The sequence below is a fragment of the Flammeovirga sp. EKP202 genome (genome assembly GCF_014534745.1).
GTDB lineage: Bacteria > Bacteroidota > Bacteroidia > Cytophagales > Flammeovirgaceae > Flammeovirga.
Genome location: NZ_JACVVP010000008.1, coordinates 115,343 through 173,013, shown reverse-complemented (window position 1 = coordinate 173,013; position 57,671 = coordinate 115,343). Strand labels below are relative to the sequence as shown.

The following is a 57,671-nucleotide window of genomic DNA, read 5'->3' as shown; positions in this document are numbered from 1 at the left end:
CTTTCATGTTCGCCCCTTTTAATGCTAATGAAAGTGTATTGTCATATTCAATTACTGAATCAACGCTTTTACAATAAGAATCTAAATATCTACCAAGCCAACCCGTTTGTATATATTCATTACTATCAGAAGCTGTATGCCAGATATCCATACTTCTAAAATGAGAACGATTTGGATTGGGATAACCTACATTATTGATTACTGACACATATCCTTTATCGTATAGTTCAGCAATACCTTTCATGTTCCCATTTATCCCTAAATCATTGTCCAATTTAAAAACTTCAGATTCTTTAAAGGATAAAGTTGGTCTTGCTTTGTGGTATAAATCATCCAAGTAGGGTACAATAGTATTTAAGCCATCATTCCCTCCAGAAAACTGAATGATCACTACTCTTTTCCCTTCAAATGGATCCGTGTTCTTTCCAAGAGTTTGCTGTAAAAAAAGTGGAGTGAACATGGTGCCTGCCGTTAAAAACGAGGCATTTTTGATAAAATCTCTTCTTTTCATAGTCGTAATAATTAACAAAGTTGATATTCAGGTAAGGACAGAATTTGTATCATTTGATCTTTAAAATCTGTCAATTGATTTTCCGAGAGGTACTTTTGCCCTTCTTCAGAAAGTTTTCCTCTAATCATCAATTCGACTAAAGAGCATTTTTTATCTGTATAATGGAGTTTTTCAATATTTCCCCAATCAATGTCACATTGAAACTTTCGGTATTGTTTGTTTCTTCTTTTGTTTTCCATTGGGTCTTTGTCATAATCTTCTTTGTAAGCCAATGGTATCTGACCATTATTCAAAAGTACCGAAGGTAACCTTAAGCGTTGTGCTAATCTGGAAGCATCAATCCAACTCTTATCTCCTGGCCACCCCGCAACGTTAGGAGGATTATAAAGTACCTGATCTAAATTACGCTGAATGATCATCCATGATTTCTGATTTTTAGGAGTCAAATCAAATTGTTTCTTCAAAGTGACCATTAACTCTATAGGACTCTTGATTTTGACTCCTATATTTTTGTCTTGATAAAACCATGAAGAATTAAAAATGTAAGCCATCGTTTTTCCAATATCATAGTCATAAGAATACATTTTTTCAGCTACTTCTCTTACTCGTTTTTCATCCGGAACCGGGTTAACGAAATATCTGTATATCTTAGATGAGATAAAATAAGCACACTCTTTTTTCTCTAAAATAAAGTCAATCACCTCTTCGCCATTGAAATTACCGGTTTTACCGAAAACTGTTTTCTCTCCTTTATCATGCCTTTTTGCCAAAACGACAAACTCAAGCTTTTGATTAGAAAACCAACCTGTAAAACATCGGGCAATTTCTTTAACATCTTCTTCTGTATAGCCATTATCTCTCCCTAAAGTAAATAGCTCACACAATTCTCTTGCAAAATCTTCATTTGGACTCTTCTTCTTATTTTGTTTCAAATGAAGATAATCAATCATTGCTCTTGACTTTGAAACCTCTAGCAATAAAGATTTGAAATCACCCAAACCTTTTAGTCGTAAAGCATCAGTGTATTGAAGTGCGATATATGGATCTTGGATTCTACAAGCAAAATGACCGTGCCAGAATAAGGCCATTTTTTCAGCCAAATCACATCCACCTGACTGCATTTGATCAATCCAGTCAAGTAACACTTCTTGAGTATATTCCCTACTCATTTTCCTAGATTCTTGCCTATCTTCCTTAGACATCATTTTCATGGTTGAGTAAGCAGGCATTACTTCCTCAATAGGTGGAATATCTATCTCTAATGGTTTTAATTCTGATAGATCCAAAAGAGGTGATACAATATCTTTTGTTTGGAGTAGTTCATCAGCTCTTTTACGATTTATTCCAAAACCAGCTCTGGAATAAAGGTGTAATAGCTTTTTATATGATTTATTCATAAGATAGTGATTATAAGTAGTTAATTCGTATTAACCCATTCAATTCAAAATAGACCTAATGACTTAAAGTGTGCTTTTATTGTCTTTACAAGCTACTAAATAATTAAGTTAAAAGTTATTTTTTTTCATATTTTAATCTTCAGTCAATCATAGATAATGTATATTTGAAATCTGAATAAATTAGAAGTTATTTTTTATTAATTCGAATAGAAATGAGAAGAAATTTCAATGCTTACGGTGCAGATTTAGTATCCTTAATAGAAGATCTCGAAAAACAATGTCTACATTTTCAAAAGAATATCTCTTCTCAAAGTCTTGAAGTTGCTATTTTGTCTCCTAATGGAAAAAAAGAGCTACAATTAATGGAATCAGCTAAACTAATGGAAGTCCTTACAAAATACTTTGAAGAATCTGAAATGGATTTTGAATTTGGAGGTTGTGAGGGTAACGAATATTGTGTTGATGTAAACTGGTAAAAAGTACTAATACGCACATCAAACTATTAATTTTAAGTCACTATTTTAATATTAGACCATACCAAAGTCTAAGAAAAATAGGATTCCAAAAGTTAAAAACACAATTTATATTTGCCCTGAAATTTAAGAGCATATATTTTTTATTTAAGTAAAACTATCATGGGAAAAAAAATTCTAATCATAGATGACGAACAGAGTATTCGTTATACCCTAAGAGAAATATTAGAATTCGAAAACTACGATATTGACGAAGCTAAAGATGGAGAAGAAGCTCTTGAGAAATTAGTCGTTAATAACTATGATGTTGCTTTATGTGATGTAAAAATGCCAAAGAAAGATGGTATTGAAGTACTTACAAAAGCAATGGAGATGGGAAAAGCTCCTCAATTTATCATGATCTCTGCGCACGCAAATATTGATATTGCTGTCGATGCTACTAAAAAAGGTGCCTTTGACTTTATCTCAAAACCACCTGATTTAAATAGACTTTTATTAGCGATCAGAAATGCATTGGACAAATCATCTTTAGTTCAAGAAACTAAAGTATTGAAAAAGCAAGTCGCTAAAAAATATGATATCATTGGGGCATCAAGTCCTGTAGTTCACATGAAGGAGACTATTGAAAAAGTAGCTCCAACTGAAGCTAGAGTTCTTGTGACTGGACCGAACGGTGCTGGTAAAGAATTAGTCGCAAGATGGATTCACGGTAAAAGTCCTCGTTCGAAACAATCTCTAGTAGAAGTGAACTGTGCAGCTATTCCTTCTGAGTTGATCGAAAGTGAATTATTTGGTCATGAAAAAGGATCATTTACATCAGCTCACAAACAACGTATAGGCAAGTTTGAACAAGCCAACGAAGGTACTCTTTTCTTGGATGAGATTGGTGATATGAGTCTTTCTGCTCAAGCGAAAGTATTAAGAGCTTTGCAGGAAAACAGAATCACTAGAGTGGGTGGTGATAAAGAAATCAAAGTCAATGTAAGAGTTGTAGCCGCAACAAACAAAGACTTAAAAGCCATGATTAAGTCAGGTGATTTCAGAGAAGACCTTTACCACCGTTTAAGTGTTATTGTCATCAAAGTTCCTTCTCTTGCAGATCGTAAAGAGGATATTCCATTATTGATCCAGAAGTTCCTGAAAGATATTGCTGGCGAATATGGAAAACCTCAAACAAAAATCACTGAGGATGCCTTAGAAAAGATGAAAGAACCGGAATGGACAGGTAATATCAGAGAACTCAGAAACGTGGTCGAAAGATTGACAATTATGAGTCCAACAGAAATTACTAAAGAAGATGTAGAGCGTTACGCTTTCTTATAATTCTCAGTTTTATTATAAAAGAAAATCCTCAATTCTCTTTAAACTAGAATTGAGGATTTTTTTATGGGTGAGAAAATACCCAATGAGAACCGTCTTCAAAATATTCTCTTTTCCAAATAGGAACTGTTTCTTTTAAAGTATCAATAGCATACTCGCAGGCTTCAAAACTTGCTTTACGATGTGGAGTAGAAACGGCAATCACTACCGCAATCTCACCTACTTCACAATCTCCTACAGCATGTACAATACTTACTTTATCTGCTTTAAACTTCTCTTTTACAGTATCCGCTATTTTCTGTAATTCAGATACAGCCATTGTTTCATAAGCTTCAAAAAACAGCTTGGTTACTTTTTTACCAACCAAGTTATCTCTAACGGTTCCAATAAAAACATCGATAGCACCGCAGTAATCAGACTTTACACTATCGATTATTGAGGCTGTATTTATTTCTTTCGTCTCTTGTAAGGCAATCATAATTAGATCTTAAGGTCATTAAAAAAATCATCCTCCACTCATAGGAGGTATAAGAGCAACTTCGTCTTTGTCAGAAATAACTTCTGTACCATTTGCATGCTCTCCATTCACTGCTAAAGCAATAGACCTCAGCTTACTTAATTCAGGATATTTTTCTTTTAGAAGTTCCAGCAAACTCTCCGAAGTTAAATCAGTCTGATCCACTGTATAATCAAGAGTTGAACTTCCTATAATATCCTTGGTGATACCAAATAGCAATATTTTCATAATTCGAAAGTGCTAATATTTACCTAATTTTCAAAGCATAAAAAAAGGCATACTCCGAAGAATATGCCTTTTGGTGATATTTCTATATATCTTATAGAGCAATACCCATGAATGACATAAATGCCAATCCCATCAAACCTGTAATGATGAAAGTGATACCTAATCCTCTTAAAGGAGCTGGTACGTTTGAATATTTCATCTTCTCACGGATAGCTGCTAATGCGATGATCGCGATTAACCAACCAATACCTGATGAGAAACCATAAACACCTGCTTCAACGATAGAGTACTCTCTTGGCACCATGAAGAATGCTGCACCTAAGATTGAACAGTTTACTGCAATCAAAGGAAGGAAGATACCTAATGAACCATAAAGTGATGGTGAGAATTTCTCGATAATCATTTCCACCAACTGTACTGTAGATGCTACAACAGCAATGAAAAGAATATATGTTAAGAAGTCTAAGCTTACGCCTGCATATTGCTCGCCTAACCAAGTTAATGCACCTTCTTTTAAGATATAGTTATATACTAACCAGTTTAGTGGTACAGTAATCGTCAATACGAACGTTACTGCCAAACCAAGACCTAACGCTGTGTCCACTTTCTTAGATACGGCCAAATAAGAACACATTCCTAAGAAGTAGGCGAACACCATGTTGTCGATAAAGATCGACTTAATTGCAAGATTTAATAAATCCATTTTGTGATCGTTTTTTTAAGATGATTGTTCTAAGCCTCTTCTACGTAACCGTTTCTTGCACGTTGTACCCAGATGATTAAACCAATGATGATGAATGCACCTACTGGAGATGTCATTAAACCATTGTTTACATAAGCTTCTGGTAAAACGCGGATATCAAATAAAGTACCTGATCCGAATAACTCTCTAAAGAAAGCTACAACCAAGATTACCCATGCATATCCGAATGAAGAACCAAGACCGTCAAGAATTGAATCGTAAGGCTTGTTAGCCATTGCGAATGCTTCAAGACGTCCCATTACAATACAGTTTGTAATGATCAGACCTACATATACACCTACTACTTTTGATACATCATAAAGGTAAGCTTTCAATACTTGGTCTACGATAATTACAAGTGATGCTACAATACCCAACTGCACGATGATACGGATACGTTGAGGAATTGCATTACGTAAAAGCGATACGATTAAGTTAGAGAAGATAATTACGAATGTTACCGCAATTGACATTACCAATGTTGGCTCTAACTTTGAAGTTACCGCTAAGGCAGAACAGATACCCAATACTTGTACTGTTACTGGGTTATCATCGTCCAAAGGATCAGTCACGATTGCTTTTCTTCTCTTCGAGAATAAAGCTTCTGACTTTTTTGCTGCTACAGTTTCTGTGCTCATTTTTTTCGTTTTTTGTTATATTCTATAGTGAACAAATTGCGAACTACTGGGCCATTGAAACCGCAGAAGCACCTTTTTCCAAGAATGGCTTATATTGATTCAAGTATCTATCAACCATTTCATTAAGACCAATTGCAGTAAGAGTTGCACCTGATAAACCGTCTACCTCATAATCAGGCAAACCTGTTTTACCTTCACCTTTTACCATGAAAGTAGGCTTTAACTCACCATTAACAAAGATCTTTTTACCAATATATCGGTCTTGTACCTCTTTATCACCAATTCTAGCTCCTAAACCAGGAGTTTCACCTTTGTGAGAGAATACCACACCTTTTACAGTATTCATGTCAGACTCTAAGGCAAAGTAACCCCAGATGTCATTCCAAAGACCATAACCATACATAGGTAAGATATAACTTTCTACACTACTACCATCTTTACTCATGAATTTGTAAATAGGTAAAATTGCAGGTTGGTTTTTCTTTAATTTTTTCCACTCTTTAGAAATATCTAATTTCTCAAGAACAGCAGCGTCAATTGCTTGACCATCGATACCAACAACTTGGATACGACTATCATATACTTTAGCAATTTCTGACTTTGGAGATTCGCTCATTTCTGGAAGTACTGAAAGCATAATTTGCTTTTTAGTATCCAAAGCTACTTCTTCCTTTTGTCTCTCGTTAAGAGAAACTGCAGTAAACGACAAGATACCACCAAGGATAACTGTCATTGCTACCGCAAAACCGATGACATAACCGTTAGACTGTTGCACGTTTTAATCTTCGTTTTTTGTTTGCATTTACTACATAATGGTCGATCAATGGAGCTAATACGTTCATAAGAAGAATAGCTAACATGATTCCCTCTGGATACGCTGGGTTTAACACACGGATAATTACCGTCATTACACCGATTAACGCACCATAAATCCACTTACCTGAGTTTGTTTGCGAAGCAGAAACTGGGTCTGTCGCCATAAACACAATACCGAAAGCGAAACCACCAACGATTAAGTGGTAGTAAGCTGGCATTTGTAAGTAAGTAGCACCTTCTGGAGCAAGAACGTTTAATAAAACACCCATTGCTAATGCACCTAAGATACCAGAAATGATGATTCTATAATCAGCTACTTTAGTCCAGATTAATACTAATGCACCAATCAAACACATTAAAGCAGAAGTTTCACCAATTGAACCAGGGATTGTACCGATAAATAAACTCATTGGATCTGAAGCCCAGTGAGCAGCTTTACCTACGAAGTCTGCAACTGCAACTCCTTGGTTTTGAGCTTCAACCGCTAAACCTAAGAATGTAGCACCAGTGAAACCATCTACTGTAGATGTTCCTTCACCAAGGTAAGTCCAAACTTTATCACCTGAAATCGCTGCTGGATAAGCGAAGTATAAGAATGCACGAGCAGTTAATGCTACGTTCAAAATATTCATACCTACACCACCGAATACCTCTTTAGCTACTAATACAGCGAAAGCTGAAGCTAAACCAACTTGCCATAATGGAATAGTTGCTGGTAATACTAATGGAATAAGGATACCTGTTACTAAGAAACCCTCTGTGATAGGGTGATTTCTAAATACGGCGAAAGCGGCCTCTACAGTACCACCTGCTGCATAAGAAACGATAATAATTGGTAACGATAATTGTAAACCAATTAACAATTGCTCTCCAACTGATGCAGCTTCACCAGTTGCAATGTGGTGTTGGTAACCTACGTTCCATAAACCGAAAATGATAGCAGGAAGAAGTGCGATAACTACAGTCATCATCACACGCTTTAAATCTACTGCATCACGTACCTGAACACCTTTCGCTTTAGTCACATCCGGAGGAGTGAACATAAACGTTTCACCTGCTTCGAAAACATAGTAAAGCTTCTCCAGCTTACCACCCTTTTCGAACATAGGCTTTTGTTTTTCTATGAGATCGTGAATGAATTTCATGTCTTATAAGATATTAAACTAATTTTTAATAGTACACCAAATTAATCCAAACGCATTGTATCTAAACCTTGACGTACAATCTTTTGAATATCGTGCTTAGAAACGTCAATGAATTCACAAAGAGCTAAATCCTCTTCTGCTACTTCATAGATTCCTAATGCCTCCATATTCTCATAATCATAAGCAAGGATAGCTTTCAACAAGTACATTGGATAAATATCCATAGGTACTACCTTCTCGAAGCTACCTGTTACTGCAAATGGTCTGTCTTGACCGTTTGTGTTAGTATCAAGTGCATACTTCTTAGAAGTGCTACCTAATAAACCGAACGCTTTGTGGAAGCTTAAACGGCTTGTGATTGGTGCTAACCACCCATCTGATAAGAAGAAACGTGCTTTATTTCCTTCCTCAAGGGCAGTAACCATGTTAGAATAATAACCCAAGAATCCGTTCTTACCAACAGCATAACCTGTTAAAACGTTTCCTGAAACTACACGAACATTATCACCTTTGATTTTCGCTACTGAGATTGTCTCTAAGTTTACACCTGCGTATGTTTCAACATACTCTGGCTTATCAACTTTAGGACCAGCTACTGCAATGATTCTTTTGGCATCATATTTACCTTCTTTGAAAAGTTTACCTACTTGAGCTAAACCTTCTGGAGAAATAGTCCAAACTACATCATTAGCACTTGTAACAGGTGCAGTGTGGTGAATTTGCACACCTACGTTACCTGCTGGATGAGGACCTGAGAATTTGTTTTTCTCAACGCCTGCAAGACCATCAAACAATGCAGAAGATTTTGAACCACTTAATCCAAGGTACACCTTAGGAGCAAACTTTTTCAATACATCAATACCAGCTTGGATAAAGCTTTCTTGACCTTTCAAAGTGAACTCATAATTTGGTGCCAAAGGATGGCTATCAAATGCTGATACAAATAAAGCTCTTGGTGTATCTGAAGGGTTAGCAACAACAGCATATGGACGACGCACTAATTGCGGCCACACACCACTTTCAAGAAGAATAGCTTGTGCTTCTTCTTTGCTAACCTGATCGATAGGTTTCACAGGGAACTCTTTGTATTCTACTTGCGCGTCAGCTTTAACTACGACTGCAAGTAACTTACGGCGTTCTCCACGTTGGATTTCAACGATTTCGCCGCTTACAGGTGATGTATATTTAACTTCTTCTAATTTCCCATCAATTAAGATTGGGTCACCTGCCTTTACTTTCTCGCCTACTTTAACCACAGCCTTAGGACGAATCATCCCAGGGAAGTCCTCTGGTTTAATGGCAAATGTTGTGGGTGTATCAATATTCTTAGCGATGCTTTCTGCAGCCTCGCCTACTAGTTTGATATCAAACCCTTTTTTTAATTTCACGTTATTAGACATCGGATATTATCGAGTGACAGAGTAAACGCTCCTATATTTTTATGTGCAAACTTAATAAATTCATATCTGCTTTGAAACTTAATTGGCTAGTGATTTTCGTCAAATTTTCAAAAAATCCTGAATAACAATGAATATATTTTTAGGAATTAACAAATTATTTAAAATGACTATTATATCATATATTGTATATTGAAACGTTATAAAACAAAAACAAAGTTCGAACAACAATTTTTTAATACCGTGAATAATACCGAAATTTCCGCAATTTGGGAACAAATCAGTCACAGAAAAGACGTTGCAAAGGTCTCTAACTTACACTTTATCAAGGTCGTAAGTCAACAATTAAAGAACCCACATCTTATCACTTGGGATTTTTATAACAAAGAAGTTCTAATTTCAGAAGTAGCCTATATTAATACAGTTGATGATGATCCTATTGATCTAAAAGACTATAAATACTTATGGGTAAAGGAACAAAACCCTAATGAGCAAGCCTTATTTAGAATCTTACTAAATAACGATGGACAAACGATAAATTTGAAAACTTTATTCCATCCATCACACAAAAACAGCAATCTGACTGTAAAATACTTAGGCTTGATCGAAGAAGAAGTTATAACGGAATAAAAGAAGAGCTATCAATATTTCATTAAAAAGCTATTAGAGTGATATTTTTAGTTTAATATCAATCATAATAGCTTCCTAAAATAATGATAGCTCTTTCTATAATATTATTGAATAATCCTATTTTTCAAAAATTACTTTTTCCTTCGAAACCCTAGTTCTTTCATTGTAAATACCACCTTCAGCGGCGACCCCACAACCAATCACCATACTGATTTCTGCATCTTTTGGAAGATCTAAAAGCTTCTTGATTCTTTTACTATCAAATCCTTCCATTGGACAGGTATCATATCCTTCTGCTTTCATACTATACATGAAAGTCATTGCCGCCAATGACACACTCTTATGCAATGTGATGCGAACATCCGTTTTGGTCACCTGTCTGTACATGGGCTTTTTAAATCCAACGTACCATGCATATACTTTTTTGAAAAAGCTTTTTAATCCACCAAAATTATCGTTGTTATACAAGATAGGGACCAACTTCTCATAATAACTCAAAGCTCTGTCTTTATCTTTTTGTGGCATATCTTCTGGAAAAGAAGCCTTCATTTTTTCAAGGTTGAAAGCAGCTCTTTCTTTCCATAGCTTTGGTCTAACAACAAATAATACCAATTCTCTAGCAGTTGTTGCCGCCTTTTGACGCATACAATTTTCCGCTACTTCCTTTTTTAAGTCCTCAGAAGTAATTCTGTAGAACTCCCACATTTGCATATTAGAACTGTTGGGGGAGAGAGTTGCCCTTTCAAGACTTCTTTGTACTGCACTATGATCAAAATCTGATTCTTGATCGTAAATACGCACAGATCGTCTAGATTGAACAATCTCATCAAAATATTTTGCACTGTTAGTCATTTTTCTTGTCCGATTAAATACTTTAATTGTCAGTTTTATTAAACGATTATTATTTTTGTCTTAATCATTATTTATTTAATAATTCAAATAACTAATCATCCAATTAGTGCAAATTTAATCATTTAGAATAATTCATCATGTTAAAATTAATTTCTAAACTCATACTGTTCATCTCAATTCCTTTATTTATTATCTCATGTAGTAGTGACGGAGAAGAAGAAATCATTCCTGGAGACATTTCATTTTGGGCAGATAGTAACTCTGGTTTCTTAGGGGACCAAGCGATTACAATTGTCATTTTTGATAGTAGAACCTCAACTGAAATTACTAGAGGAGTTTTAATTCAAGCAGCAAACAACCCTGCTTGCGGAGGAACAACAATGAGTAGTATTTTCACTGCTCAATTATCTCCTGGAAAATATACTGTACAAGCTTTTGAAGATGACTCTGAAGCTGGAGCTGGTGATGGCGCTTGGTTTAACGGCCCATTTGGTCAGGAAATTGAAGTTATTGGAGGAACTTGTAGATCATACAGAATGGGTGATGATCCTTTTGAAGCTCAACGTGCTTCCAACGCTAGAACTAGAGGCATCAAATTTTATGGTGTTTACGAAGTTCAATAAAGCATAAAAAAAGAGGTAATTTAAATTACCTCTTTTTTATCCCCCAATTAAAGACATGGAGTCTAAATCCTTATTATGATTCTTTTCTTCATCAAAACCTGAAGCCCTTTTCAACAGCAAGTGTTCTTGAACCTTTTGAATAAGTTCTTCATCTGAACACCCTTCTCTTATAACTGCTTTAAGATCTATTCCTTTTTGAGAGTATAAACAATTTCTCAATTGCCCTAAAGATGTTATTCTTAAACGATCACACGTCCCACAAAAAGTTCTCGTAAAAGCAGGAATAATCCCTAATGAGCCTATTAATTTCTTTGAATGATACACTTTGGCTGTTGACGAACCCTCAAGTTCCTTCAAATCATTGAACTCTTTTTGAAGTTCATTTTCAATATCTATGTAATTCCAGCTTTTAGTAACTTCCTTTCCTTTACCGTTGAAAGGCATTTCCTCAATAAAACGGATCTGAATAGGATAGATTTCAGCAAACTTGGCTAGTGGTATAATCTCTTCGGTGTTCTTACCTTCCATAACCACCATATTCACCTTGACTTTAAACCCTTTCAAAACTATCATTTTGAGAGAGGACATTACTTTATCAAAGTCATCTCTACGAGTTATCTCAAAGAATTTTTCTTTGGTTGTCGCATCAAGACTTAGATTAATATCTTTTATTCCTATTTCATGAAGTTCATCTAAGTACTCATCTAGCATAACTCCATTTGTTGTAATTGCCACCTTCTTAATCCCCTCTATCTTCACTAATTCTCTCAGAAAATTAATCAAACCTTTCCTTACAAAAGGCTCCCCTCCAGTGATTCTTACTTTTTCTACGCCATGTTTCGCAAGAAGACTTACCAATCTCAACATTTCTTCAAAGGACAATAGCTTATCTTTCTGAACGAATTTCATATGTTCAGGCATACAATAAGTACATCTTAGATTGCATCTATCTGTGACTGCTAATCTTAAATATTTGATTTGTCTTTGAAACTTATCTGTTAACACGTGATTGTATTTGTGGTAAAATGAATTTGCAATTTAATAAATAAAAAGGTCTTGTATTCTAAATAACGGAATACAAGACCTAATATTTAATAAGATTAGACTAAAAACTTTTTATAAAATATCATTACTAGTCAAATCTTTGTAGACTTCCCATAGTACTAATGCGACTGCCACTCCAATACAAGGTTGAGCAACAAATACAAATAAGAACATTAGATAAGGGTTCGGAAAAATGATGTAGGGAATAGAGATTGCTAAACCAACAATCACCAACATACTTTCTATAAATACTTTTCTCATGTTATTTTGATTGTTCTGCTGAAGCAGCAAGTGTATTAATGTAATCTTTAACTTCTTGAGCATTGACAACTTCCTTCACTTTTGGATCTGAAAGCCATTTATACTCTTTGCTACCAGGAGTTCTTTTTGAAGGTTCCGGGTGAGCTCGTCCGTGACAGTTTAAACAAGAAATTGAAGGATCATCACCCATTAAATTCTCAACAACTGGAGCATGTTCATCAACCGCTTCAAAAGTTCTTGATCCTTGGTGACACCCATAACAGTTCATTGAATTAAATTCACCTCTATAACGAATCGGTTCTGTATAAGTCTTCGTTACATATCTCATTAAGTGACGGTAACCATCTAACTTCGCTTTCATAGTTCCTTGAAAACCATAATCCGCGTGACAGCTATAACACTCATGCTCAGCAATCCATCCATTTTGATAATGTCTAGCTGCTAATGTTTGAGAATGAGAATCAAACATCATATCATTTGCCATTGGAGACATGACGTGACAACTTTGACACGTTGTAGACTCTTTTGACGACACAAAAACATGATAATTACCTAGCAGCAAGGCAAGTAATGGGAAAACAATAATCCCAAAAAGTACCATTGACCTTACTTTAGCACTTAACTCATGCCTATTTGCTCTTAATTGATACAGCAATATAACTTCTACGATAAGCACAAATATTGCCAATACATCTAATATTGTTTCCATAAATCTTAAGAAGTTAATTTGTTATACCTTTTTTACTTTAATTGCAGTCACCTTGTAGTCAGGTTCCTTTGAAATTGGGTCATGATCATCCGACACAACATTGTTAACCAGGAACTTCGCATCATAGAAGGCTCCAAATACAACACCTGGAGTTTCATGATCTGAAATATCTACAATACCTTGCATTTTTCCACGACTACTTTCCACTTCGATTGTATCTCCTTTTTTGACATTGTTCAATCCTGCATCTTGAGGATGGAAAACAAAACGACCAGGACCTGCTGAATGATTCAATTCAGAGATTCTATAGGTCATTGTTCCTGTATGCCATTGAGAGATTACACGACCAGTCGTCAAGAATAAAGGTTTATCTGCAGATACATCTTCATTACCTGCTTTATAAGGTCTCGCAAAAACAACTGCTCTACCATCAGGTTTTCCATAGAAATGAACCTTATGATCTGAATTCACATGTTTATCTGCAAATGGATCTCCTTTAATATATCTTCTCACGGTACCTGGGTGATCTTCCGTAGGGCAAGGCCATTGAATGCCTCTTTCCTTCTTTAATCGATCATAAGTGATACCACTGAAATCGTATTTACTTGCTTTTGAAATGTTTCTATATTCATCCCAACATTCATTAGGAGTTTTATAGGTAATCAGTTTACCCTGCCCCATTCTATTGGCAAAGTCCACTATAATATCAAAATCAGAACGAGCTTCACCTACAGGCTCTCTCAATTTCTCAATGATTTGATATCTTCTTTCCGTTTGACCGTATACACCTTCTTTTTCAATGTAAAGTGCAGCAGGCAAAAGAATGTCTGCAAATTTTGCTGTTTCTGTATCTCCAAACACTTCCGATACAACCAAGAAAGCTTTTTCCATACCTTCTCTGTAATAACGGTTGTTCGGTAAACTTTGTGCTGGGTTTGTACACATGATCAACGCTGCTTTCACATCGCCTTTTACCATACCATCAAACATAGCTAAGGCATGTCTACCAGGCTTTGGTGAAATAGTACCTTCTGGAACTTTCCACAAACCTTCCATTTCCTTACGATGCGTGGCATTTGCTACCATTCTACCATTTGGTAACAAGTGAGCTAAAGAACCTGTATCTCTCACACCACCACAAGCATTTGATTGACCTGTCAATGAAAGAGGAGTAGCACCCGGACGACAAATCTGACCTGTAATTAAGTGCAATGAGTTCAATGTATTATTTAAGAATACACCTTGAACCCTCTGATTAATACCCATTGTCCATAAAGACATCGTTGCTTTTGAACTTGCAAACTGATAAGCCACTTCTCTGATTTCTCTTGGAGTAATCCCTAACTCATCTGCTACTTTTTCAGGACGATAATCTTTTAAGAACTCTTTATATTCTTCTATAGATATTTTTTGTTTTCCATCATTGAAGCTCACGTACTTAGAGACAAAATCATCATCTAACAACTCCAACTCTGACATTACTGAACACATAGAGTTCAATAACAACATATCTTTACCTGGCAATACTGGCAAGTAAATATCTGCATGTTCGGCTGTTTTTGTCTTTCTTGGATCAACTACAATGATTTTTACATTTTTGTTGGCCTTTTTACGCATCATGATTCTTTCCCATAATGGCGGGTGACATTCATAAGCATTAGAACCAATCAAAAAGAATGTTTCTGCGTGATCTATATCATCATAAGCCCCAGGAGGTTCATCTTTACCAAAAGTCTGAGTATACCCTACAGCAGCTGACGCCATACACAAACGAGGGTTTCCATCCACATTGTTTGTTTTGAAGCCTGCTTTAAATAGTTTGTTGGCTGTATAAGACTCTTCGATTAATAGTTGGCCAGAGCCGTAGAAGCCGATGCTTTCAGGTCCGTGATCTTGCAAAGCTTCTTTAAACTTAGAAGTCATCAAACTCATTGCTTCCTCCCATGAAGCTTCAACGAACTTCCCGTCTTTTTTAATTTTTGGAGTTTTAAGTCTACCAGGATCCTTCATTAATGAATCCAACATAGAACCCTTGATACAGATTACGCCTTTATTGTGAGCTTCTTGATCTCCACGTACTCGAACTAATTTGTCTTTGTTCATACCTAGCATAACACCACAGCCTGTACCACAATATCTACAAACTGATTTGTGCCATGATTTTACTGGTCCTTCATCAACTATTAATTCTGTGAGACCCCAACCACTTAAAGCAGCACCGCCTACAGCAACCGTACCTCCAGTTAGTTTTAGAAAATCTCTCCTAGATAGATTCAGATTCTCTTTGTCGTTTTGTTTCCCCATTGACAATAAGTATTTGACTTTATTTATATGTGTCTTATTCCTTAATAGAAATTAACAATTTTAGAGTTATGATGTAAATTTGTGACACAATTTCTCATAAAAATATGATGGAAGTCATACCTTTCTAACATTATTGATTATTTGCAAAACATTTTTCGCAGAAAATTGTTCCCAAAAATTTTTTAAGATATTTTAGCTTCATCAATATTAATCTAACTAATTTTATAGTATGTTAAGAAAATTACTACTACCTGCAACAATCCTTTTGCTGTTTAGTAACTTCGCTTTGGGTCAAGACTTTACGATTGATGCCCAACTGAAACCTCGTTTTGAACATAGAAATGGTTTTGGCCAACTAAGACCATCAAATAGTAACTTGGACCGCCCTACCGATTTTGTATCTCAAAGAGCAAGACTACGCTTTTTATTCACTGATAAAAGTGAGAAGTTCAAGATGGGTGTTTCAATACAAGATGTTAGAACATGGGGAGAAGTAAATCACTTCGCTAATAAAGACAACGGCAACTTACATGTACACGAAATGTATGGTGAGTTATTTTTCACTGAGGAATTCTCCGCTAAAGTAGGTCGTCAAGAATTAGTGTATGATGATCACAGAATCTTTGGTTCTGTAGATTGGGCACAACAAGCTAGAAGCCATGATGCATTAGTTTTAAAGTATGAGAAAAACTTTAAACTACATGCAGGTTTCGCAGTAGCAACTGTTGGGGAAACTAACTTCTACACTCCATTAGTTCCTGGCACAAACAATAGCTACAAGAATATGCAGTATTTATGGTTCAATAAGAAATTTGAGGACTTTAAGCTATCTGCTTTATTTATGAACTTAGGGCTTGAACAATTTGACCCAACGATCAACAATCCTGCTAGAACAGATTACGAAACTGTTTATCAACAAACATTAGGTGCTCATGGTGAATGGAGACCTGGTAAGTTTGGTTTAAATGCTTCAGTTTATTATCAGTTTGGTAAAACTGGTGTTGCAGGAGCTGAGAAAACAATAGGTGCATACAATGCTTTACTTGAATTATTATTCAAACCATCAGACAAAGTTGGTTTAATTTTAGGTGCTGAAATTCTTTCAGGTACTGCCTATGATGCTGATGCTGGTGATAACAATTCATTTAACCCTTATTTTGGTACTAACCACAAATTCAATGGTCACATGGATTACTTCTATGTTGGTGGCAGAAACCCTGCAGGTGGTTTAACAGACATCTATTTAGGAGCTACTTACAAAGTAAATGATCAATGGAACTTCTACGGTAGATTACACCAATTTATGTCAGCCGCAAAAATTTCTGATGGCACTAACGAAGTGGACAGCAACTTAGGTACTGAATTTGATTTAATCATCAATCATAAATTCAACAAATACATCACTATTCAAGGTGGTTGGTCAGGTATGTTTGCTACTGAATCTATGCAATATGCTACTACAGCAAACGCAGGTGGTGATCACGAAAAATTCAACAACTGGGGTTGGATGGGCTTAGTAATTAAGCCAACACTTTTCACTACAAAAAAATAAATAGCCTAACTACTTTATCTTATTAAAGTAACTAAGCTTAATATATAAAAGAGGTTATCTCAGCAATGGGATAACCTCTTTTTGAATTCCTATAATAATACACACTTTTCAATATCAATTTATGTGATTGAAAAAGTATGTATAAAAAAAGAGCTTATGATCCGTAAACCATAAGCTCTCTGATCTATTTTAATCAACGATTAATACAAAGTTCTAAACTTGATTGTATTATCAATTGATCTTAAATCTTCCAATAATTCCGGTTGGTACGTTTGATCAATATCCGTGATTACATAACCGATATCTTCATTCGTTTTTAAGTACTGACCTAAAATGTTACAACCATGCTTTGCAAACACGTTGTTCATTTGTGCCAAGATACCTGAAACGTTTTTATGGATATGCAACATACGGTGTCCATTTTCCAAACGAGGCAATTGAACATTCGGGAAGTTCACACTGTTAAATGAACTACCTGTATTTACATATTCAATCATTTTACCTGGAACGAAGTCAGCGATATTTTCTTGAGCTTCTAATGTAGAACCACCAATATGAGGTGTTAAGATTAAGTTATCTACATCTTTTAATGGAGCATCAAAAGTATCGTTATTGTTCTTAGGCTCTACAGGGAATACATCAATCGCTGCACCCGCAAGGTGACCACTCTGTAATGCTTGTTGTAAAGCTTCTAATTCAACTACTGGACCTCTTGCTAAGTTAACAAGGATTGCACCTTTTTTCATTTTAGCAATGTGCTCACCTGTAAAGTATCCTTTATTTTCAGCACGACCATCCACGTGAAGTGAAATCACATCACATGTTGACAATAGCTCATCTAAAGAACTCAATTTAGTAGCATTACCCAATGCCAGTTTCTCAACTACATCATAGTAATACACATCCATACCTAACATCTCTGCAAGGATAGATAATTGAGAACCAATATTACCGTAACCGATGATACCCAATTTTTTTCCTCTTACTTCGAAACTACCATTTGCAGATTTACTCCACTCACCTCTATCCATCTGACGCATTCTTCTTGGAATCTGACGCATTAATAAGATGATCTCACCAATTGCCATTTCCACAACAGAACGTGTATTACTATAAGGTGCATTGAAAACACTTACACCATGATCAGTACATGCTTGAAGATCGATTTGGTTTGTACCGATACAGAAAGCACCCACCAACATTAAACGATCAGCAGCTTCCACTACTTTACGAGTAAGCATTGTCTTAGAACGAATACCTAAGATATGCACACCTTTGATTTTTTCACAAAGCTCTTCTTCATCTAAAGCACCACCTAATAATTCTACTTGGTAGCCCTCATCTTCTAACTTCTGCTTTGCATCTTTATGGATATTTTCAAGTAATAATACTTTTATTTTACTCTTTGGGAATGACGTCGCCATAGGATGTTTAATTGAATATAGTATTTCGTCAAAGCTACTTGCCTCAATATCTGCTTTAGCAAGTACTTTATCTCTTTTAATATTTTCGGTGAAAGCGTAAAAAGTTTGAGCCAAACCTGCTTCTCTAATTTCATAATCAGTATAGCCATCACCAATGACAAGAACTTCACCATCTAAGGATAATTCTTTCATTAGCTTCACCTTACCCTTGTGCTCAGATAATGGGTTTGAAGCATCAAATCCAGTGATTTCATCCTTTTCGTTATAAGTAAATGTGTTGGCATAAATGTTCTCTTCTTTAATACCAAAATCTTTCACTACAGGAGTAATAAAATCTTTAAACCCTGATGAAACGATCAACACATTATCTTTTTCTTTTGAAAAGAATTCTTTGTTTCTTTTTACAGATTCAGATACTAATTTTTTTAGTTCTGATGAAAGTTGATCAACATCTTTCTTTGTTGCATCCAATAAGGCCAAGCGTTGCTCTAAAGCTTCTCTAAAAGACAACTCACCAGCCATTGCTTGGTCTGTAAGTTCTTTGATCTTACTTCCAATTTCTTCCTTTTTGTCAGTACCCTCATAAAGTATATCACTCAACACATCAAGTGCTTCTACTTTCGTAAATGTACTGTCAAAATCAATTACAAAAAATCTCTTATTCGCCATGTTCATTTGTCTTTTAGTTACAACCGCTAGTCAAAAGTATCATATTATAATGACATTTGAATATATTTTAGGTATTTATTGTAATTTTCATAAAAAAAAGACTTCTTTTTTATACTTATTGAACATTTTTCAGCTTTCTTTTTCTATTTCCTCCCTTATTTTCTTAGGTAATTTATTATAGACTAAATCATAAGAATGATCGATTGCCTTGTACATTTCTGACTCGGGCAAATCGCTTAAAACAGTGATCGTATTCCAGTGTTTTTTATTCATATGATAACCTGCTTTGACGGCATTATACCTATCTCTCATTTCTAATGCCAACTCTGGATCACATTTGACATTAAAGCTTTCAAAATTATCAATATCTGTCAAAGCAAACATTTTTCCAGCCACCTTAAATACCAAGGTTTTCTCATCAAAAGGAAAGTCTTCTGTAACCGACCTTTTGTTTAAACAATAATCACGAAAATCTTCAATATTCATTTCTTAAAATTTAACTATTTATTAACATATGTAAATCCTTAAAAACAAAGTACATAAGTAAAAATCAACAACGTAAACCTTATAACACCTTTTTAAGATGTGAATTTTCTTTTTTAAAGTTAATTTTTCAACTTTACTTTGCACCTTAAAATCTAGCAAATAATCTAAACAATTCAACGACTACACTGTTTAAGGCATATACTTAGACAAATTACAATTATGAAATACTTACACCTTATTTTTTCAATTTTTATCATCTCCTCAAGTGCATTCGCTCAGAAAGGTATTATTAGAGGAACTGTAAGTGAAAAATCTAACAACCAAACTGTCCCCTACGCTACTGTTGTAATACAAGGTACAACAACTGGTGCAACAACTAAAGAAGACGGTTCATTTGAAATCAAAAATTTACAACCTGGCTTGTATAACTTAGTGGTAAACTACGTTGGTTATGGACCCGAGTCAGTGGAAGTGGAAGTATCAAACTCACGCCCTGCTGTTGTAGATTTTAAATTAACACCTTCTACACAAGAATTAAATGAAGTAGAAGTAGTTGCAAATGGTTTTTATAAATCAGACGAGTCACCCGTTTCGGTACAAAGAATTGGGGTTACAGAAGTCAAAAGAGCTCCCGGAGCCAATAGAGATATTTCAAGAGTATTACAATCCCTACCTGGGGTTGCTTCCACTGCTTCTTTCAGAAATGACATCTTAATTAGAGGTGGTGCACCTAACGAAAATAGATTCTACCTCGATGGAATTGAAATTCCTAACATCAACCACTTCGCAACTCAAGGAGCTTCAGGTGGTCCAGTGGGTATGATCAATGTTGATTTTATTAAAGATGTAGAATTTTACTCAGGTGCTTTTCCTGCAGGAAGAGGCAATGCTTTATCATCAGTAATGGAATTCACACAAAAAGATGGTCGTACTGATCAACACACTACAAATGTTATTATTGGTACTTCTGATATCGGATTAACATTCGAAGGCCCTGTTACAGAAAAATCATCAATTGTAGTTTCTGCCCGTCAATCTTATTTACAAGCACTTTTCAGCGTTCTTGGCTTGCCATTCTTACCTACCTACAACGATTTTCAATTAAAATACAAGTATAAGCTAAACCAAAGAAATCAAATCTCAATCATCGGTCTCGGAGCCATTGACCGTTTCAAATTGGCGGACTCTCCAGGCGAACCAACTGACGAAGATTATGAGCAAAATCTTTACACTTTAAATAATACGCCGGAACAGTCACAATGGAATTACACTATTGGTGCTAAGTATGAACATTTCAGAGATAATTCAACATTCACTTTTGTAGCATCAAGAAACATGTTGAACAATGCACAGTACAAGCACCCTGAAAACGACACTAGCCAACCAAGAACCTACGATTATAAATCTCAAGAAATAGAAAATAAATTTAGAGCAGAAGGAGTAACATTCACTAATTCTGGATGGACATTTAGCTATGGTCTGAATTATGAATATGCAATGTATAATAACAGAACAGAGCAAACGCTTTATGATTTCTCTACAGGAGAACTTGAAACTATTAATTTCAGATCTGATTTAGGTTTAAATAAATGGGGTGGTTTTGCTACTGTAAGTAAGAAGTTGGTGCAAGATCAACTAACACTTTCATTAGGCGCAAGAGTAGATGCCAATGATTATTCTAACTCTATGTCGAATTTATTGGATCAATTCTCTCCAAGATTTTCTGCATCTTACCAATTCACACCAAGATGGAGTTTAAACTTCAACACGGGTATTTACTACCAACTTCCAACCTACACTACTTTAGGTTATAAGGAAGGAGAAGACTTCGTCAACAAACAAAACGATTTATTATATATCAGAAACAAACAATTAGTGGGTGGATTTGAATACAAAATTCCTGAGAAAAACGTCAAGTTCACTTTAGAAGCATTTGAAAAAGTATACGATCAGTATCCTTACTCTGTCAACAATCAAATCTCATTAGCCAATTTAGGAGCTGACTTTGGTGTAATTGGTAGCGAAGAAGTAACAAGTACTTCTAAAGGTCGTTCTAGAGGTATTGAATTTATGGCACAACAAAAATTCTTTAAAGGGTTCTATGGTATTTTTGCCTATACATTTGTAATGTCTGAGTTCACGAATGCAAACCCTGATGAATACGCTCCTTCTTCTTGGGATAGTAGAAACATTGTAAGTTTGACTGGTGGTAAAAAATTAGGTAAAAACTGGGAAATTGGAGCAAGGTGGTTATTCTCTGGCGGGACACCTTACACTCCTTATGATGAAGAAGCTTCTATGCGAAGAGAAGTTTGGGATAATGAAAAAAGAGGCGTGAGAGATTATTCTCAAGTTAACACATTACGTTTAGACCCAACACATCAATTAGACGTAAGAGTAGACAAGTATTACTACTTTGACAAATGGAGTTTGAACTTCTATTTTGACATTCAAAACTTATATGGTTACAAAGCGAAAGGGCAACCAATTCTTACAACTGAATTGAATGCTGATGGCTCACCAATGGTAGACCCTAACGACCCTTCTCGATACGTTCCGAAGTATATAGAAACTACTAATGGAATTGTTCAACCTTCTATTGGAATCATCATAGAATTGTAAAATTTTAAAAATATCGAACAAAAACCTTCATTTCTATCAATTTTAGAGGTGAAGGTTTGTTTTTTTATAAATTGTAGACTTATTTTGAACCCGCATACCATTTACATCTCATAGTAAGACGTAAGTGTTTATAAAGAAGAGGTAAGAGACTAGGCTCAACGACCCTCTAGCAACCATCTATTATTGATAAGGTGCTACATCCTAGCCTAATTATTAGGACATATAAACGATAGAATATTTAGACGTCTGAAAGTCAACACAAATACATTCTGCTCAATTATATCCACTGTAATTACGCTACTGAAGGTCATCCTATACTCTCCTACCCTCAATTTCTTGTTTTAATAAAAAAGAAAAGAAGGTAATGCAAGAGCATTTTTTCACATATAATAAAAAATTCGAGCTTGAACTAGGAGGAGAATTAAATGATTTAACACTCGCATATCAAACTATGGGTCAAATCAATGATGACCAATCAAATGTCATATGGGTTTGTCATGCACTTACAGGTAATGCTGAAGTTTCAGATTGGTGGAATGGCCTGTTTGGTGATCATTCTATCTTCAACCCAAAGGAACATTTTATTATATGTGCCAATGTGATTGGGTCATGTTATGGCTCAACGGGACCACTATCGATAAATCCTGACACCAACAAACCTTACTATAATTCCTTTCCATCTGTTACAATACGTGACATTGTAAAATCTCTTGATTTATTGAGAAAGGAACTAAAAATTGAAAAAATCAATACTCTCATCGGTGGATCATTAGGTGGTCAACAAGCTCTAGAATGGGCAGTTTCTCAACCTGACTTAATGGAAAACCTTATTATTTGTGCAACAAATGCGAAACACTCCCCTTGGGGAGTCGCCTTTAATGAATCACAAAGGTTAGCTATTCAAGCAGACCCAACATGGGGGCAAGAAGATCCTCAAGCTGGAAGTAGAGGTTTAATTGCAGCAAGATCCATTGCAATGCTTTCATACAGAAATTACAGTACGTACGAAAAAACGCAAAGTGAAGACTCTGAATCAGTCACTGACAACTTTAAGGCTTCATCTTACCAAGAGTACCAAGGCAAAAAACTTCTTAGTAGATTTAATGCTTATTCGTATTGGACATTGTCTAACACCATGGATTCACACAATTTAGGTAGAGGAAGAAAGTCAATCGAAGACGCTTTGAATACTATAAAAGCCTACACACAAGTTATTGGCATTACTTCAGATGTGCTTTTCCCTGTTTCTGAACAACGTTTCATTACACAGCACATCCCTAATGTTACGTATGAAGAAATTTCATCACTATATGGGCATGATGGGTTTCTTGTTGAAACACACAAAATAGCAGGAGCTATTCAAGCATTCTTTAAGCAAAAAAAGAAAAAGAAAATAATAATGTAGTATTTAGGCATACATTTTGTATCTTGGAAAAACAAGCAGTCATTATTGACATCAAATGAGTATCCATATTAGCCAACAGCTACAATGAAAAATATTAAAAGAAGAATCTTATCATCAATCGCATTACTTACTTTAGGTGCTTTGATCTATTCTTGTGCTCCTACTAACTCTGCGAGTGCAAACTACTTCAACAAAGAAAGAAAGAAATATGAAATTATGGATATGCATTCAGAATGTCCTCAGATTGTAAACTCGAGGCGATAATTTCATAAAACCATACAATAAAATCCTTTTCTCATTATCACTAAATCATGAGGAAAGGATTTTTTCATATCTTACACTCACGATAACCATAATTTTTTTATAATTTTGGCTGTCAAAAAAACTGTCATCATTTTTTAAGCAAAATATGCAACGTGATATTGAAATAGCAGAATTAAGAAGATTAACCCAATATATAGATGATAATTTTGATTACGACTTCAAAAATTACGCAATGTCTTCCTTTACCCGAAGAGTACGAAGAGTAATCGAACTGTATAAATTCACATCTGTCGAAGCACTAATCAAAAAATTTAAAAACGATCCATCTTTCTTCCAAGAATTTGTTTCTGAAATCACCGTAAACGTAACAGAGATGTTCCGTGACCCTACTTTTTGGAGCAGCCTCAGAGATGAAATTATTCCTGATGTAATAAAAGAGCATCGTAAAATAAGCATATGGCATGCAGGATGTTCTTCAGGTGAAGAAGTCATTTCAATGTGTATTCTTTTGAAAGAGTTAGACTGCCTTGAAAATGCAACAATTGTAGCTACTGATATCGATCAGTCTATTATTAACAAGGCTAAGAAAGCTTCATTTTCTGCCAAAAATATGGAGCTCAACAAACAAAACTACGAGCGCTATGGTGGAAAAAATGATTTCCTTAGCTACTTTGTAGAAGATGAAGGTTTTTTCTATATCAAACCTGAACTAATTGAAAGAGTATCATTCCGTGTTCAAGATTTAGTGAAAGGCAATCCTTTCTCTAAGTTTGATCTAATTTTATGTAGAAACGTAATGATTTATTTCAACCAAACTTTACAAAACGAAGTACTTAAAAAACTACATGGTAGTCTTTTTAAATATGGAAATCTTGCAATTGGATCAAAAGAATCTTTGATTTGGTGTGATATTGCCAATAAATTCGTTGTGGTGAACAACGAAGAAAAGATTTACAAGAAGATCAAAGATTAACTTCCACACGCTACTCAATGAAGTCTTCATTTTTTCATAATAAATATAAAGGAATAGTAATTGGAGGTTCAGCCGGCAGTTTCAAACCTATTACAAAATTGCTTGCGGATCTACCAAAAGACTTTCCTATCCCGATTTTTCTTTGTCTTCATAGACTCAAACATGTTAGGCATGGTTTTATAGAGGCTTTATCTATAAAGAGTTCAAAACCTATTCTTGAACCTTTAGATAAAGAAATAGTAAGACCTGGCATGGTTTACCTTGCTCCTGCGAATTATCATTTATGCATTGAACTAGGGAATACTATGTCCTTATCAACAGAAGGTCTAGTCAATAATTCAAGACCGGCTATTGATCTGACTTTTAAAAGTGCGGCCTATGTTTATAAGGAAAAACTTATTGGAATCTTATTTTCAGGAGCTAATAAAGATGGTGCTTTAGGAATGAAGGCCATTAAGGATAAAGGTGGTGTAACCATAATTCAGGACCCTGAAGAAAGCATGATGAACACCATGCCTTTGTCTGCAAAGCAAGTAACTGAAATAGATTTTTGCCTTGAAGCTGAAAAAATTACAAATTTTCTACTAGATTTATACAAGGCTTACCAAAAATAAGCGTTACTTATTAAGACTTGTGAAACTTTTTCAAGCAAACTAATTAGTATTTTGAAAACAACACAGAAAAGAACAAATATTAGAGAGAAGAATATTCATACGGTATACAAAGTTCCGGCGATCGTTGTAGCTTCAATTTTTGTGTTTATTTTCTCTACGATTTTAATATTTGAAAATCAATTTCCAGGAAGTGTTAAAACGTTGATCCTAGGAAACGGGGAATACAATAGAGAAAAGTATCTATTGAGTTTAGGTTACATCGATTTAGTATTTGTAATAATATTACTGTACCTCATTTTTAGTAGTCGTCAGGTTTTTAATATTATACTAGGCGTCATTTTCCTATTCCTTTCCTTCTTTTCGACCTCAAGTTTGTATAATCTACCTGAACAAATATTGAGTGCTTTAGAGAGGAAAGATGATAAAACCTACCTTCAAATAATGGACCTAAGCACTCCTACTTTTTATACGCTAGGTTTTACTTTCGCAATACTAATATTCCTTTTATTCAGGCTTGTTTCAGAACTAATGAAAGATCCAGAAGATCATATTATTTATGTTCCAAAATATTTTTCAAAAGAAAGTCAAAAAAGAGAGGAAGAGACAAAAGATACATTTAGAGAAAGAGGTCAGCTTATCAAGAAGAATATTCAAGCTTCTATTCTCAACATAGAAGATGGTGATGATAAGGAACAGATACTATTAAATTCAATTTGTCGCGAATTCCAAGTAAGTACAGGTATTTACTACAAAACAACTATCATTGATGGGAAGAATATGATTTCCTTTTCTAAGGGTTTTTCTTTTTACTTACCAGAATCGCAAACATTGGCATTTGAATTTGGAGAAGGTCTTCCTGGTCAAGTTGCATCTACTAGATCTTCTATCATTTCAAATACAATTCCAGAAAACTACATAAAAGTGGTATCCGGGTTAGGTGACTCAACGCCAAACTCACTAATGATTGCTCCAATCTTAGATGCTGAATCTAATTTATTAGGAGTAGTTGAACTTGCCTCTTTCAAAAACTTCACTCCTGAGGATCGTGAAATTTTAGACAAGGTGACCATTTGGTTTACAGAAAGTTAAAATATTGATATAAACAGTAGGACTTTATATATATGTTTTTCCAAGACTTAAAGATACGTACTAAAATTACTATTATAATGTTACTCGTTGTAACCATTACTGTAGTAACTATTAGTTCCCTCTCATATTTTCAGACTGAAAATTCAGTTGAAAGAAGATTCTCTCAAACTTTTGATGTCATCAGTACACTGAAAGCGGAACAGATTGACCAAAAATTCAAGTACATCGAACAAAACTTGAAATACATGGCGAAGTCTGCTTTAATTGTTAATAACGCTACAAAATTAAAGTACCTCTTTCAATCAAAGTCAAGATCGTATAAAGATTCCACTTACTACGAAATAAAAAGAAAACTTGATAATGAACTATTCCCAAAACAAATTGTGAATGGTTATTCTAACATCATCATTACAGATAACAAAGGAAATGTGCTTTATACCAGTTACACTTTCCCTGCATCTGTAATTGTAGGTGATAGAAACAAGAAGTTTGAAAAAATCATTAAGAAAGCGAAAACAAAAACTTATTTTTCTGAACCTTTCAACACCGAAAAAGGAGCACACATTTACGTTGTCTCTCCAAGAATGAAATCAAGATTCGGAGAATTAGGACACGTGATTATCTTATACAGTCTCCAGAAAAACATATATCCAATAGTTGAAAACAGAACAGGACTTGGTGACACTGGTGAAATCTTATTATCAAGATTATCAGACAATCAATCAAGCAATGTTACAATTATATCTCCATTAAAAGGAAGTCCAAACTTACTAACTGAAGTTATTAGTCTTGGCGACCCTTCTAATATCGCCATACAAAAAGCGGCGAAAGGAGACTCTAAAGATTTTAGCTATGATATTGATTGGAGAGGTAAAAAAACCATTTCCTACTGGAACTACATTCCCACCACCAACTGGGGTTTAGTAGTAAAAATCGACTACGACGAAATTAAAAGCGGTTTAAATGGTCTAATCAGAACCTTCTTTTATACCGCCATCGTAATCATCTTTATTTCAATGATGATTGCTGTAATCTTCTCTAAATACCTTACAAATCCAATCATCACTCTTAAAAACAGGCTAAACCTCATCGCAAAGGGTATTCTTCCTCATGAAGTAGTAAACCTTATTCATAAAGATGAAATTGGCGAAATGTCTATGGCTGTTCAGGAAGTGGTAAACGGTATGAAGAGAACTGCAAACTTCTCTGAACAAATTGGTGAAGGAAATTACGATGCTTCTTATACTTCTCTTAGTGATGATGATACGCTAGGTAATGCCTTGATTGGTATGAGGGATAGTATTCAAAGAGCCGAAAAAAGAGATTCAGAACGTAACTGGATTATTACGGGTGAAGCTGAAATTGGCCAAATTCTTCGTAATCACAATGATTTAGTTGAATTGGGTAATGAAGTAATTGCTTTTACGACAGAAAAAATCAGTGCCGTTCAAGGAGCCTTTTATGTTGTAGAAGGCGTCACTGATGAGCTTCCATTAGAAGAGCAAGAAATTAGGTTAATAAGCACCTATGCTTATAATAAAAGACGTTTCCTTCAAAAGAAATTTAAATTTGCAGAAGGCTTAGTTGGGCAAGCTGCAATTGAGATGGAGATGATCTTAAGAACCGAGATTCCTAGTAGTTATTTATCGATTACATCGGGTTTATTGGGTGAGCAAAAACCTAAGTCAATTCTAATTATGCCTCTTATCGCAAATGATAAAGTATTTGGTATTTTAGAATTTGCCTCACTGGATAATTTCTCAACGATGAAGTTGGATTTCGTAAAAGAAATCTCACAAATTATTGCTCGTACGATTTTTAATATCAAAATCAACGAGAGAACAGTAAAACTTCTGAAGGAATCTCAACAGATGAGTTCTGAACTTTCGGTACAACAAGAAATTCTTCGTCAGAATGCAGAGGAGATGGAAGCAACTCAAGAAGAATTACAAAGAACTAACCATCGTCTAGAGGAACAAGTTGAAGAGGTTAAACGATCTCAAAATAGATTACAGTCCTTACTAGAAAATGCATCTGAGGTAATTACAATTTTTGATGAAAACGCGAAAATTAAATTCGTCAGCCCTTCTTCGAAACATATCTTAGGGTACAAGCCAGCAGATTTAATAAACCTTTCTTACCTAGATAACTTACACAAAGACAGTGTGGATGAGGTTCGAGATTTCATTACATCATTATCTAAGTCGAAGAATGAAGAAACTTTAAGTGCACAATACCGATACAAACTTCAAGACGGAAGATACATTTGGCTAGAAGCTACTGGTATTAACCTCACAAAAGATCCTGCAATCGAAGGTATTGTAATCAACGCACAAGACATCACTGAAAGAAGAAGAGCGGAAACAGAGAAACGTATGCGTACACAAATGCAAGCCTTATCTGAAAACTCTCTGGACTTGATTCAACGATTAAATAAAGAAGGTCTAATCTTCTACACCAACCCTATTATTGAAGAACTTACAGGTTTGTCAGCTGATTTATTCTTAAATCAGAAAATTGAGAACACTGCTCTACCTGAACATATTATTTCTGAATGGAAAGATATGCTCATTGAAGTTTCTTCGAAGAAAGAAAAATCTACTCGAGAAGTTGAATTCCCTACTTCAAGTGGCAACCGTTTTATGACGGTTACGGCAATACCAGAATTCACTGAAGATAATGAATTCGAAAGTGCATTATTTGTTTCGCATGACATCACTGAACGTAAGAAGTCAGAACTTGAAATCTTGCTTAAAAACAAAAAAATCACGGAGAGTATTAATTATGCCAAACGAATTCAGGGTGCAATTATTCCAGAAACGGAAATTATTAAAAGAGATCTAAACGATTGCTTTATACTGTACAAACCTAGAGATGTGGTCAGTGGTGATTTCCCTTGGTATTTCAAAAAAGATAATGATATCTACATCGCTGCTGTAGACTGTACAGGGCATGGCGTACCAGGTGCATTGATTTCATTAATTGGTTATTTCATCCTTAATGACATTGTACAAAACAACCATCACATCGCTCCTGGCGAAATATTAGACTTACTGCATCAGGGAGTTACAAAAACGCTAAGACAAGACTCTAATAGCAGTACTAGAGATGGTATGGATATTGCAATTGCAAAGATAGATATTAACGCTAAAAGAATTGAATACGCAGGTGCACATAGACCTCTATTCTTATTTAAGACTGAAACAAAAGATTTCATTCAAGTAAAAGGAAATAAATTCCCAGTTGGAGGGGAATACAAAACAAGAACAAACTTTACAACTCACGAAATTCAATTAGAAGAGGGAGATGAAATCTTCTTATTCTCTGATGGCTATCCTGATCAATTTGGAGGTCCAGAGAACCGAAAATTCGGTGCTAAGAGAATACGTGAAGTGATTTCCAACTCTGATCATTCAAACATGGAAGAAATTGCGCATACTCTTCATCAAACATTTGTTGACTGGAAAGGCAATGCAAAGCAAACTGATGACGTTATAATGATAGGGATAAGATTTTAGCAAAGAAAAACTTGTTAGTTTCCTACGTTTAGTTATATTTGAAAATATTTTTTTTACGTCTAAATCTATTATTCGTAAGAATAAAGCTCCAACGATTATTAAGTTGGTTAAAAAATTCTGTTCGGACATATGAAATACATCTACGAACTTCACAGGACAATGCTTGACAAAGATCTCATACTCGTTTATGAGGGAGAGATTACGCAAGATATAACCAAATCTGTATTATCCATGGCGGAAAGAAACATGGATTCATATGGTGAACAGTCTAAGATCAAAAGAAAGGTCTTTAATGTTATGGTAGAGTGCTTGCAGAACATCAGTAAGTATGCCGTCCCAATGGAGAAAACATCTGACAAAAAGAATAGTGCGGTCTTTATGATTGGAAAAGAAGACAACTCTTATTTTATCACGTCAGGCAACCCAATACTTTCTAAGAATGTCAGAGACATTGCTCAAAGATTAGAAAGAATTAATGACCTCGACAAAGACGGTCTCAAAGATTTATATAAAGACATTATTAAGAATGGTAAGATCTCTGCCAAAGGTGGTGCAGGTCTTGGCTTTATTGATATGGCTAGAAAATCAGGCGAGAAACTACGTTTTGATTTTGAACCCATCAATGATGAGTTCACATTTTTTTCTCTTAAAACGACAATTCCAAGAAATCTAAAATAACTTTACATGAAAGTCCTTAATCTTGCAGGAACAGAGGATACGCCAAAAGTCATCTTGGACAAAGACAACGAACTATTCGAAATTTCGGGTAGATCCCTTCCAGAAGACTCAGCAGAATTCTTTGCTCCTATCCTAAAATGGATAGAAGAGTATGCTGAAAATGCAAATAGCTCAACAAAGTTTTTATTCAAACTTGAATATTTTAATACAGCTTCATCTAAATTGATATTAGATGTTCTGTCAGCATTAGAAGAGATAGTGGGTACTACAATTGTATGGTACTATCACGAAGATGATGAAGATATGCAAGAGGCTGGAGAAGAGTTTGAAGAATTAGTAGAACTTGAATTTGAATTCGAAACATACTAATATGTATCTTTTCTCAATAAAAAACACTTGGCTTTTCCTTTAAAACCAAGTGTTTTTTATATTTATCTAATAAATAACGGTTTTTGATGCAATATTTAATAGCATTATTGCATTAATTAGATGTATACTCAATGGAGTGTATATTATTTTTTGTTTTGAATTGAATTTCCGAACTATTGTCGGCAATCTATGAGTGAAGAAATATTAAAGGCACTGACGCAACTTTTTGCTATCATCTCTACACAAGATGAAGGATTAACAGAAACGGAAAGGAATTTCGTCATCAACTTCTTGAACCAAGAACTTGAGAAACGTTCTGTTGAAGAATATATTGAGCTATATGATCAACTTATCAAAGATGAAGAAGATCGTATTGCAAAAAGAAAAGCAAAAGCTGCAAAAAAGAGAGCTGCAAGAGGCGAAAATGCTGACGACACAGTATCCGATGCTGTATCGGTGAGAAACTCGGTAAGAACACTTTCTCTTTGTAGAAAAATCAATAAGACACTTGACCAAAAGCAGAAAATCATCGTAATGGTGAAGCTATTGGAACTTGTGGCCTCAGATAAATCATTTACCCCACAAAGAATGGATATTATACACACGGTAGCTGATGTATTTAATATCCCTTCTCCAGAGTACAAGTTATTAGAACGTTTTGTCATTGAATCCCACTCTTCAAAAATTGATAATGAAGATATTCTTATTTTCGATGACGAAATGCCTCCTGAAGGAAGTAAAATCAAATTTATTGATTCTGGACTTTTAGATGGTGAAATCATTTTCATCAGACTAAAGAGTGTTGCTTTATACTTCACAAAATATACAGGTAAAGACACTATTTACTTAAATGGTCAGCCTGTAGCAGCAAATACGGTTCATTTATTTTCTCCTGGTAGTATTTTCAAGACACCTAAAGGAGCTCCGCTATACTACAGTGATTTAGTAAACAAATACAACTCAGATGAAATTGGTGGCAATATCTCTTTCATTGTTGAGAATTTAGAATATAAATTCCCTAATGGACAAGTTGGTCTTCGCGATATTAACTTTGGTGAAAACACCGGTCAACTTGTTGGGATTATGGGAGCCTCTGGTGCAGGTAAAACAACCCTTCTTAACGTACTTGCTGGATTGGAAACTCCGTCCAATGGTGAAGTGAGAATTAACGGGTACAACCTCCACAAAGAAAAAGATAAAATTGAGGGTGTCATTGGTTACATTGCTCAAGATGACCTTCTTATTGAAGAATTAACAGTATTCCAAAACCTTTACTACAATGCAAAGCTTTGTTTCAAAGACATGAACGAAGCGGAGTTAACAGATAAGGTAAACGAAGTTCTTCTTAGTTTAGGTTTAGATAGAATTGCACACTTAGTAGTAGGTAATGTTCTAAACAAAAAGATTTCAGGTGGTCAGCGTAAACGTCTAAATATTGCTTTAGAACTTATTCGTGAACCAGCAGTGATGTTTGTGGATGAACCTACTTCAGGTTTATCTTCTAGAGATTCTGAAAATGTTATTGACCTTTTAAAGGAATTATCATTAAAAGGTAAATTGATATTTGTGGTAATTCACCAACCTTCATCAGATATCTATAAGATGTTTGATAAGATGTGGTTATTAGACACAGGTGGATATCCGGTATTTTATGGTAATCCAATTGAGGCCATAACACACTTTAAGAGTGCTGCAGGACAAGTGGATAGTGACCAAGGACAATGTAACACTTGTGGTAATGTGAACCCTGAACAGCTCTTCAACATCATTGAAGCTCAAGTTGTGGATGAATATGGTGAATTCACTAACAAAAGGAAGGCTACTCCTCAGGATTGGTATAAAGTATATTCAGAAACTTTCCAAAAACAAGAAGTTGAAGAAGTACATGTTGATCCACCAAAGACCTTAAGAATTCCTTCCAAGATAAAACAAACTGTTATTTTTACGATCCGTGATTTCTTAGCGAAATTCAGTAATAAACAGTATTTATTGATCAACTTATTAGAGGCTCCTTTCTTAGCTATTTTACTTTCTTGGGTTATTTATTACATCAAAGATAATGACTCGGATTATGTATTCAGGCATAATGAAAACGTTCCTGCTTATATCCTAATTGCTATTTTGGTAGCATTATTTATGGGTATGACAGTAAGTGCTGAAGAGATTATTAAAGACAGAAAGATTAAGAAAAGGGAGTCCTTCCTAAACCTCAGTCGATCTAGTTATCTATTCTCTAAGTTGATCATATTATTTGGGTTCTCCGCTGTACAAACATTTACCTTTGTACTTATAGGTAACACCTTATTGGAGATTCCAGATTTGACATATCAGTATTGGCTAATTCTATTTACTGTTTCTTGTCATGCCAACTTGATCGGTTTGAACATTTCTTCTGCATTTAATTCAGCAATTACGGTATATATATTAATTCCAATTCTGCTGATTCCTCAAATGATTTTGAGTGGTTTGATATTTGATTTTAGTAAATTAAATAATACCATTAGTGAACATGGTAAGACACCTCTAATTGCTGATATTATGGCTTCTAGATGGGCTTATGAAGGTTTATCTGTTGAGCAATTTAAAAATAACAGATATGAGAGACCATTCTTTGAAGTAGATATGCAATTAAGTCAAAGTAACTACAAGAGTGCATATTGGGAACCAAGAATGGAAGAAATCCTTTATAATGCTCAATTAAATAGTAAGAATACAAATGATAGTACTGCTAAGATATTAGCCGATGACATTCTTACATTAACCAATGAAATTAATTCTGATTTATTCTTCACGACAAGTAAGGAGAAAAAAGCAACTGTAATGTCTTTCATGGAAGATGGAAAAATCACTTCTAGTGAAGGCAATCAGTTCAGAAAAATTCTTTATGAATCGTCTATTTTCTATAATGATTTCTTGATCAAAGCAGAAGAACAAAGAGATGCTAAGATCTATGAAATGAAGAAAGAAATGGGTGAAGAATTCAATTTATCGGAATCAAAAGATAAATATTACAATGATCAACTAGAAACTTTCGTGAAAAACAAAACTGTTCTTAATAGAACTGTTGTTGATCATAATAGAATTGTGCAACTTATAGATCCAATTTTCTTTATTAAAGAGAATACTGCTGGAGTTTTGGATTATAGAACTCACCTTTTTGCCCCTGCAAAGAAATTTTTTGGCACATATATTGACACATTTACATTTAATGTACTGTGGATTTGGATGATGTCTATTCTTTTGTACTTCACTCTTTATTTTGAATTATTAAAGAAACTGATTGAAGGGGTTGAAGTAATTTTTACAAAGATTGTCTCTAAAGAAGCATAAACACAACTGTTAATTATCCTCTTATATTTTGGATAGCAACTATCTTAGAAAACCAGAATAAGATGAAAACCAAATATCTTAATACATTAGCCGCATCGGTACTCTTAGCTTCCTCGTTCGCTCAAGCTGGAGAATTACCTAGTGAAAAGGTAAAAAATACAAACATCGGGGTATACCCTTCTCACATTGAACAAGAGATATTACCAGTAGGTGAGGTTTTAGAATCTATCCCTTCTCCTCTTGAAATTTCAGTTCTAATTAAAGAGAATGGAACAGTTTACAATAAAAGCGATTTAAATACGCCAGACGCTGTTTCAAGATATAACACTACTTTTCAAAAAGCATTAAACCTAGGAATTTACGGTACTGACCTTGGCTTTGCGAACATTTATGGAAAAAATCAGGATGCAATTAGCTTCTTAAACTCAGTAAAAGATCTTGCTGACGGGTTAGGAATTGGAGCATTTTTTGACTACGAAACAATTAAAGAGTTAGCAGAAAGTTCAAATAGATTAGATGAACTTATCCAAACTACTACTTTAAACTTTGAAAAAATTAATAACAACCTTGCTGAAAGAAAAAGAGAGAATGTTAGTGCTCTGATTTTAACAGGTGGTTGGATTGAGGCAGTTTACCTTACTGCAATGGTAAATGCACGTGAACCAAATGATCTTTTAAAAGATAAGATTGGTGATCAAAAAATTGTTTTAGATCAATTACTTCTAGTTTTAGATATATACAAATCAAGCCCAGGTTTTGAGGACTTGATTAATGACCTCACTGCTTTACAAGAGATTTATGATCAAATTGAAGTCGAGGTAATCGTAGGAGAACCTACTATGGAAGAAATTGATGGCGTACTTGTTGTTACAGATGGTACTAGAAGCGTAGTCCATGTAACTGACGGTGATATCCAAAAAATCACAAGTTTATTGAAATCTATCCGTAACAAGGTAATTAGATAATAAGATTACTTCTTAAGTGAAAAAATACAGAACAATGAAAAAGATATTCTTAGCATTCTCATTAATCTTCGCTCTTTTTGCATTCAATGAAGCTTCAGCGCAATGTAACGCAGAACTTTATGTAACAAAAAGTATGAAGGAATTAAACCCAGGTTTCCAATTCTCAAAAAGTTACAGAATTGATGGTAGAAATGGTACTAGACGTAAAATTGAGTATACTTGTGTATTAGCAAAAGACACAAGCTACCAAATTACTATCTCAGGTAAAGATGGTGGTGCTCAAGGTTTAATCAGTACATTATACAATGCCAAAAGACGTAGAATCATTTCTAGTTTTTACAATAACCGTTTCTTAGGTACTTGGACTTACAAATGTACTTCAACAGGAATCTATTATTTAAGTTTTACTTTCAAAGATTCTAAGAGTTATTGCGGTGCTGCAGTACTTGGATTTAAGAGATAAAACATAAAAAAATACAATCAGGGCAGAAGACATTGACTTCTGCCCTTTTTTTTGCTTTTTTTTTATAGTTTTGTAGGATGTAACTATTATGAAGTGAGTGAGTAATTGTAATTTATCACCACTTTAATTCATATTTTATTTTCACTAAAGGTGCGGTTAAGATGGACTTACTGTCGTTAAGAAATCAAATAGATGCTATAGACAATCAAATTCTTCGTTTGTTAAACGAAAGAATGAATGTCGTAAAACAAGTCGGAGAGTTAAAAAAACACGAAAAAACGGCTATTTATAGACCTGAAAGAGAAAAATCAATCATTGATCGATTACACTCTATCTCAAAAGCAGACGAAGGCACATTAAATCATGCCGCTATTGAAGCTATCTTTTTAGAAGTTTTTGCAGTAAGTAGAAATATTGAACTACCAGAGAAAGTAGCATTTTTAGGACCTGAAGGAAGTTATACACACCAAGCTGCAGAAAGCAGATTTGGAGCAATGAGTGAATACATTTCCTTGAAAACTATAAAATCTGTTTTTGATAATGTCGAAACAGGAAGGGTACGTTTCGGTGTAGTTCCAATTGAAAACAATCAAGAAGGAACTGTAGCTGAAACAATCGATCAACTTTGCTATCGTAATGTGAAGATCGTAGCCGAATTGCCGTTATCTGTAAATTTCACTTTGGCATCAAAAACAGATGATTTATCTAAGATTAAGAAAATATATTCTAAAGATATTGCGTTTAGACAGTGTAGACAGTTTATTGAAGATTATTTCGATGAGGACATTCGTCTCATTCAAGTAGCTTCAACTTCTAAAGCTGCCAAACTTGCATTAGAAGAAGAAGGTGCAGCTGCTATCTGTTCACAAATTGCAGCAAAACTTTATAAACTACCTATCATTTACAACAACATAGAAGACAGTCAAGACAACACTACTAGATTCTTGATTCTTGCGAAAGACCTTGTAAATCAAAAATCTGGAAAGGACAAAACATCTATTCTTGCAAAAATTGGCAATCACCCTGGAGATTTGGCAAACTTCTTGGAAGAATTTAGACAGCGTGATATTAACCTTACTAAAATTGAAAGTAGACCTGCCAAAGAAAAAGATAATTTCAAATATTGGTTCTTGATTGATTTTGATGGTCACTATGAAGAAAGTAAAATTCAGGAAGTTATAAGAGTATACCCTGACACCATTACCTTCTTAGGAAGTTACGTAAAAATGGTTTAATAGAATAAAACTTAATTTTGGTCGTTGTAAAGATGAGATGTCTTCAAAAGACCTAAATAATCTAGAATGAAAAGAAACTTTTTTATACTACTACTTATTGGTTTATTAACCTCTAGTTTTGGATTCTCAACTACCCCACCTTCCAAAATTCTATCGAGTTTTAACAAGGTGCTTGGTGGCGGAAAGTATGATATTGGAAGAGCAATTGTGAAAGCTCATGACAGTGGATATGTTATCGCTGGACGTTCAATTGGAACAAGTGGTAATATGGACATGAGTTTGTGGAAAGTGGATGATGGAGGAAATGTCATATGGAATTTCAAATTTGGAGATACCGAAACAGAAGAAGTATATGATATCATCCAAACTAAAGATGGCGGTTACATTACAGTAGGAAGCTCAGATTCTTATGGATTTAGTGTAGACATCAAAGATACTTGGGTGGTGAAAGTTGATGCTAGAGGTAAATTGGTTTGGAGACATACTTATGGCGACCAAGTTTCAATTGAAGAAGGGACTTGTATCAAAGCCACTGAAGATGGTGGTTACATCATTGGTGGTAAGATTATCACTTTAGATAGTGAAGATCCTAGCGGCGATGCTTTCGTCTTAAAAATTGATGGAAACGGTACTGAAGAATGGAGAAAAACTTACGGTGGAGCTAAAAATGATGAGGCCGTCGATATCGCCATATCTGAAGGTGGTTATACAATCATTGGAAACACTGAATCTTCTGGAAAAGGAAAGTGGGACATTTGGATGTTTAACATCGGTTTAGATGGAACATTAAAATGGGAAAAAACGTATGGCGGTGGTGACACTGAAAAAGCGAATCAGTTTGTACAAACTCCTGATGGCGGCTTTGCCATAGTAGGTTACTCCTATACTTTTGCTGAAGCAAGTTTAGATTGCTGGGTCGTAAAAACGGATGCTAGCGGAGTACAACAATGGCATAAATCTTTCGGAGGCCTTAGCTATGACGAAGGTAATGGCATTACAGTTACTAGCGATGGTGGGTTTGCTGTCGTAGGTTATACTGAAGTATGGGTTCCAGATGAATACGGAGATAATACTAGTTTGGACGGTTTTAACACATTGCTTGTAAAACTGGACGCTAATGGTAATAAACTATGGGAAAAATCTATTGGGGGTGTAAAAGAACAAAGAGGTTATGCTGTTCTAGAAGCTGCCAATCAAGATCTAATCATAGTTGGGTCGAAGCAAACAAGTGACCAAAACAATTTTGGTATCTTATTGATAAGAACAAATCCAAATGGTTCTATTTAAACTATCGAACTTCTGAATTCAAGAAAGCACTATATAGTTTTTATTCTCCTTCTCATTTTATCACGTTCAGTAGTTGCACAAAATGTAAGTATTGAAAATGCTGATAAACTTTTTGAAGAAGGCCAATATTATGAAGCTTTGGCGATGTACGAGAAAATTGCCGTCAAAGACATCACTTCATGTTCTATTAAGTATAAAATAGGTATTTGTATTTATCAGTCTCCATTTTCAAAGGCTGGTGCTGAACCTTATTTTAAATACTTAATAGAACATTCGTGTTCTGATATTCCTGCTGAAAAGTACTATTATTATGCGAGGTTACTTCACTATAAAGAGAACTATATTGAAGCAATCAACTATTATAATGAATACTTAGAAGCTTATGAACAAGCTGTTGAACAATCCGTTTTTAAAGATGCAAGGTTAAGAATTGAGCAATGCGAAAACGCCATCAACCTTTCAAAAAAAGTAACAACAGGTAATACTACTTCATCACAAGTCATGGAGATTCCCATCAATACTTCTTATGATGAAAAATCTCCAATCATTTCCAAATTGGACAATTTCTTAATTTTCAGTTCGAAAAGACAAAGAGACAGTTTCAATTATGTGTACGGAGATCAGTACCGCTTTCTTCCCGAAAAACTACAAAGTAATGATGATGACATTTACCTTTCTTACCGAAAGGGAATTCAGTTTCATCACCCCTATCCTCAATTTAACGAAGACTTCAGAGATATTTACCCACTTTATATACAAGACGGGGCTTATATGCTTTTGTACATTGAATACCTTACCGACCCTGTTGGCAAAGGAAATATCTATGAAACAAAAGTAAAAAAGGGAAGATGGTTAAAGCCTAAAAAGCTGAATGATAAAATCAATTCAGAACATAATGAAAAAGGAGCCTTTTTAGCGAATAATGGTACTACAATCTATTTTTCTAGTGATAGACCTGGAGGGCAAGGAGGTTATGATCTTTATAAATCTATTAAAATTGGCAAGGATGATTGGTCTAAACCAATTAATCTAGGACCAACAATTAATAGTGAATATGACGAAATCTACCCATTTGTACATAACGATAATAAAACCCTTTATTATTCTACAAATGGTACACTTTCGATCGGTGATTTTGATTTAGTCACATCTGTAAAAGAAGGTGCTACTTGGTCAACTCCTCAAAACTTAGGAGTGACAATTAATTCTCCATATGACGAATTACAATTCTCTCAAATTCCTAGTAAAAGATATTCCTACTTTTCATCTAACAGACAAAATAAAGATGCAATAGGTGGATTTGACATCTATTCAATATTCAAGCCTGTCCACAAAATGAAAAGAGCCATTGTAACGGGAAATATTGAAGTAGAGAAAAATGGACAAAAAATCCCAATTAGCCTAACGGTAAAAGATCAAGATAATATTACTTATAAGAAATATGTTTATGACCCTGACCCTTCTACGGGTAAGTTTTTCATGATCCTTTTACCTGGAAAGAATTATACAATTACGGTTACTCATAATGAGTTAGAGTTATACAATATCAAAATTGATCTACCTAAGGATACTTATAGATATCAATTGATCAAGACTTTCAAAATGAAAGACATTGTGGTTCTGAATAAAACGGTTGGGTATGATATTATACCTGAAGAATCTCAATTTGAAGTTACCACTTTTGATCAGATAAAAGATAAGAAAGAAGACATCGCAGATGCTCGATATGACGCTCTCTTGATGTTAATGGATATGATTGTTGATCGTACAGACAAGGACGGTTTAGCCTCTTTAAATGCTTTGGATGACCCTGCCTTGGACCCCGTCATTTCTCAACAAGCAAAAGGTAGTCCTGACCCTTATTACACTCCTTTATTAGATCTGATTGAAAGAGCATTTAATGAAGCAAATCCAGATTTATTAACGTCCCTGGATAGTATGAGAGGTGATACAGGTGATAAAGTAGTGCGTCTTTCCAAAGAAAATAATAGCATATTAGATCAGAGGTATTATTTCGTAGAAAACGAATTTGACATCTCTAGAGAAGATCAGAAAACACTAAACGACATCGCTTCATTTATAAAACCAAGGAGTGACTTAAGGCTGGAAATCATTCATTTTTCTCAGGAAAATGAGAATCACGAAATCAAAGAAACTGACACTTTAACTCAGATGAGAATCAATTCCATCAACAATTACCTTGCTTCTAAAGGTGTGGAACAATGGAAAGTTAAAGTTGTTGAAAAACCTAAAATGAGCTCAGATGACACCGGTTGTCTGAAATTATCTATAATAATAAAATAAGTTTTGAAAAAATCTTTTCTGAACATATCACCACTTCAACTAGTACCTGTTATTGCAGTACTCTTCATTCTTGTTTTCCAACAAGAAAGTAGAGCTCAATTCGATGAATATGAAAGAAAGGCTGGTATCATCAATACTTTTGCTAAATATGTCAATTGGCCTTCCAAAGCATTTATGGAAGGTGATAAGCTTGTGCTTGGTATATTAGGAGACGATCCTTTTGGTGATGTGATTGACAATATGTTTAGAAACAGATATGTCAACGGACGAGCTTGGGAAATAAGAAGAGCGAAAACAATTAGAGAGCTAAAGGGGTCTCACATTGTTTTTATGGCTCAAGGGTTTAAGGAAGAAGAAGTGAAGACATTTCTTCAAGAAATTTATAGTAGAAACAACTCTTTTGTATTGACAATAGGAGACAATATCCCTAACTTTTGTAAAAATGGGGGTATCATCAATTTAACTCCTAATGGGCTATATACTCTAAACATTGTTTCCGCCAATAAGGCACAATTAACCATTGATGTGAAGCTCCTAAATCTCGCAAGTGACATCATCCCTTATGACCCAAATTAAAAAAATATTATCCCAATCTTTGAGGTATAAACTGATAGGTATTATCATGTTTGTAAGTTTAATCGCTTCCTCATTTTCTACGATTCTTTTTTGTGCTTACGATTTTCAGCAGTATAAAGAAAACTTCATTAAAGAGACCAAACAGTTAGCCAAACTAATTGGTGATAACAACGACGCCTCTGTAGAGCTACAGCAGTTCACTCCCGCGCAACGAAATTTAAATGAGCTCCTCAATAATAATACACAAATTGTAACAGGAGTTATCTTTGACAAAGAACAAAGGTTATTTGCAATCTATAGCAAAACCGCACTCTTACAAGCTAAGGATAAAAATATTGAGCTGTATGATAAAGTTATTTTAGATAAGGATTGGCAAATTTCTCATGCTGAATTTATCCCTAGTTTCTCTCAAAACAATACCACTTTTGCTCTTTTAGAGAACTATTTAGATATCTATGTTAGTACTTTTGATGAAAACGGAAGGATAAATACCGTTTATCTCAGATCTGATTTGACTTCAATTAGAGAACGTATTACAACATACTTTTTTATGTTTTTCTTGATTGTTGGATCAGTTTTAATTTTCGTATCAACACTCTCAGTTCCGCTACAAAGAAGTATATCAAAACCAATCCTCGAACTGGAGCGAATAGCGAATATTATCTCTAAAAAGAAAGATTATTCTATTAGAATTAAAGACCGTAGAGATGATGAAATTGGATTATTGATTGATGCTTTTAATGGTATGCTTTCAAAGATTGAATTACAAAATGAATCCTTAATTCATGCAAAAGAGGTCGCTGAAAGTTCCGCAAAAGCAAAGCAAGAATTTCTAGCCAATATGTCTCATGAAATCAGAACTCCGATTAATGGAGTGATGGGAATGACAGATTTATTGCAGGATACAAAACTCAATGAGGAACAAAAACACTTACTTAAAGTATTAAAAAGTTCGGCCTCTCACCTCTTGGTCGTCATCAATGATATATTAGATATTTCTAAAATTGAGTCTGGTAAACTATCATTTGAGGAACAAGTTATTGACGTCAAAGAAGTCACATCTTCTATTATTGACGCTTTTTCTATTCAAACGAACCAAAAGGGATTAAATACAATTCTTGACATTTCTAAAAAAGTCCCAGAAAGAATAGTTGGAGATCCTGTTAGGTTGAAACAGGTTTTGATTAATCTTTACTCAAATGCGGTTAAATTTACTTTTGATGGAAGTATCATTATTTCAGTACGAAATAAGTTTGAAAACGATAAAAAAGTAACACTACAATTTTCTGTAAAAGATACAGGTATTGGTATTGAGAAAGATAAAATAGATCACATTTTTAATAGTTTCACTCAAGCTTCAAATGAAACAACTCGTAAGTTTGGTGGAACAGGTTTAGGACTTAGCATTTCAAAACAACTGGTAGAACTTCAAGGAGGTCAAATGTATATAGAAAGTACGGTAGACTTAGGAAGTACTTTCTACTTTGAAATTACCTTCAAGAAATATATAGCAACGACTAAGGCGGTTTCTAACGCCTCTTCTCTGCAAAAAAACACCGCAGAAGTACAAGATAAACCATCAAGTAAGAAAATATTACTTGTGGAAGACAATGAAGTAAATCAAATGCTTGTACTTCGCCTTTTGAAAAAGTGGGGCTACGTTTCGGATTTAGCTGAAAATGGAAAAATTGCCCTAGAAAAATTGAGTGAGACAGATTACGATCTCATTTTAATGGATGTTCATATGCCTGAAATGGATGGATATTCTGCCACAAAAGAAATCAGAAGTTCTTTCCCTGCATCCAAAAGAGATGTTCCAATTATCGCTATGACTGCATCCGCATTAAAAGGAGAATTTGAAAGATGTAAAAAAGCAGGGATGAATGATTATATCTCAAAACCATTTAAAAAAGACAACCTACTTCAGAAAGTTCAAGATTATACAAATTCCAAAGAACCTCTTAAAAACGAATAAGAGAATAATCATTCATTTATTTTAGCTTATTTTCTATTTCTCAACAAAATATCTAGCGGCTAATTCATAGCCTTTTAAGCCTAACCCTGCAATTGTCCCTACACAATTTTTTGCCATGTAACTTTTATGTCTGAATGCTTCTCTAGCATGTACATTAGAGATATGCACCTCAATTACAGGCGTTTCTACTCCAGCAATCGCATCAGCTATTGCTACTGAAGTATGAGTGTAAGCCCCTGCATTTAAGACGATTCCATCATAACTGAACCCTACTTCATGAATGATATCGACCAACGTTCCTTCATGATTACTCTGACGATATTCCATTTCAACTTCAGGTAATGTAGCTTGAAGCTGCTCAAAATATTCTTCAAAACTTGTATTTCCGTAAATCGTTGGCTCTCTTTTACCTAGCAGGTTTAAATTGGGGCCATTTAAAATTAAAAGCTTCATTTTATATATATATTATTAAATTGCTTATACAATACGGTCTAATATCGTTTAATGATAAACTATATTATTACACACTGCAAAACCAAATAAACTATGTTTATCCCAAGTATGCTGTTGAAGCAACTATACACACGTGGCAGCCTTAACAACACTGAACGTGGAATTGAGTTTTCGATCAAAAATAGACTCAAAGACGCTGAAATAAAAGAACTTCTCCATATTAAAATTGATGGACACGAAGTCAGTAATGAAAAAATTGTGCTACACACATCAAATGCACAAGATGTAAAAGCAACCAACATTAATTCTAAAAACCGATTTGATTTTCCTCTAAGGGCAGTGATTAAAATTGAGGTATTGGATCATCCTCCACTAGCGATAGAAAAACATGAAGTAGAGATTTCCGTGAAAGCATCCCCGTTTGGATCGCTTAAATTTTCAGTCACTGATGCTATCACACTGAAAAAAGACACTGAAATCAAGATCCCAAGAGATGAAATGGATGATTATGGAGACCCCATTATCAAAAAAAGACAAGAGTTTGTAGAAGAATTTACGGGTGCTAAAATCGATCACATTGGAAAGTATTCTATTGATCCTCATGAATTAGGTGGTAATATAGAGCACTTTACAGGTGTTGCTCAAATCCCGATGGGGTTTGCCGGGCCTATTAAAGTAAATGGTGAACACGCTATTGGAGAGTTCATGATACCAATGGCCACTACAGAAGGTACTCTTGTAGCCTCTTATAATAGAGGAATGAAAGTCGCTAATATGTGTGGAGGCATAAAGGTTTCCGTGGTGGACGATGCCATGCAACGTGCACCGGTTTTTGAATTTATTGATGCTAGAGGAGCAAGAGATTTTGTAGCATGGATTAAATTGAATTTTGATAAAATCAAAGCTGAGGCTGAAAGTACATCTTCTATTGCCGACTTGGTGTATATTGATCATTTCTTATCCAATAAGTTTGCCTTCTTACGTTTTAATTTCAAGACAGGTGATGCTGCTGGACAAAATATGGTGGGCAGAGCCACTTTTGCTGCTTGTAGTTGGATTTTGGATCAATATTCAGGAATTCAAAATTTCTTCTTAGAATCTAATTTCGCTACGGATAAGAAAGCTTCTCAGATTAATATTATGAGAACTCGTGGTAAAAGAGTAACGGCTGAGGTCACATTAAAGAAGGAGGTTTTACAACAATATATGAGAGTTGATCCAGAACAATTGGATCATCATTCTAGAATTGCCGCTATTGGCTCTTTCTTATCTGGTGTAAACAATACCGGTCTACACTCCCCCAATGGCATTACAGCAATGTTTATAGCCACTGGTCAAGATGTTGCCAATGTATCTGAATCTAGTGCAGGTATTATTTATACTGAACTTACCAATAAAGGCGATTTATACCTTTCAATTACTATTCCTTCTTTGATTATAGCCACATATGGTGGTGGAACAGGCATTGGTACTCAAAAGGAAAGCCTTCAACTGTTGGACTGCTATGGTAAAGGAAAAGCACATAAATTTGCTGAGATTGTAGCAGCGGTAGTGTTAGCGGGTGAAATTTCATTAGCGTCGGCCATTTCTTCATCAGATTGGGTGAGTTCACATGAACAGTACGGAAGAAACAGATAATAGAAAAACACAAATTTTGATTTGAATTATATACAGAAAACTCCCTACCTGATACTTTATCAAGTAGGGAGTTTTTTATGGAATAGATTTAGATATCTTCAGTGATAAAGAATAACTTTCCTTCGTAGTGAAAACTTACTGTTGCCTTCTCACCTACTTCTTCATGGTCTGTTGTGACTTTATGAATATTAAACTTTGCATCAATTACAAAAGTTCTATCCTCTCCTTCTTTGACAGTAAAACTTTCAACGGAAAGACCATCACCATGATCTTTTAAGTAAAGTGTAAACTCATCATTAATCATTGTCGTAAGACCAGCAAACTGCACTCCATAATCAGAAGCAGAAGTAGCTTCCTCCCATTCACCACCTGATGAATAATCACCGATTAACTTTTTGGGGTCATCTGCAGAAGTTGTAATCCCAACTGAAAGCATATTACCGATAAACTCATCTCCTTCATATTCATCTAATTTCTCTAAGACTTTTACATCTTCCATAAATACCAAGTCAAAAAATCTTCCTGAAGAATCGTTATCAAAAACTTCATTTTGTCTACCTGCAGCGCCTACAATTTTGAATAACTCTTCTCCATCAATACTTACACTTCCTTTACCGGCGATAAAGCTAGGTACATTGTATTCCTCGTCATCATCTTTCTTATATTCTCTTCCTACATGATCCATTAACTCTTCATAGTCAGCTCGAACAAGATTAATAGTATCCGTATAAGTCACTCCTTCCACATCAAAACTTAATGTAAGATCTATACTTTCTTCAGTAAGAGTCAAAAGATTTATCTGGAAGATATCATCTGAGATTTTTGCTTTAATTGTCTCTTCTGTATCATCAGTCCACTCCCAGATACCATTACCATCAGAACTAATAATAGCTCCATCTTTAGTAAAGAATACATAGAAGTCATCTGCTGCATCTTTCCATACATTTGCTAAAAAAGCGGTTCTTTCTGAAAATTCTTGTTTATCGACCTCAACCGACATATTTATTTTTTGCTCTGGATTATCTTCTTTGATTAATTCAATTTGAATCTCACCATCAATATTCAGCAATTTAACGGTTCCATAGCCTTCTAAATCAATAATTGTATCAGACTCAACTGTATATTCACCATAAAACAAGAGATCTTTTTCTTCCACTAAAGTTCTAGCATTGGATGCTGTTCCTTGTATTGTTGCTAAACCTTCACTTGTAAATGCCATACTCGATATTTCTCCACCTGTAGTAATATTCCAAGTTGCATCAAAGTGCTCATTTTGTGTTAAATCAACTGATCCATTATTAAATGTTTCTGGAGTAATTTCGTTTTCTTCTGTTGTACATGAAATGATAAAAATAGATGAAATAAAAATTAAAATTAGGTTTTTTAAATTTTTCATAGCGTATAGTTATTGGGGTTAATTTGTAGTATCTGTACGGCGTAGTTTGATTTTGTTTTCAAAATAAAGAAATATTCAAATCATGTTCTTAAAAAAATACAATTTCAATCAAAAAAAGCCCCTAAAACAGGTCAATTACATCAACTGGTGAATTACTCTACACTGATAAAAAACAGCAAGAAATCGATTTATCTTACTTTTAAGAAGTGCAGTAGGTTTAATACATTTTTTCAAGATTATCTCTTCTAAAAGGGTAAACAACGCTTCAGCTCTAAATAGTACGTGATACTATTATGTACAAAGAAATATAGATTTGTTCCTCGGTTTTATATTTCATAATATTGATAGGCACTGAAACAGTATGTGTTTACTCTATTTTTTAAATATTGATATTAAAAGCTAATTATGAACTTATTGAGCTATCTCCCTAAAATCACCAATACAATCCAATCAATGACTACTCCACTCAGCGATGTAGAGTTTGAAGTAGTCAATAATCAACTATTTGAAGCTCCATACAAGAAAAACCTACCTGTATTTGATGATAATTTATTTATTGATTTGAATACTAATAGTAGTTTTAGAATCAACGTTTTTAATAGTAGTGATGATTTTGAAGAAAATGAAAATGTTATTTTGACGAATGATCACCCTTATAAAAAACTCATCTCCAACCATGCCATAATTGAATACTTAATTGAAGGGCATTTAAAAGGAAATGCCAATGCTTCTGCCTCAAAATACTTCTCTTTGGAAGCTGAGGGCAAACAAGACATTACAATCAATTGGTGTAAAGTTCATCCAAATCATAAAAGTACTGTAGAGACTATTGCGAATGAGGTACATAGTTTGAAAGAAATTTTCACTGAATGCAAAAACAGTAACTTCTGGAATTCATTTGCAGAAAATGAAGGTGTAGGTTTCTCACTAAATGGTGAGTTTAAGGGAGCTTTATCCATTGATCTTGTTGAAGTTTTGTCTTCTATTTTAGCTCCTGTATTTGCACTAACAAGTTGTGGACAATCCAATGCATTTAATGTTGGAGCCTCTTCTACTATTGGGTTTTCATTCTCTAAAAAAGATGCTTTCAACTGTTTCATTCAAAAAACTGATGATGCGTTTCATATTACATTAAACAAGCAGAAGAAAAGTACAAAAGGAATTGGGCTGTCAGCTTCAGTAGGTATTTCACTTGCTCCCAAATCAATCGAAAAAATTGAATCAATCATTGACGACTATATTATAGATTACCTAGGGGATTCTATTGATAAGGTAAAAGAGAAAATACAAAATAATACCGAAAATATTTATGTACAGGCCATTCTTCAGAAAATTGATATTCCAGCATTAACACCCCTCGAGGAAGTTTTAGACTTCTTGGATGACTATGAGGAAAAGGTACAGAAAGCAAAACAAAAAGTGATGCTTCTTCTAAAAGCAAAGTTGGAATTAGGACTAGAATATTCTTACAGAAAGTCTGTGATGGAAAGCAGTATGCTAGATGCTTATGTTTCTAGTGATATTCTTTCTAAGCATATTTCTTCTTTATTAAAACTAGATATTTCTGATTTGATTCAGGAAAAAAGTATTAAAGTCAATCATTATATGTCGGGTAAAGGATTGGAAATTAGTCAATCTTTATCAGTGGGTATCAAACTAGGAAATTGGAGTGTTGGACGTAAGGTTTCTCATAATGAAACATTCATAGACCTTAAACATGGCAGAGATGTTATCGAGAGAGAAGTGGCTTATGGATTAGAGAAAAGCATCAGTGCTGATCTATCAGGAAATAGAAATGCTTCTTTTAATCTTGTATTGGATATTGAAACACCTACTCCAAAACAGGGTCTAACCTATGATGATTTAGATTATTCGCTGACACTTCAAAATACTTTTGAAGATGAAAGAGTACAGGACAAAGATCAAAAAGGGATTCAACGTTATTTATTCTCTTCTGTAATTTGGGGAATCATTGAAGAAGAAGAATATCAACTGATCATTGATGCTATTTGGAATGAGATCAACGCTTCTAGCTATTATAAGATAGAAACCATTTTCCATGTTCCTCCTGTTGTATTAAAAGATCTACTTCTAGTTTTAGGACAAAAGGTGACGATTGAAGACTTCTCAAAATCACTTGCTGTAGCAGTGCTTCCAACTAATAAAGTTGAAAAGAGTAATTATTCTGATAATCGAAAAGCATTTTATGGACCGATCTTATCCAAGATGGTACAAAAGCAATCCACTGATTCTCTACTGAATTCACCTTATTACAAAAAGGACAATAGAACGTGGAAAAACAAAGATCGTTTTATCAATAGAAATAAGCCTGACAGTTGCTTTGACAGATATGAAGCTACTCTCCTATCTTTCAAAATTCTTAATACTTATTTTGATCAGAATATTCCACTACCGGAAGAGTTAGTCAATTCACCTTTGGATATTGTCTTTGATCGAATGAAAGAAATTTTCACGAAGACCAGTTCTGGAAAGAGAAGAAACAATGGATATGAAGAAAGGTGGTTTGGGCATCTGCTCTATTCAACTGCTGAACAACACTTACCTGATAAAGCCGAGTTGATTGAAAGGTCAATGGTGATTAAATATGAGAAAGAAGGGAAAGAACATAGTATAATAATAGGTTAATCCCCATTTCTATAAAAGTAAAAATCCCTTCCAAACTTAACGTAGGAAGGGATTTTTGGTGTCTAAAAAGGTACTTAAATTATATTTTAAATTTAAGCTTCTGCTTCTTCGTAATCACTTACAGGAATACAAGCACAGATTAAGTTTCTATCTCCGAAAGCACTGTCAATACGACGTACTGTTGGCCAGAACTTGTTAGCTTGAACATAAGGAAGAGGATAAACCGCCTTCTCTCTTGAGTAAGGAAGTGTCCACTCTCCTGTAATGGTCATTGCCTGTGTATGAGGAGCGTTCTTTAATACGTTCTCAACTGCATCCGCTTTACCGTCGATCACTTCTTGGATCTCTTGACGGATAGCGATCATTGCATCACAGAATTGATCTAACTCTGCTTTGCTTTCTGATTCCGTAGGCTCGATCATCAATGTACCTGGTACTGGGAAAGAAACCGTTGGAGCATGGTAACCATAATCCATTAAACGTTTTGCGATGTCTTCCACTTCAATACCTGCTGGCTTGAACTGACGGCAATCTACGATCATCTCGTGAGCGTTACGTCCGTTGGCACCAACATACAATACTGGATAATGCTCTTTTAACCTTGACTGCATATAGTTTGCATTCAAGATCGCCACTTTTGTAGCATTTGTTAATCCCTCTGCACCCATCATACGGATGTAAGCATAAGAGATTGGTAAAATACTAGCAGAACCCCAAGGTGCTGCTGAAACCGCTGAAGCTGCATTTTCACCTACATTGTTGTCAATTACTGCGTGACCTGGCAAGTAAGGAGCAAGATCAGCTACCACACCAATTGGTCCAACACCTGGTCCACCACCACCGTGAGGGATACAGAATGTTTTGTGTAAGTTCAAGTGACAAACGTCTGCTCCAATATTAGCAGGAGAAGTTAACCCTACTTGAGCGTTCATATTGGCACCATCCATATACACACGACCACCATTGTCATGGATAATTTGACAGATTTCAATTACTGATTCTTCAAATACACCATGCGTTGAAGGATAAGTGATCATCAATGAAGAAAGGTTTGCAGAGTGTTGCTCTACTTTTGCCTTTAAATCTTCTACATCAATGTTACCTGCCTCATCACATTTCACGATCACTACTTTCATCCCTGCCATCACTGCTGATGCTGGGTTAGTACCGTGAGCTGATGAAGGAATGATAGCAATATTTCTATGACCTTCACCTTGTGCCTCGTGATAAGCACGGATTGTCAATAATCCTGCGTATTCACCATTTGCACCTGAGTTTGGTTGTAATGACATGGCATCAAAACCAGTAATCTCACATAACCAAGCTTCCAAGTCTTTGAAGATTTCTTGGTAACCTTGTGCTTGCTCTTTTGGAGCGAATGGGTGCAACTGACCAAATTCTGGCCATGTTACAGGAATCATTTCTGCCGTTGCGTTCAATTTCATAGTACATGATCCTAAAGAGATCATTGAGTGTACCAATGAAAGGTCCTTGTTCTCTAAACGCTTCAGGTAACGTAACATCTCGTGTTCAGCGTGGTATTGGCTGAATACTGGGTGTGTTAAGAACTCTGACTCACGTTGTAAAACTGAAGGAACTACAACTTCAATATCGTTCGCTAACGCCTGAACATCTACAGCAACATTTAAATCTAAAGCATCTTGGAAGATTGTAACAATATCCTCGATGTGAGAAACATCTGTTGACTGATTCATAGAAAGACCAATTGCTCCGTCTTCAAAATAACGGAAGTTAGCCATTCTTTCTTCAGCTAAAAGACGAATTGCTTTTGCTTGTAAAGGCGTTGTTTTAATCTTAATTGTATCGAAGTAGTCTTTGCTCTCTACTTCAAAACCTAATTGCTCTACTCCTTTTACTAAAAGGTTAGCCATACCATGCGTACGGTAAGCAATTGTTTTCAAACCTTCAGGACCGTGGTAAATTGCATAAGCAGCAGCCATTACACCTAATAGTACTTGTGCAGTACAGATGTTAGACGTTGCACGCTCACGTTTGATATGTTGCTCACGAGTCTGTAAAGCCATACGGTATGCTTCATTACCGTCCTTATCTTTAGAAATACCAATAATACGTCCTGGAATTTGACGTTTGTAAGCATCTCTTGTTGCTAAGAAACCAGCATGAGGTCCACCGTATCCCATAGGAACACCAAAACGTTGTGCAGAACCTACTACAGCATCTGCGTCCATTTTACCTGGCTCTTTTAGTAAAGTAAGGGCTAAAAGATCTGAAGCCATAGCCACTAAAACACCGTTTTCATGAGCAGCAGCAATAAAATCAGTATAGTCACTGATTGCACCGTTAGTATCTGGGTATTGAACCAATACACCAAATAAAGTAGGATCAGTAACATCTAATTCAGCTACATCACCAATAACTAACTCTACTCCAATTGGAGTACAACGTGTTTTTAGAAGATCTAAAGTTTGCGGGTGGCAAGTGTTTGCAGCAAAGAATTTGTTTGCTTGTTTTTTCTTCGCACCTTTTCTAGCGCCATGGAACATGTGAACTACTTCACCTGCAGCCGTAGCTTCATCCAATAAAGATGCGTTAGCTAATTCCATACCGGTTAGGTCAGTGACCATGGTTTGGAAGTTTAAAAGCATTTCTAAACGACCTTGTGCAATCTCAGCTTGGTAAGGAGTATAAGCAGTATACCAACCTGGATTTTCCATAATATTACGTAAGATTACTGGAGGAGTAATCGTATTATAATACCCCATACCAATATAAGAACGATAAACTTTGTTCTTCTGAGCAATTTCTTTGAACTGACGTAAGAATTGGTACTCAGTAAGTGGTTCAGGAAGGTTTAAAGCCTCTTTAAGGCGGATTTTTTCAGGGACAGTCTGTGAAATTAGTTCATCAATATCAGAAACCCCTAATGCTTTTAACATCTCTTCGATTTGAGTATGGTTGGGCGCATTATGCCTTGCCTCAAATCTCTCGAAGTTGTTTAAATCAATCTTCATCGACTATGGTTGTGTTGTGGTATTTAACAATGTGTATTGCAGGTTAAAAGAAGAAGTGGTAAATTAAGCCCGCTACTTCCCCGTAATAACACGGCAAATATAGTTAACTTTATTTACGAAATAAACTTACGGTTAATAATGAAAGAAATTTTAATGACATTAGGTCTTTTAATTTCATATTATATAACACTTGCACAAAGTGTAAACCCTTCTAATGGAATTTTGTTTCCTGAAGGGGAAGTTAGCCGTGTGGATTTACAAATGGACATCTGGGATCTTGAATTCTTATTAAGGTCTGGAAATGAAGAAAGTACTCAATTTAAAGACTGTACTTTCCGTTTTTCAAACTCACATTTCACCGATTCTTTACAAAATGTGGGAGTACGTTTAACGGGTACTACCTCTAGATATGCAGCAAAAAAGTCTTTTCAGATTGTTTTTGATCATCTTGAGCATAATAGGACCTTTCAGCATGTCGCTCAATTGAACCTCAAAGCTCAAAAAAATGACCCTACACTTTCAAGAGAAAAAGCAATCCTAAAACTTTTGAGAGATGAAGATATTCCGGCTGCACGTTCTAGTCATGTCGCACTATATATTAATGATGTATATTTTGGACTTTATCTTAATACAGAAGAAATAGAAAGCACCTTTTTACACTCAAGGTTTTGTTCCAAAAATGGCATCTTGGTAAAAGGGAATTACGGTGCAAATTTGATCAATGACCCTAATATTTATTGTAATAAAGAAATTTATCAAATTGAGAATGATGAAACCAAAGGAAGAAACCTCCTCTCTACATTTTTGGATAGTGTTAATATTTTAAGGGAAGATCAGTTCATCAATTATATAGAAACTCATTTCAACATAGATCTATTTATTAAAACTATTGCTATTGAACATTTAACGGGGCATTGGGACAACTATTCTTATAATAAAAATAATTTCTATCTCTATTGGGAAGAAGATCTGAAACGTTGGACTTATATCCCTTATAATTTGGATAACTCTTTTGGTATAGATTGGATTGGTTATGATTGGGCTTCCAAAGACTTGAATAATTGGTATCATACCATTGAGGCAAGGCCTTTGATTAGTAAAATTTTATGTATTCCAAAGTACAAAAATGAATACAATAAATATATTTCCTATTTGATTACTCATCGTTTTAACAACGAAAAACTCGATTCCTATTTTTCAACACAACATTGTTTATTGAAACCTTTCTTAAAGTTTGATATATTCTATAGTGCGAGTTATGGTTGGACAGTTGACGATTTTGACTGTGCCTTTAACCAAGCAATTGGTGGACATGTGGAATACGGCATTAAAGACTACATCAACACCAGAGTAGAATATGCCCAAAAACAAATTCAAGTGATCAATATTGAAGAAATCATTAGTAAGGCTAATATCAAAATATACCCAAGCCCCAACAGTCAACAAGTGATATTAAAATTTGATGAAATTCGTTTTAGAAGATGCTTGATTTCTTTGATGAACCTCAATGGAAAAACAATCAAAAGGTGGAGTAAAAAACCTAGTGAAATCATGGATATATCAACTCAAAATATTCACCATGGCACTTACATTTTATCTATTGAAGTAGAAAATGAACAGAAAAGTTGGGTAAAACTTCCCTCTAAAAAAGTTGTCATTTAGTAAAATGAAACAAAACCTTAATACTTTCTATAAGCATACTTATTTCATTTCACGTTAACTTCGTGCCTTTCCGAAAGAAGAAGCAAAATGATAGGTTTTACCTACATTTTGGTAACTCAATTATGCTTTAACAATACCAATTCATTATCTGCATGGCAGTCCCAACATCAATTCAAAAAAACACTATGTACTGGCGTTTCAGTATGTATGGATTTCTTAAAAACTTAAGGTTCTTTGACCCCTTCATGATCATTTACCTTTCTGAAATGGATGTTTCATACACGCAGATTGGAACATTGTATGCTATCAGAAAATTAGTCGCTTTCTTTTTAGAAATTCCAACTGGAGTACTTGCCGATTTATTGGGTAGAAAATTGTCATTAGCAGTTTCGTTCTTTGCCTATATTCTGGCGTTTATTTCCATTTATTATTCCACTAACTTTTATCTACTAATTGTCGCTTTTTCTATTTTTGGATTAGCAGAAACATTAAGGAGTGGCTCACACAAAGCAATTATTGTTAGCTATTTAGAAGAAAAAGGGTGGATGCATTTAAAGACCGATTATTTTGCTAATACAAGAGCTTGGGCTCAATTTGGAAGTGGAATTTCCTCTTTAGTAGCCGGTTTTCTTGTATTGTTTAGTGGAGAGTTTAAAAGCATTTTCTTGTACTCAGTCATCCCTTACATTATTAACTTTTTTAATCTTCTCTCCTATCCAAAATCTTTAGATGAAGGTGGCAAAAAGAAAAAGAAGAAAGAACAAGTCAATTTCATAAAAGAACTTTGGACTGTATTAAGGCAAAAACAATTAATAAAGGTCATTACCAATGCTACTATTTTATCCTCTTTTTTAGGAGCTTCAAAAGATTTTATTCAACCGATGATGGCTACTTTTGCTTTAACGTTGCCCTTTTTGGGTTTTATAGAAGATGATAAACAAAAAGTGGGCTTAGTCGTCGGTGTACTTTACTTTGTTATATATATGATGACCTCAAGAGCCGCTATCATTTCTAAATCTGTCAAAAAGAAAATCCCACATCAAGAAAAGTTTATCACATATACTCTTATCTTAGGTTTACTCCTTGGTATAATGGCTGGTTTAATGTACGAAATCAACCTTACTTTTACAGCTATTATTGTCTTCACGCTTGTCTATGTTACAGACAGCTTGAGAAAACCTATTCTTACAAGTTATATGGCAGATGATAGTCCCACTGAAATGCTCACAACAGTTCTTTCTGTAGACTCATTTGTTCTAACTATTTTCACGGCATTACTTTCATTCATTTTTGGAGTGCTTTGTGATTTTTTAAGTATTGGTAATGCTTTAATCATTTTAGGTATCAGTTTAGTGAGTCTTTATTTTATTGTTAGGCTATTTTTCGAAAAAAAGTAATTTATCATTTTAAATACCATATAAAAATAGAACTCATTAATATCAGGACATTAAGTTTAGCCTTCGTAATTATTTTGAATATACATTCATTATTAATTCACTTTCAATTAAAATCTCCATAACTTCCCAAGCAATTTGTTCAAGAGAATTATGGAAGAAAGAATAAGAAAAACAGTTACCAGACAGTGTAGAGCGATTTTTCCAAATACATTAAATGCAAACAATACTTTATTTGGAGGAGAAGCCATGAAATGGATGGATGAAGTAGCATATATAACTGCAACAAGGTTCACACGTCAAAAAATGTTTACCTTAAAAACAGAGGATATTAAATTTCTGAAATCAATTTCACCTAACAGTATCGTAGAAGTGATTGGTAAAGTGGAAAAAGCAGACCCAATAAAATTACGCGTAATTCTAGAAATGTATTCTGAAGATATGTATTCTGACTCCAGAGAAAAAGTAATGGAAAGCGTATTTATTTTTGTTGCTTTAAATGATCACAACAAACCTGTTCGCATCGATTATAGTAGATTGGAACAAGAATTCGAATTGGTATAATACACTTTTTAAAGATTTAGTTTCAGGTTAAACCTACCCCATTTTGGATAATAAGGGGGAAATTTATCTTCTGGCTCAAAAGTAATTCTATCCCAGTTGTACTCTAAATTTCCGAACTTATATGAAAATACAATTCCCGCAGAAAGCCGATGTTGCCAGTTTGGTATCAAATCGGCTGCAATTGTATAGGGAGACGACTCAAAAGGAATAAGACTTCCTTGCATTTGCCCATCATAAGCATTAAAAATACCTCCACTTATAAATTTCAAATAAATTTGTAAAGGCTTAAAGTTTCTTGAAAGCCATGAGGTTGTTGCTTTTTCTCTCAAATTGGGATCTTCAGACCACATTGCACTAGGAAATTTCATTCTAACAAAAGGTTTATCTTGAAGATGATAAAAAGAGGAAACATTGGCTTTTTGTGTATGAGGTCTTTCTCCTTGAATAAAAAAGTCGTTAAACAGCCCCACTCTCAAATAAATAAAACCTTCAAAAGATATATCCATTGTGCCTACAGTGCCTCTTGCTCCTACAAAAGCTTCCGCAAAAGAAAAGGAAGAAATAAGGTTATGCATTAAAGTGGCTGTATAATTCAAATACAACCCATTTCCAATCTGATTATCCCAACCTGCCACCTCAGTATTGCCAATTGCTGAATGAAATCCATTTTGAAAGCTATTACCTCCCGATATTTCACCCACTACACCCACATCAAGCTTTGTCATCAATATCAAGCCTTGAGAAGGATTTAATGAGAAATGTGTGAGCGAAAGATAAGTTTCTCCACAATAAGGAATATCAGAGGAGTCTACGTCCATTCGGTGTATGTCACGAGGTGTGTACATTTTATGTACAATACCCAATTTAAATAATTGATGACTGTTGGGAAGTTTTGGTAATATTGTGTTGGTAAAATTATTATCAAGCCCTGCCCAACCGAAATGTATTCCAGTACCAAAAGAATAAAATTGATCCGTACTTTTTAAAAGAAATAGATCCTCATCGACATTCAACTCAAAATAAAAAGGATGTTTATCTTCGTTTGTCTTACTCTGACCATATACAATTGAGATCAGTAATAAGAATAATAGTAAGAGAAATAGTTTTTTAGTAGTTACCATATTTCATCATGTCCAAGCCCCTCTCAATCATCAGTATCACTCTACGGCACCTCCTAAAGTAGTTCCTAATCTATAATTGATAATCATTTGAGGAAATGTTTTAGTATCATAATAAAGATCTGAAAATGCTTCTATATCATTGTATGCAATAAAGACATCTCCATTTTCCTTTTCAAAAACCAATAATTTTTGACAAAACGCATCTAATCCTATTCTAGGTGTATTTTTCATGGCCTTTCCTCCTGGTGCTGGACCTCCAAATAATATTAAGTAAGTTGGTGGAATATCTACCCCTACTTCTTTCGACTCTTTTTGAAAATCAATATCGGCAAACATTTGAGTATCACCTTGAGAAAGAATAGCTGACTTTAAATCAACAATTGTCTGCTCAAAAGGTTT

At 34.7% G+C, this 57,671-nt stretch carries 48 protein-coding genes and 1 riboswitch (2 of these 49 running past the window's edge); of the genes, 27 read left to right on the top strand and 21 right to left on the bottom strand.

Annotation, left to right across the window (positions count from 1 at the left end; all coding sequences use genetic code 11):
• Both IC221_RS07135 and IC221_RS07130 read right to left on the bottom strand, forming a co-directional pair.
• Nucleotides 1-511: the 5' end (the start) of a DUF1501 domain-containing protein gene (locus IC221_RS07135; protein WP_188168293.1), read on the bottom strand. 680 nt of this gene lie to the left of the window's left edge; the window shows 511 of its 1,191 coding nt (coding positions 1-511); the start codon lies at nt 509-511; its stop codon lies beyond the left edge, outside the window.
• A gap of 11 nt (nt 512-522) precedes the next feature.
• Nucleotides 523-1,908 carry a DUF1800 family protein gene (locus tag IC221_RS07130; RefSeq protein WP_188168292.1) on the bottom strand — a complete coding sequence of 462 codons (1,386 nt, stop codon included), beginning with the start codon at nt 1,906-1,908 and terminating at the stop codon, nt 523-525.
• A 212-nt stretch (nt 1,909-2,120) separates the two neighbouring features.
• Here IC221_RS07130 and IC221_RS07125 point away from each other — a divergent pair, with 212 nt between their 5' ends.
• Both IC221_RS07125 and IC221_RS07120 read left to right on the top strand, forming a co-directional pair.
• Entirely contained in the window at nt 2,121-2,384 is a 264-nt protein-coding gene (locus IC221_RS07125; protein WP_188168291.1) for a hypothetical protein, read from the top strand.
• A gap of 159 nt (nt 2,385-2,543) precedes the next feature.
• Complete coding sequence (locus tag IC221_RS07120; protein ID WP_188168290.1) at nt 2,544-3,704, top strand: sigma-54 dependent transcriptional regulator; 1,161 nt, start codon at nt 2,544-2,546, stop codon at nt 3,702-3,704.
• Nucleotides 3,705-3,765: 61 nt separating this feature from the next.
• Here the strand turns inward: IC221_RS07120 and IC221_RS07115 are convergent, their stop codons facing one another.
• The 7 genes from IC221_RS07115 to IC221_RS07085 all read right to left on the bottom strand — a co-directional run bounded on the left by IC221_RS07115 (nt 3,766) and on the right by IC221_RS07085 (nt 9,175).
• The gene (locus tag IC221_RS07115) at nt 3,766-4,179 is read right to left on the bottom strand and encodes a molybdenum cofactor biosynthesis protein MoaE (RefSeq protein WP_052444203.1); all 414 of its coding nucleotides are present in this window, start codon (nt 4,177-4,179) and stop codon (nt 3,766-3,768) included.
• A gap of 27 nt (nt 4,180-4,206) precedes the next feature.
• Entirely contained in the window at nt 4,207-4,446 is a 240-nt protein-coding gene (locus IC221_RS07110; protein ID WP_188168289.1) for a MoaD/ThiS family protein, read from the bottom strand.
• A gap of 91 nt (nt 4,447-4,537) precedes the next feature.
• Nucleotides 4,538-5,149 carry an NADH:ubiquinone reductase (Na(+)-transporting) subunit E gene (gene nqrE, locus IC221_RS07105; RefSeq protein ID WP_044202746.1) on the bottom strand — a complete coding sequence of 204 codons (612 nt, stop codon included), beginning with the start codon at nt 5,147-5,149 and terminating at the stop codon, nt 4,538-4,540.
• 29 nt (nt 5,150-5,178) lie between these two features.
• Nucleotides 5,179-5,826, bottom strand: coding sequence for an NADH:ubiquinone reductase (Na(+)-transporting) subunit D (locus IC221_RS07100; RefSeq protein WP_169657825.1), 648 nt, complete (start codon nt 5,824-5,826; stop codon nt 5,179-5,181).
• 43 nt (nt 5,827-5,869) lie between these two features.
• Nucleotides 5,870-6,601 carry an NADH:ubiquinone reductase (Na(+)-transporting) subunit C gene (gene nqrC / locus IC221_RS07095; protein ID WP_044202749.1) on the bottom strand — a complete coding sequence of 244 codons (732 nt, stop codon included), beginning with the start codon at nt 6,599-6,601 and terminating at the stop codon, nt 5,870-5,872.
• Complete coding sequence (locus tag IC221_RS07090) at nt 6,588-7,787, bottom strand: NADH:ubiquinone reductase (Na(+)-transporting) subunit B (protein WP_188168288.1); 1,200 nt, start codon at nt 7,785-7,787, stop codon at nt 6,588-6,590. Before IC221_RS07090 ends, nqrC begins: the two co-directional genes overlap by 14 nt.
• A 41-nt stretch (nt 7,788-7,828) precedes the next feature.
• Nucleotides 7,829-9,175: a Na(+)-translocating NADH-quinone reductase subunit A gene (locus IC221_RS07085; RefSeq protein ID WP_367397761.1), complete on the bottom strand. Its 1,347-nt coding sequence runs from the start codon at nt 9,173-9,175 to the stop codon at nt 7,829-7,831.
• A 252-nt stretch (nt 9,176-9,427) separates the two neighbouring features.
• On the opposite strand from IC221_RS07085, the gene IC221_RS07080 reads away from it, so the two are divergent.
• On the top strand, nt 9,428-9,814 hold the full coding sequence (locus IC221_RS07080; protein ID WP_188168286.1) for a hypothetical protein: 387 nt from the start codon (nt 9,428-9,430) through the stop codon (nt 9,812-9,814).
• Between the two features lie 117 nt (nt 9,815-9,931).
• Here IC221_RS07080 and IC221_RS07075 read toward each other — a convergent pair whose 3' ends face one another.
• Complete coding sequence (locus tag IC221_RS07075; RefSeq protein WP_188168285.1) at nt 9,932-10,666, bottom strand: nitroreductase family protein; 735 nt, start codon at nt 10,664-10,666, stop codon at nt 9,932-9,934.
• Between the two features lie 137 nt (nt 10,667-10,803).
• On the opposite strand from IC221_RS07075, the gene IC221_RS07070 reads away from it, so the two are divergent.
• Nucleotides 10,804-11,289: a hypothetical protein gene (locus tag IC221_RS07070; RefSeq protein ID WP_188168284.1), complete on the top strand. Its 486-nt coding sequence runs from the start codon at nt 10,804-10,806 to the stop codon at nt 11,287-11,289.
• 36 nt (nt 11,290-11,325) lie between these two features.
• On the opposite strand, the gene moaA is transcribed toward IC221_RS07070, so the two are convergent.
• The 4 genes from moaA to IC221_RS07050 form a co-directional block, all read right to left on the bottom strand.
• Nucleotides 11,326-12,294 (bottom strand): GTP 3',8-cyclase MoaA, encoded by a 969-nt coding sequence (moaA, locus tag IC221_RS07065; RefSeq protein WP_188168283.1) that lies wholly within the window; start codon nt 12,292-12,294, stop codon nt 11,326-11,328.
• Nucleotides 12,295-12,405: 111 nt separating this feature from the next.
• On the bottom strand, nt 12,406-12,594 hold the full coding sequence (locus IC221_RS07060) for a hypothetical protein (RefSeq protein ID WP_188168282.1): 189 nt from the start codon (nt 12,592-12,594) through the stop codon (nt 12,406-12,408).
• A 1-nt stretch (nt 12,595) separates the two neighbouring features.
• A complete protein-coding gene (locus IC221_RS07055; protein WP_052444206.1) occupies nt 12,596-13,303 on the bottom strand; it encodes a NapC/NirT family cytochrome c in 708 nt (235 codons plus the stop codon).
• A gap of 21 nt (nt 13,304-13,324) precedes the next feature.
• On the bottom strand, nt 13,325-15,607 hold the full coding sequence (locus tag IC221_RS07050; protein WP_223241315.1) for a molybdopterin-dependent oxidoreductase: 2,283 nt from the start codon (nt 15,605-15,607) through the stop codon (nt 13,325-13,327).
• A gap of 229 nt (nt 15,608-15,836) precedes the next feature.
• Between IC221_RS07050 and IC221_RS07045 the strand changes: the two genes are divergently transcribed.
• Nucleotides 15,837-17,159, top strand: a complete 1,323-nt coding sequence (locus IC221_RS07045) for an alginate export family protein (RefSeq protein ID WP_188168281.1) — start codon at nt 15,837-15,839, stop codon at nt 17,157-17,159.
• Between the two features lie 200 nt (nt 17,160-17,359).
• Here the strand turns inward: IC221_RS07045 and serA are convergent, their stop codons facing one another.
• Both serA and IC221_RS07035 read right to left on the bottom strand, forming a co-directional pair.
• Nucleotides 17,360-19,252, bottom strand: coding sequence for a phosphoglycerate dehydrogenase (gene serA, locus IC221_RS07040; RefSeq protein WP_188168280.1), 1,893 nt, complete (start codon nt 19,250-19,252; stop codon nt 17,360-17,362).
• Nucleotides 19,253-19,381: 129 nt separating this feature from the next.
• On the bottom strand, nt 19,382-19,738 hold the full coding sequence (locus IC221_RS07035) for an MmcQ/YjbR family DNA-binding protein (RefSeq protein ID WP_188168279.1): 357 nt from the start codon (nt 19,736-19,738) through the stop codon (nt 19,382-19,384).
• A gap of 219 nt (nt 19,739-19,957) precedes the next feature.
• Between IC221_RS07035 and IC221_RS07030 the strand changes: the two genes are divergently transcribed.
• The 17 genes from IC221_RS07030 (at nt 19,958) to IC221_RS06950 (ending at nt 43,405) form a co-directional block, all read left to right on the top strand.
• Nucleotides 19,958-22,360, top strand: a complete 2,403-nt coding sequence (locus tag IC221_RS07030; RefSeq protein ID WP_188168278.1) for a TonB-dependent receptor — start codon at nt 19,958-19,960, stop codon at nt 22,358-22,360.
• 125 nt (nt 22,361-22,485) lie between these two features.
• Nucleotides 22,486-22,589, top strand: a riboswitch (SAM riboswitch).
• 135 nt (nt 22,590-22,724) lie between these two features.
• Nucleotides 22,725-23,765, top strand: coding sequence for a homoserine O-acetyltransferase (gene metX / locus IC221_RS07025; RefSeq protein WP_188168277.1), 1,041 nt, complete (start codon nt 22,725-22,727; stop codon nt 23,763-23,765).
• An 84-nt stretch (nt 23,766-23,849) separates the two neighbouring features.
• Entirely contained in the window at nt 23,850-24,029 is a 180-nt protein-coding gene (locus IC221_RS07020; protein WP_188168276.1) for a hypothetical protein, read from the top strand.
• Nucleotides 24,030-24,174: 145 nt separating this feature from the next.
• Nucleotides 24,175-25,002, top strand: a complete 828-nt coding sequence (locus IC221_RS07015; protein ID WP_188168275.1) for a protein-glutamate O-methyltransferase CheR — start codon at nt 24,175-24,177, stop codon at nt 25,000-25,002.
• Between the two features lie 17 nt (nt 25,003-25,019).
• Entirely contained in the window at nt 25,020-25,616 is a 597-nt protein-coding gene (locus tag IC221_RS07010; RefSeq protein ID WP_188168274.1) for a chemotaxis protein CheB, read from the top strand.
• 51 nt (nt 25,617-25,667) lie between these two features.
• The gene (locus tag IC221_RS07005) at nt 25,668-26,705 is read left to right on the top strand and encodes a GAF domain-containing protein (protein WP_188168273.1); all 1,038 of its coding nucleotides are present in this window, start codon (nt 25,668-25,670) and stop codon (nt 26,703-26,705) included.
• Nucleotides 26,706-26,782: 77 nt separating this feature from the next.
• Nucleotides 26,783-30,223 (top strand): PAS domain S-box protein, encoded by a 3,441-nt coding sequence (locus tag IC221_RS07000; protein WP_223241314.1) that lies wholly within the window; start codon nt 26,783-26,785, stop codon nt 30,221-30,223.
• Nucleotides 30,224-30,352: 129 nt separating this feature from the next.
• On the top strand, nt 30,353-30,901 hold the full coding sequence (locus tag IC221_RS06995) for a SiaB family protein kinase (protein ID WP_044202789.1): 549 nt from the start codon (nt 30,353-30,355) through the stop codon (nt 30,899-30,901).
• 6 nt (nt 30,902-30,907) lie between these two features.
• On the top strand, nt 30,908-31,270 hold the full coding sequence (locus IC221_RS06990; RefSeq protein WP_044202790.1) for a DUF1987 domain-containing protein: 363 nt from the start codon (nt 30,908-30,910) through the stop codon (nt 31,268-31,270).
• A 189-nt stretch (nt 31,271-31,459) separates the two neighbouring features.
• Nucleotides 31,460-34,600: an ATP-binding cassette domain-containing protein gene (locus tag IC221_RS06985; protein ID WP_188168271.1), complete on the top strand. Its 3,141-nt coding sequence runs from the start codon at nt 31,460-31,462 to the stop codon at nt 34,598-34,600.
• 62 nt (nt 34,601-34,662) lie between these two features.
• On the top strand, nt 34,663-35,565 hold the full coding sequence (locus tag IC221_RS06980) for a hypothetical protein (protein ID WP_044202793.1): 903 nt from the start codon (nt 34,663-34,665) through the stop codon (nt 35,563-35,565).
• A gap of 34 nt (nt 35,566-35,599) precedes the next feature.
• Nucleotides 35,600-36,028, top strand: a complete 429-nt coding sequence (locus tag IC221_RS06975; RefSeq protein ID WP_044202794.1) for a hypothetical protein — start codon at nt 35,600-35,602, stop codon at nt 36,026-36,028.
• Between the two features lie 161 nt (nt 36,029-36,189).
• Nucleotides 36,190-37,263 (top strand): prephenate dehydratase, encoded by a 1,074-nt coding sequence (gene pheA, locus IC221_RS06970; protein ID WP_044202796.1) that lies wholly within the window; start codon nt 36,190-36,192, stop codon nt 37,261-37,263.
• A 66-nt stretch (nt 37,264-37,329) separates the two neighbouring features.
• A complete protein-coding gene (locus tag IC221_RS06965; protein WP_188168270.1) occupies nt 37,330-38,550 on the top strand; it encodes a hypothetical protein in 1,221 nt (406 codons plus the stop codon).
• 144 nt (nt 38,551-38,694) lie between these two features.
• Complete coding sequence (locus IC221_RS06960; RefSeq protein ID WP_188168269.1) at nt 38,695-40,854, top strand: PD40 domain-containing protein; 2,160 nt, start codon at nt 38,695-38,697, stop codon at nt 40,852-40,854.
• A 3-nt stretch (nt 40,855-40,857) separates the two neighbouring features.
• Entirely contained in the window at nt 40,858-41,430 is a 573-nt protein-coding gene (locus IC221_RS06955; RefSeq protein WP_188168268.1) for a YfiR family protein, read from the top strand.
• Between the two features lie 46 nt (nt 41,431-41,476).
• Complete coding sequence (locus IC221_RS06950) at nt 41,477-43,405, top strand: response regulator (RefSeq protein ID WP_188168267.1); 1,929 nt, start codon at nt 41,477-41,479, stop codon at nt 43,403-43,405.
• Nucleotides 43,406-43,438: 33 nt separating this feature from the next.
• Here IC221_RS06950 and aroQ read toward each other — a convergent pair whose 3' ends face one another.
• On the bottom strand, nt 43,439-43,858 hold the full coding sequence (aroQ, locus tag IC221_RS06945; protein WP_044202803.1) for a type II 3-dehydroquinate dehydratase: 420 nt from the start codon (nt 43,856-43,858) through the stop codon (nt 43,439-43,441).
• Between the two features lie 93 nt (nt 43,859-43,951).
• Between aroQ and IC221_RS06940 the strand changes: the two genes are divergently transcribed.
• Nucleotides 43,952-45,496 carry a hydroxymethylglutaryl-CoA reductase gene (locus IC221_RS06940; protein ID WP_188168266.1) on the top strand — a complete coding sequence of 515 codons (1,545 nt, stop codon included), beginning with the start codon at nt 43,952-43,954 and terminating at the stop codon, nt 45,494-45,496.
• Nucleotides 45,497-45,584: 88 nt separating this feature from the next.
• Here IC221_RS06940 and IC221_RS06935 read toward each other — a convergent pair whose 3' ends face one another.
• Nucleotides 45,585-46,892 (bottom strand): hypothetical protein, encoded by a 1,308-nt coding sequence (locus tag IC221_RS06935; RefSeq protein WP_188168265.1) that lies wholly within the window; start codon nt 46,890-46,892, stop codon nt 45,585-45,587.
• Between the two features lie 405 nt (nt 46,893-47,297).
• Here IC221_RS06935 and IC221_RS06930 point away from each other — a divergent pair, with 405 nt between their 5' ends.
• Entirely contained in the window at nt 47,298-49,538 is a 2,241-nt protein-coding gene (locus IC221_RS06930) for a hypothetical protein (RefSeq protein ID WP_188168264.1), read from the top strand.
• 92 nt (nt 49,539-49,630) lie between these two features.
• Here IC221_RS06930 and gcvP read toward each other — a convergent pair whose 3' ends face one another.
• Complete coding sequence (gene gcvP, locus IC221_RS06925) at nt 49,631-52,531, bottom strand: aminomethyl-transferring glycine dehydrogenase (RefSeq protein WP_188168263.1); 2,901 nt, start codon at nt 52,529-52,531, stop codon at nt 49,631-49,633.
• Between the two features lie 138 nt (nt 52,532-52,669).
• Here gcvP and IC221_RS06920 point away from each other — a divergent pair, with 138 nt between their 5' ends.
• The 3 genes from IC221_RS06920 to IC221_RS06910 all read left to right on the top strand — a co-directional run bounded on the left by IC221_RS06920 (nt 52,670) and on the right by IC221_RS06910 (nt 56,151).
• On the top strand, nt 52,670-54,193 hold the full coding sequence (locus IC221_RS06920; protein ID WP_188168262.1) for a CotH kinase family protein: 1,524 nt from the start codon (nt 52,670-52,672) through the stop codon (nt 54,191-54,193).
• Between the two features lie 152 nt (nt 54,194-54,345).
• The gene (locus IC221_RS06915; RefSeq protein WP_188168261.1) at nt 54,346-55,590 is read left to right on the top strand and encodes an MFS transporter; all 1,245 of its coding nucleotides are present in this window, start codon (nt 54,346-54,348) and stop codon (nt 55,588-55,590) included.
• Nucleotides 55,591-55,740: 150 nt separating this feature from the next.
• Nucleotides 55,741-56,151 carry an acyl-CoA thioesterase gene (locus IC221_RS06910; protein ID WP_044202825.1) on the top strand — a complete coding sequence of 137 codons (411 nt, stop codon included), beginning with the start codon at nt 55,741-55,743 and terminating at the stop codon, nt 56,149-56,151.
• 8 nt (nt 56,152-56,159) lie between these two features.
• Here the strand turns inward: IC221_RS06910 and IC221_RS06905 are convergent, their stop codons facing one another.
• Both IC221_RS06905 and IC221_RS06900 read right to left on the bottom strand, forming a co-directional pair.
• Complete coding sequence (locus tag IC221_RS06905) at nt 56,160-57,272, bottom strand: lipid A-modifier LpxR family protein (RefSeq protein WP_188168260.1); 1,113 nt, start codon at nt 57,270-57,272, stop codon at nt 56,160-56,162.
• A 36-nt stretch (nt 57,273-57,308) separates the two neighbouring features.
• A protein-coding gene (locus tag IC221_RS06900) for a DUF302 domain-containing protein (protein WP_188168259.1) crosses the window boundary here: on the bottom strand, nt 57,309-57,671 show its 3' portion. 507 nt of this gene lie beyond the right edge of the window; only the last 363 of its 870 coding nucleotides appear in the window; its start codon lies beyond the right edge, outside the window; its stop codon occupies nt 57,309-57,311.

Bases quoted from the DNA above. Each gene is read 5' to 3' on its own strand.
- IC221_RS07130 (WP_188168292.1), bottom strand. From the start codon at position 1,908: ATGAATAAATCATATAAAAAGCTATTACACCTTTATTCCAGAGCTGGT.
- IC221_RS07125 (WP_188168291.1), top strand. From the start codon at position 2,121: ATGAGAAGAAATTTCAATGCTTACGGTGCAGATTTAGTATCCTTAATA.
- IC221_RS07120 (WP_188168290.1), top strand. From the start codon at position 2,544: ATGGGAAAAAAAATTCTAATCATAGATGACGAACAGAGTATTCGTTAT.
- IC221_RS07115 (WP_052444203.1), bottom strand. From the start codon at position 4,179: ATGATTGCCTTACAAGAGACGAAAGAAATAAATACAGCCTCAATAATC.
- IC221_RS07110 (WP_188168289.1), bottom strand. From the start codon at position 4,446: ATGAAAATATTGCTATTTGGTATCACCAAGGATATTATAGGAAGTTCA.
- nqrE (WP_044202746.1), bottom strand. From the start codon at position 5,149: ATGGATTTATTAAATCTTGCAATTAAGTCGATCTTTATCGACAACATG.
- IC221_RS07100 (WP_169657825.1), bottom strand. From the start codon at position 5,826: ATGAGCACAGAAACTGTAGCAGCAAAAAAGTCAGAAGCTTTATTCTCG.
- IC221_RS07090 (WP_188168288.1), bottom strand. From the start codon at position 7,787: ATGAAATTCATTCACGATCTCATAGAAAAACAAAAGCCTATGTTCGAA.
- IC221_RS07075 (WP_188168285.1), bottom strand. From the start codon at position 10,666: ATGACTAACAGTGCAAAATATTTTGATGAGATTGTTCAATCTAGACGA.
- IC221_RS07070 (WP_188168284.1), top strand. From the start codon at position 10,804: ATGTTAAAATTAATTTCTAAACTCATACTGTTCATCTCAATTCCTTTA.
- IC221_RS07060 (WP_188168282.1), bottom strand. From the start codon at position 12,594: ATGAGAAAAGTATTTATAGAAAGTATGTTGGTGATTGTTGGTTTAGCA.
- IC221_RS07055 (WP_052444206.1), bottom strand. From the start codon at position 13,303: ATGGAAACAATATTAGATGTATTGGCAATATTTGTGCTTATCGTAGAA.
- IC221_RS07050 (WP_223241315.1), bottom strand. From the start codon at position 15,607: ATGGGGAAACAAAACGACAAAGAGAATCTGAATCTATCTAGGAGAGAT.
- IC221_RS07045 (WP_188168281.1), top strand. From the start codon at position 15,837: ATGTTAAGAAAATTACTACTACCTGCAACAATCCTTTTGCTGTTTAGT.
- serA (WP_188168280.1), bottom strand. From the start codon at position 19,252: ATGGCGAATAAGAGATTTTTTGTAATTGATTTTGACAGTACATTTACG.
- IC221_RS07035 (WP_188168279.1), bottom strand. From the start codon at position 19,738: ATGAATATTGAAGATTTTCGTGATTATTGTTTAAACAAAAGGTCGGTT.
- IC221_RS07030 (WP_188168278.1), top strand. From the start codon at position 19,958: ATGAAATACTTACACCTTATTTTTTCAATTTTTATCATCTCCTCAAGT.
- metX (WP_188168277.1), top strand. From the start codon at position 22,725: ATGCAAGAGCATTTTTTCACATATAATAAAAAATTCGAGCTTGAACTA.
- IC221_RS07020 (WP_188168276.1), top strand. From the start codon at position 23,850: ATGAAAAATATTAAAAGAAGAATCTTATCATCAATCGCATTACTTACT.
- IC221_RS07015 (WP_188168275.1), top strand. From the start codon at position 24,175: ATGCAACGTGATATTGAAATAGCAGAATTAAGAAGATTAACCCAATAT.
- IC221_RS07010 (WP_188168274.1), top strand. From the start codon at position 25,020: ATGAAGTCTTCATTTTTTCATAATAAATATAAAGGAATAGTAATTGGA.
- IC221_RS07000 (WP_223241314.1), top strand. From the start codon at position 26,783: ATGTTACTCGTTGTAACCATTACTGTAGTAACTATTAGTTCCCTCTCA.
- IC221_RS06995 (WP_044202789.1), top strand. From the start codon at position 30,353: ATGAAATACATCTACGAACTTCACAGGACAATGCTTGACAAAGATCTC.
- IC221_RS06990 (WP_044202790.1), top strand. From the start codon at position 30,908: ATGAAAGTCCTTAATCTTGCAGGAACAGAGGATACGCCAAAAGTCATC.
- IC221_RS06985 (WP_188168271.1), top strand. From the start codon at position 31,460: ATGAGTGAAGAAATATTAAAGGCACTGACGCAACTTTTTGCTATCATC.
- IC221_RS06980 (WP_044202793.1), top strand. From the start codon at position 34,663: ATGAAAACCAAATATCTTAATACATTAGCCGCATCGGTACTCTTAGCT.
- IC221_RS06975 (WP_044202794.1), top strand. From the start codon at position 35,600: ATGAAAAAGATATTCTTAGCATTCTCATTAATCTTCGCTCTTTTTGCA.
- pheA (WP_044202796.1), top strand. From the start codon at position 36,190: ATGGACTTACTGTCGTTAAGAAATCAAATAGATGCTATAGACAATCAA.
- IC221_RS06965 (WP_188168270.1), top strand. From the start codon at position 37,330: ATGAAAAGAAACTTTTTTATACTACTACTTATTGGTTTATTAACCTCT.
- IC221_RS06960 (WP_188168269.1), top strand. From the start codon at position 38,695: ATGTACGAGAAAATTGCCGTCAAAGACATCACTTCATGTTCTATTAAG.
- IC221_RS06950 (WP_188168267.1), top strand. From the start codon at position 41,477: ATGTTTGTAAGTTTAATCGCTTCCTCATTTTCTACGATTCTTTTTTGT.
- aroQ (WP_044202803.1), bottom strand. From the start codon at position 43,858: ATGAAGCTTTTAATTTTAAATGGCCCCAATTTAAACCTGCTAGGTAAA.
- IC221_RS06940 (WP_188168266.1), top strand. From the start codon at position 43,952: ATGTTTATCCCAAGTATGCTGTTGAAGCAACTATACACACGTGGCAGC.
- IC221_RS06935 (WP_188168265.1), bottom strand. From the start codon at position 46,892: ATGAAAAATTTAAAAAACCTAATTTTAATTTTTATTTCATCTATTTTT.
- IC221_RS06930 (WP_188168264.1), top strand. From the start codon at position 47,298: ATGAACTTATTGAGCTATCTCCCTAAAATCACCAATACAATCCAATCA.
- gcvP (WP_188168263.1), bottom strand. From the start codon at position 52,531: ATGAAGATTGATTTAAACAACTTCGAGAGATTTGAGGCAAGGCATAAT.
- IC221_RS06920 (WP_188168262.1), top strand. From the start codon at position 52,670: ATGAAAGAAATTTTAATGACATTAGGTCTTTTAATTTCATATTATATA.
- IC221_RS06915 (WP_188168261.1), top strand. From the start codon at position 54,346: ATGGCAGTCCCAACATCAATTCAAAAAAACACTATGTACTGGCGTTTC.
- IC221_RS06910 (WP_044202825.1), top strand. From the start codon at position 55,741: ATGGAAGAAAGAATAAGAAAAACAGTTACCAGACAGTGTAGAGCGATT.
- IC221_RS06905 (WP_188168260.1), bottom strand. From the start codon at position 57,272: ATGGTAACTACTAAAAAACTATTTCTCTTACTATTATTCTTATTACTG.